56 protein-coding genes and 1 tRNA gene are annotated in these 56262 nt (G+C 65.1%); 30 read left to right on the top strand and 27 right to left on the bottom strand.

Annotated elements, in window-relative coordinates:
• Nucleotides 1-11: 11 nt before the first annotated feature.
• Nucleotides 12-554: a type 1 glutamine amidotransferase domain-containing protein gene (locus RIB52_RS05615; protein WP_350173770.1), complete on the bottom strand. Its 543-nt coding sequence runs from the start codon at nucleotides 552-554 to the stop codon at nucleotides 12-14.
• 180 nt (nucleotides 555-734) lie between these two features.
• Here RIB52_RS05615 and parC point away from each other — a divergent pair, with 180 nt between their 5' ends.
• Nucleotides 735-3041, top strand: coding sequence for a DNA topoisomerase IV subunit A (gene parC, locus RIB52_RS05610; protein WP_350173768.1), 2307 nt, complete (start codon nucleotides 735-737; stop codon nucleotides 3039-3041).
• Between the two features lie 183 nt (nucleotides 3042-3224).
• On the opposite strand, the gene RIB52_RS05605 is transcribed toward parC, so the two are convergent.
• From RIB52_RS05605 to RIB52_RS05580, 6 genes are all read right to left on the bottom strand, one after another.
• Nucleotides 3225-3800 carry a hypothetical protein gene (locus tag RIB52_RS05605; protein WP_350173766.1) on the bottom strand — a complete coding sequence of 192 codons (576 nt, stop codon included), beginning with the start codon at nucleotides 3798-3800 and terminating at the stop codon, nucleotides 3225-3227.
• Nucleotides 3801-4064: 264 nt separating this feature from the next.
• On the bottom strand, nucleotides 4065-5237 hold the full coding sequence (locus RIB52_RS05600) for a CCA tRNA nucleotidyltransferase (protein ID WP_350173764.1): 1173 nt from the start codon (nucleotides 5235-5237) through the stop codon (nucleotides 4065-4067).
• A gap of 100 nt (nucleotides 5238-5337) precedes the next feature.
• A complete protein-coding gene (locus RIB52_RS05595; RefSeq protein WP_350173893.1) occupies nucleotides 5338-5952 on the bottom strand; it encodes a CoA pyrophosphatase in 615 nt (204 codons plus the stop codon).
• Nucleotides 5953-5960: 8 nt separating this feature from the next.
• The gene (locus tag RIB52_RS05590) at nucleotides 5961-6509 is read right to left on the bottom strand and encodes a DUF1285 domain-containing protein (protein WP_350173762.1); all 549 of its coding nucleotides are present in this window, start codon (nucleotides 6507-6509) and stop codon (nucleotides 5961-5963) included.
• A gap of 103 nt (nucleotides 6510-6612) precedes the next feature.
• Nucleotides 6613-7164 (bottom strand): GNAT family N-acetyltransferase, encoded by a 552-nt coding sequence (locus RIB52_RS05585; RefSeq protein ID WP_350173760.1) that lies wholly within the window; start codon nucleotides 7162-7164, stop codon nucleotides 6613-6615.
• A 31-nt stretch (nucleotides 7165-7195) separates the two neighbouring features.
• A complete protein-coding gene (locus tag RIB52_RS05580) occupies nucleotides 7196-8365 on the bottom strand; it encodes a PQQ-dependent sugar dehydrogenase (protein WP_350173758.1) in 1170 nt (389 codons plus the stop codon).
• Here RIB52_RS05580 and rnhB point away from each other — a divergent pair.
• The 5 genes from rnhB to RIB52_RS05555 all read left to right on the top strand — a co-directional run bounded on the left by rnhB (nucleotide 8364) and on the right by RIB52_RS05555 (nucleotide 13739).
• Nucleotides 8364-8999, top strand: a complete 636-nt coding sequence (gene rnhB, locus RIB52_RS05575; RefSeq protein ID WP_350173756.1) for a ribonuclease HII — start codon at nucleotides 8364-8366, stop codon at nucleotides 8997-8999. The genes RIB52_RS05580 and rnhB overlap by 2 nt on opposite strands.
• 85 nt (nucleotides 9000-9084) lie before the next feature.
• Nucleotides 9085-10008, top strand: a complete 924-nt coding sequence (locus RIB52_RS05570) for a calcium/sodium antiporter (RefSeq protein ID WP_350173754.1) — start codon at nucleotides 9085-9087, stop codon at nucleotides 10006-10008.
• 224 nt (nucleotides 10009-10232) lie between these two features.
• Nucleotides 10233-11372, top strand: a complete 1140-nt coding sequence (locus RIB52_RS05565; RefSeq protein WP_350173752.1) for a site-specific DNA-methyltransferase — start codon at nucleotides 10233-10235, stop codon at nucleotides 11370-11372.
• Complete coding sequence (gene folP, locus RIB52_RS05560) at nucleotides 11356-12501, top strand: dihydropteroate synthase (RefSeq protein ID WP_350173750.1); 1146 nt, start codon at nucleotides 11356-11358, stop codon at nucleotides 12499-12501. The genes RIB52_RS05565 and folP overlap by 17 nt, the downstream gene beginning before the upstream one ends.
• A gap of 89 nt (nucleotides 12502-12590) precedes the next feature.
• Nucleotides 12591-13739, top strand: coding sequence for an alkaline phosphatase D family protein (locus RIB52_RS05555; protein ID WP_350173748.1), 1149 nt, complete (start codon nucleotides 12591-12593; stop codon nucleotides 13737-13739).
• A 10-nt stretch (nucleotides 13740-13749) separates the two neighbouring features.
• Here the strand turns inward: RIB52_RS05555 and RIB52_RS05550 are convergent, their stop codons facing one another.
• A complete protein-coding gene (locus tag RIB52_RS05550) occupies nucleotides 13750-14514 on the bottom strand; it encodes an SDR family NAD(P)-dependent oxidoreductase (RefSeq protein WP_350173746.1) in 765 nt (254 codons plus the stop codon).
• A gap of 43 nt (nucleotides 14515-14557) precedes the next feature.
• Nucleotides 14558-15964, bottom strand: a complete 1407-nt coding sequence (locus tag RIB52_RS05545; protein ID WP_350173891.1) for a sigma-54-dependent transcriptional regulator — start codon at nucleotides 15962-15964, stop codon at nucleotides 14558-14560.
• 372 nt (nucleotides 15965-16336) lie between these two features.
• Between RIB52_RS05545 and RIB52_RS05540 the strand changes: the two genes are divergently transcribed.
• The 16 genes from RIB52_RS05540 (at nucleotide 16337) to RIB52_RS05465 (ending at nucleotide 30743) form a co-directional block, all read left to right on the top strand.
• Nucleotides 16337-16459, top strand: a complete 123-nt coding sequence (locus tag RIB52_RS05540; protein ID WP_350173744.1) for a hypothetical protein — start codon at nucleotides 16337-16339, stop codon at nucleotides 16457-16459.
• A gap of 38 nt (nucleotides 16460-16497) precedes the next feature.
• Nucleotides 16498-17610 carry an NAD(P) transhydrogenase subunit alpha gene (locus tag RIB52_RS05535; protein ID WP_350173742.1) on the top strand — a complete coding sequence of 371 codons (1113 nt, stop codon included), beginning with the start codon at nucleotides 16498-16500 and terminating at the stop codon, nucleotides 17608-17610.
• Between the two features lie 59 nt (nucleotides 17611-17669).
• A complete protein-coding gene (locus RIB52_RS05530) occupies nucleotides 17670-17990 on the top strand; it encodes a hypothetical protein (protein ID WP_350173740.1) in 321 nt (106 codons plus the stop codon).
• Nucleotides 17990-18271, top strand: coding sequence for an NAD(P) transhydrogenase subunit alpha part 2 (locus RIB52_RS05525; protein WP_350173738.1), 282 nt, complete (start codon nucleotides 17990-17992; stop codon nucleotides 18269-18271). The genes RIB52_RS05530 and RIB52_RS05525 overlap by 1 nt, the downstream gene beginning before the upstream one ends.
• Nucleotides 18272-18273: 2 nt before the next feature.
• Nucleotides 18274-19785 carry an NAD(P)(+) transhydrogenase (Re/Si-specific) subunit beta gene (locus tag RIB52_RS05520; RefSeq protein WP_350173736.1) on the top strand — a complete coding sequence of 504 codons (1512 nt, stop codon included), beginning with the start codon at nucleotides 18274-18276 and terminating at the stop codon, nucleotides 19783-19785.
• A gap of 1 nt (nucleotide 19786) precedes the next feature.
• Complete coding sequence (locus RIB52_RS05515; RefSeq protein ID WP_350173734.1) at nucleotides 19787-20179, top strand: hypothetical protein; 393 nt, start codon at nucleotides 19787-19789, stop codon at nucleotides 20177-20179.
• 54 nt (nucleotides 20180-20233) lie between these two features.
• Nucleotides 20234-21727 carry a hypothetical protein gene (locus RIB52_RS05510; protein WP_350173732.1) on the top strand — a complete coding sequence of 498 codons (1494 nt, stop codon included), beginning with the start codon at nucleotides 20234-20236 and terminating at the stop codon, nucleotides 21725-21727.
• A gap of 58 nt (nucleotides 21728-21785) precedes the next feature.
• Nucleotides 21786-22997: a parallel beta-helix domain-containing protein gene (locus tag RIB52_RS05505; protein ID WP_350173730.1), complete on the top strand. Its 1212-nt coding sequence runs from the start codon at nucleotides 21786-21788 to the stop codon at nucleotides 22995-22997.
• Nucleotides 22994-24046 (top strand): SO2930 family diheme c-type cytochrome, encoded by a 1053-nt coding sequence (locus RIB52_RS05500; RefSeq protein ID WP_350173728.1) that lies wholly within the window; start codon nucleotides 22994-22996, stop codon nucleotides 24044-24046. Before RIB52_RS05505 ends, RIB52_RS05500 begins: the two co-directional genes overlap by 4 nt.
• Nucleotides 24043-25035 (top strand): alpha/beta fold hydrolase, encoded by a 993-nt coding sequence (locus RIB52_RS05495; protein ID WP_350173726.1) that lies wholly within the window; start codon nucleotides 24043-24045, stop codon nucleotides 25033-25035. Before RIB52_RS05500 ends, RIB52_RS05495 begins: the two co-directional genes overlap by 4 nt.
• 77 nt (nucleotides 25036-25112) lie before the next feature.
• Entirely contained in the window at nucleotides 25113-25823 is a 711-nt protein-coding gene (locus tag RIB52_RS05490) for an aspartate/glutamate racemase family protein (RefSeq protein ID WP_350173724.1), read from the top strand.
• 296 nt (nucleotides 25824-26119) lie between these two features.
• Complete coding sequence (locus RIB52_RS05485) at nucleotides 26120-27298, top strand: deoxyguanosinetriphosphate triphosphohydrolase (RefSeq protein ID WP_350173889.1); 1179 nt, start codon at nucleotides 26120-26122, stop codon at nucleotides 27296-27298.
• A 12-nt stretch (nucleotides 27299-27310) separates the two neighbouring features.
• Nucleotides 27311-28045: an NAD(P)H-binding protein gene (locus RIB52_RS05480; RefSeq protein ID WP_350173722.1), complete on the top strand. Its 735-nt coding sequence runs from the start codon at nucleotides 27311-27313 to the stop codon at nucleotides 28043-28045.
• 13 nt (nucleotides 28046-28058) lie between these two features.
• The gene (locus tag RIB52_RS05475) at nucleotides 28059-28508 is read left to right on the top strand and encodes an ABA4-like family protein (RefSeq protein ID WP_350173720.1); all 450 of its coding nucleotides are present in this window, start codon (nucleotides 28059-28061) and stop codon (nucleotides 28506-28508) included.
• A gap of 76 nt (nucleotides 28509-28584) precedes the next feature.
• Nucleotides 28585-30147, top strand: a complete 1563-nt coding sequence (locus RIB52_RS05470; RefSeq protein ID WP_350173718.1) for a long-chain-fatty-acid--CoA ligase — start codon at nucleotides 28585-28587, stop codon at nucleotides 30145-30147.
• Complete coding sequence (locus RIB52_RS05465; RefSeq protein ID WP_350173887.1) at nucleotides 30144-30743, top strand: DUF938 domain-containing protein; 600 nt, start codon at nucleotides 30144-30146, stop codon at nucleotides 30741-30743. Before RIB52_RS05470 ends, RIB52_RS05465 begins: the two co-directional genes overlap by 4 nt.
• Before the next feature lie 6 nt (nucleotides 30744-30749).
• Here RIB52_RS05465 and RIB52_RS05460 read toward each other — a convergent pair whose 3' ends face one another.
• The 3 genes from RIB52_RS05460 to RIB52_RS05450 all read right to left on the bottom strand — a co-directional run bounded on the left by RIB52_RS05460 (nucleotide 30750) and on the right by RIB52_RS05450 (nucleotide 32106).
• Nucleotides 30750-30881, bottom strand: a complete 132-nt coding sequence (locus RIB52_RS05460) for an Entericidin EcnA/B family protein (RefSeq protein ID WP_350173716.1) — start codon at nucleotides 30879-30881, stop codon at nucleotides 30750-30752.
• Between the two features lie 119 nt (nucleotides 30882-31000).
• On the bottom strand, nucleotides 31001-31129 hold the full coding sequence (locus tag RIB52_RS05455) for a hypothetical protein (RefSeq protein ID WP_350173714.1): 129 nt from the start codon (nucleotides 31127-31129) through the stop codon (nucleotides 31001-31003).
• Nucleotides 31130-31173: 44 nt separating this feature from the next.
• Nucleotides 31174-32106 (bottom strand): DMT family transporter, encoded by a 933-nt coding sequence (locus RIB52_RS05450; protein WP_350173712.1) that lies wholly within the window; start codon nucleotides 32104-32106, stop codon nucleotides 31174-31176.
• Between the two features lie 83 nt (nucleotides 32107-32189).
• Here RIB52_RS05450 and RIB52_RS05445 point away from each other — a divergent pair, with 83 nt between their 5' ends.
• Nucleotides 32190-32438, top strand: a complete 249-nt coding sequence (locus RIB52_RS05445; RefSeq protein ID WP_350173710.1) for a hypothetical protein — start codon at nucleotides 32190-32192, stop codon at nucleotides 32436-32438.
• 107 nt (nucleotides 32439-32545) lie between these two features.
• Here RIB52_RS05445 and RIB52_RS05440 read toward each other — a convergent pair whose 3' ends face one another.
• Nucleotides 32546-34084, bottom strand: a complete 1539-nt coding sequence (locus RIB52_RS05440) for a TadA family conjugal transfer-associated ATPase (RefSeq protein ID WP_350173708.1) — start codon at nucleotides 34082-34084, stop codon at nucleotides 32546-32548.
• A gap of 295 nt (nucleotides 34085-34379) precedes the next feature.
• Between RIB52_RS05440 and RIB52_RS05435 the strand changes: the two genes are divergently transcribed.
• Nucleotides 34380-35066, top strand: coding sequence for a class I SAM-dependent methyltransferase (locus RIB52_RS05435; protein WP_350173706.1), 687 nt, complete (start codon nucleotides 34380-34382; stop codon nucleotides 35064-35066).
• The gene (locus tag RIB52_RS05430) at nucleotides 35053-35916 is read left to right on the top strand and encodes a hypothetical protein (RefSeq protein WP_350173704.1); all 864 of its coding nucleotides are present in this window, start codon (nucleotides 35053-35055) and stop codon (nucleotides 35914-35916) included. Before RIB52_RS05435 ends, RIB52_RS05430 begins: the two co-directional genes overlap by 14 nt.
• Here RIB52_RS05430 and RIB52_RS05425 read toward each other — a convergent pair.
• Nucleotides 35871-37796 (bottom strand): hypothetical protein, encoded by a 1926-nt coding sequence (locus RIB52_RS05425; protein ID WP_350173702.1) that lies wholly within the window; start codon nucleotides 37794-37796, stop codon nucleotides 35871-35873. The genes RIB52_RS05430 and RIB52_RS05425 overlap by 46 nt on opposite strands.
• Nucleotides 37797-37887: 91 nt before the next feature.
• Here RIB52_RS05425 and RIB52_RS05420 point away from each other — a divergent pair, with 91 nt between their 5' ends.
• The 3 genes from RIB52_RS05420 to glmS all read left to right on the top strand — a co-directional run bounded on the left by RIB52_RS05420 (nucleotide 37888) and on the right by glmS (nucleotide 41843).
• On the top strand, nucleotides 37888-38934 hold the full coding sequence (locus RIB52_RS05420) for a glycosyltransferase family 2 protein (RefSeq protein WP_350173700.1): 1047 nt from the start codon (nucleotides 37888-37890) through the stop codon (nucleotides 38932-38934).
• Between the two features lie 61 nt (nucleotides 38935-38995).
• Nucleotides 38996-39880, top strand: a complete 885-nt coding sequence (locus RIB52_RS05415) for a DMT family transporter (protein ID WP_350173698.1) — start codon at nucleotides 38996-38998, stop codon at nucleotides 39878-39880.
• Nucleotides 39881-39995: 115 nt separating this feature from the next.
• Nucleotides 39996-41843, top strand: a complete 1848-nt coding sequence (gene glmS / locus RIB52_RS05410; RefSeq protein ID WP_350173696.1) for a glutamine--fructose-6-phosphate transaminase (isomerizing) — start codon at nucleotides 39996-39998, stop codon at nucleotides 41841-41843.
• Nucleotides 41844-41887: 44 nt separating this feature from the next.
• On the opposite strand, the gene RIB52_RS05405 is transcribed toward glmS, so the two are convergent.
• The 5 genes from RIB52_RS05405 to RIB52_RS05385 form a co-directional block, all read right to left on the bottom strand.
• On the bottom strand, nucleotides 41888-42739 hold the full coding sequence (locus RIB52_RS05405; protein ID WP_350173694.1) for a hypothetical protein: 852 nt from the start codon (nucleotides 42737-42739) through the stop codon (nucleotides 41888-41890).
• 14 nt (nucleotides 42740-42753) lie between these two features.
• Nucleotides 42754-44202 (bottom strand): aromatic amino acid ammonia-lyase, encoded by a 1449-nt coding sequence (locus RIB52_RS05400; protein ID WP_350173692.1) that lies wholly within the window; start codon nucleotides 44200-44202, stop codon nucleotides 42754-42756.
• Complete coding sequence (locus RIB52_RS05395) at nucleotides 44199-45635, bottom strand: chemotaxis protein CheW (protein ID WP_350173690.1); 1437 nt, start codon at nucleotides 45633-45635, stop codon at nucleotides 44199-44201. Before RIB52_RS05395 ends, RIB52_RS05400 begins: the two co-directional genes overlap by 4 nt.
• 64 nt (nucleotides 45636-45699) lie before the next feature.
• Nucleotides 45700-46068 (bottom strand): PAS domain-containing protein, encoded by a 369-nt coding sequence (locus RIB52_RS05390; RefSeq protein WP_350173688.1) that lies wholly within the window; start codon nucleotides 46066-46068, stop codon nucleotides 45700-45702.
• Between the two features lie 218 nt (nucleotides 46069-46286).
• Nucleotides 46287-46586, bottom strand: a complete 300-nt coding sequence (locus tag RIB52_RS05385) for a hypothetical protein (RefSeq protein ID WP_350173686.1) — start codon at nucleotides 46584-46586, stop codon at nucleotides 46287-46289.
• Nucleotides 46587-46811: 225 nt separating this feature from the next.
• On the opposite strand from RIB52_RS05385, the gene RIB52_RS05380 reads away from it, so the two are divergent.
• Nucleotides 46812-49166: a putative bifunctional diguanylate cyclase/phosphodiesterase gene (locus RIB52_RS05380; protein ID WP_350173684.1), complete on the top strand. Its 2355-nt coding sequence runs from the start codon at nucleotides 46812-46814 to the stop codon at nucleotides 49164-49166.
• Nucleotides 49167-49180: 14 nt separating this feature from the next.
• Here RIB52_RS05380 and purQ read toward each other — a convergent pair whose 3' ends face one another.
• The gene (gene purQ / locus RIB52_RS05375) at nucleotides 49181-49870 is read right to left on the bottom strand and encodes a phosphoribosylformylglycinamidine synthase subunit PurQ (protein ID WP_350173682.1); all 690 of its coding nucleotides are present in this window, start codon (nucleotides 49868-49870) and stop codon (nucleotides 49181-49183) included.
• Complete coding sequence (purS, locus tag RIB52_RS05370; RefSeq protein ID WP_350173680.1) at nucleotides 49870-50115, bottom strand: phosphoribosylformylglycinamidine synthase subunit PurS; 246 nt, start codon at nucleotides 50113-50115, stop codon at nucleotides 49870-49872. Before purS ends, purQ begins: the two co-directional genes overlap by 1 nt.
• A 272-nt stretch (nucleotides 50116-50387) precedes the next feature.
• Between purS and RIB52_RS05365 the strand changes: the two genes are divergently transcribed.
• Nucleotides 50388-52595, top strand: coding sequence for a TonB-dependent receptor (locus tag RIB52_RS05365; RefSeq protein ID WP_350173678.1), 2208 nt, complete (start codon nucleotides 50388-50390; stop codon nucleotides 52593-52595).
• Between the two features lie 530 nt (nucleotides 52596-53125).
• On the opposite strand, the gene purC is transcribed toward RIB52_RS05365, so the two are convergent.
• The 6 genes from purC to infA form a co-directional block, all read right to left on the bottom strand.
• Nucleotides 53126-53923: a phosphoribosylaminoimidazolesuccinocarboxamide synthase gene (purC, locus tag RIB52_RS05360; RefSeq protein ID WP_350173676.1), complete on the bottom strand. Its 798-nt coding sequence runs from the start codon at nucleotides 53921-53923 to the stop codon at nucleotides 53126-53128.
• 34 nt (nucleotides 53924-53957) lie between these two features.
• Nucleotides 53958-54033, bottom strand: a tRNA-Phe gene (locus tag RIB52_RS05355).
• Between the two features lie 119 nt (nucleotides 54034-54152).
• Entirely contained in the window at nucleotides 54153-54341 is a 189-nt protein-coding gene (locus tag RIB52_RS05350) for a DNA gyrase inhibitor YacG (protein ID WP_350173674.1), read from the bottom strand.
• Nucleotides 54338-55309, bottom strand: coding sequence for an Rne/Rng family ribonuclease (locus tag RIB52_RS05345; protein WP_350173672.1), 972 nt, complete (start codon nucleotides 55307-55309; stop codon nucleotides 54338-54340). The genes RIB52_RS05350 and RIB52_RS05345 overlap by 4 nt, the downstream gene beginning before the upstream one ends.
• Complete coding sequence (locus RIB52_RS05340) at nucleotides 55302-55874, bottom strand: Maf family protein (protein ID WP_350173670.1); 573 nt, start codon at nucleotides 55872-55874, stop codon at nucleotides 55302-55304. The genes RIB52_RS05345 and RIB52_RS05340 overlap by 8 nt, the downstream gene beginning before the upstream one ends.
• Nucleotides 55875-55892: 18 nt before the next feature.
• Nucleotides 55893-56138: a translation initiation factor IF-1 gene (infA, locus tag RIB52_RS05335; protein WP_007163491.1), complete on the bottom strand. Its 246-nt coding sequence runs from the start codon at nucleotides 56136-56138 to the stop codon at nucleotides 55893-55895.
• Nucleotides 56139-56262 lie beyond the last annotated feature (124 nt).

Genomic DNA, 56262 nt, shown 5'->3' with positions numbered 1-56262 from the left:
TTCCCGTTGGATCAGGCGTTTTCGCCGACGCGTTCCATTGCGAGCGCTTGCTTGAGAGCGTCGGTGAAGGCCGCGATGTCGCCGGGATTGCGGCTGGTGATGATGTGGCCGTCCACCGCGACTTCGCGGTCGACCACATTCGCACCCGCATTGGCGAGGTCGGTGCGAACCGAGGGCCAGCTCGTGATGGTCCTGCCCTCGACGAGACCCGCTTCGATCAGCAGCCAGGGCGCGTGGCAGATTGCCGCAACCGGCTTTCCGGCGGCGTCGAATTCGCGGACCAGTTCGATTGCGCGCGGCTGGAGCCGTAGCAGGTCGGGGTTGATCTGGCCGCCGGGCAGAATCAGCGCATCGAAATCGCCGCTCGAAACCTCGTCCAGCGTGATGTCGACATCGACGCTTTCGCCCCAGTGGTCCTTGTCCCAGCCTTTGATCGAGCCGTCCTCGGGGCTGGCGATGGTTACTTCGGCGCCCGCGTCCTGCATAATCGCGCGCGGTTCGGTCAATTCGGATTGCTCAAAGCCGTCGGTGGCGATGACAAGAATGCGTTTCATAGTGATGCTCCTTTCAAGGGTTTGACTTCTCAACGGAAAGGTGCGGGGTCGCGTTCCGTCCGGCTCGCTCGCTCGTGGGTCTCGCCCGGCAGGTCGTGGGCGGCGGGCCGCGCGGCCGCGTAGCGAGACTGTGGAAACGCCTCTCCCCCGAGCGCGCGCGCCTTGCTAGGGGCTTTAGCCATGACAGATACGACCACTCCCGGCACGCCCGCCCCGCCGGAAGACCCCTTCGACCAGATTGTCGACGCGCCCTTCGATTCTGCGCTCGAGGAGCGCTATTTGGTCTATGCTCTCTCGACCATTACCGCCCGCTCGCTGCCGGACCTGCGCGACGGGCTTAAACCGGTCCATCGCCGCCTGCTCTGGGCGATGCGGCAGCTCGGCCTGAGGCCCGACAGCGCGTTCAAGAAATCGGCCCGCGTCGTCGGCGATGTGGTGGGTAAATATCACCCGCATGGCGATGTGGCCGCCTATGATGCGATGGTCCGCCTCGCCCAGCCGTTTTCCTTGCGTTACCCCCTGGTCGAGGGGCAGGGCAATTTCGGCAATATCGACGGCGATAACGCGGCCGCCTACCGCTACACCGAAGTCCGGCTGACGAAGACCGCGATGGAGCTGATGGCGGGCCTCGACGAAGGCACCGTCACTTTCATCCCGACCTATAACGGCGAAGAGCAGGAACCGGAGCTGATGCCCGGCCTGTTCCCCAACCTGCTCGCCAACGGGGCGAGCGGGATCGCGGTCGGCATGGCGACCAACATCCCCAGTCACAATGTCGCGGAGATCATCGACGCCACGCTCGAACTGATCGACAACCCCAATGTCGATCATGGACGGCTGATGGAGCTGTTTGCGGGCCCGGATTTCCCGACCGGAGGCCAGGTCGTCGACAGTCCCGAAACCCTTTCCGAAGCCTACGCGACCGGGCGCGGCTCTTTCCGGGTCCGGGGCGTGTTCCGCGCACCCGAAGCCGCGAACGCGGCTGATCGCGAGGCGGGTATCGAGCGGCTGGGCGGCGGGCAATGGCAGCTCGTCATTACCGAAATTCCCTTCCAGTTCGCAAAGGGCAAGCTGATCGAGCAGATCGCGGCGACCATCGCGGACAAGAAGTTGCCCATCCTCGAAGATGTGCGCGACGAAAGCGACGAGGACATCCGTATCGTGCTCGTTCCGCGCAGCCGGAATGTCGATCCCGACCTGCTCAAGGAAAGCCTTTTCAAGCTGACCGATCTCGAAACGCGTTTCGGGCTCAACCTCAACGTGCTCGACGCCAATCGTACGCCGATGGTCATGGGGCTGAAGGAATTGCTGGCGAACTGGGTCGCAGCCCAGATCGAGATCCTCCAGCGCCGCACGCGCCACCGGCTGGAGCAGATCGAAAAGCGCCTCGAACTGGTCGAGGGCTACATCATCGCTTTCCTCAACCTTGACCGGGTGATTGCAATCATCCGCACCGAGGACGAGCCCAAGCCGGTGATGATGGCCGAATTCGGCCTCACCGAACGCCAGGCCGAGGCGATCCTCAACATGCGCCTGCGCTCGCTTCGCAAGCTCGAGGAAATGCAGCTCAGGCAGGAAAAGGATGACCTGCTGGCCGAGCAGGACGAACTCACCAAGCTGCTCGAAAGCCCGGGGCGACAGCGTACGCGGCTCAAGAAAGAACTAAAATCGCTGCGGAAGCACTATGCCGAGGACACGGCCCTGGGTGCGCGCCGCACGCGGATCGAGGAAGCCGCGCCCGCAGTCGAATTCAGCTTGGACGCAATGATCGAGAAGGAGCCGATTACGGTCGTCCTGTCGCAGAAGGGCTGGATCCGCGCGGCCAAGGGCCATGTGCCTTTGGACCAGGAATTCAAGTACAAGGAAGGCGACGCTCTCGCTTTCATCGCGCATGCGCACACCACCGACAAGCTGTTGATCGCAGGGTCCGACGGGCGCTTTTACACGCTCGGCTGCGACAGGCTGCCCGGCGCGCGCGGTTTCGGCGAACCCGTGCGAACGATGATCGACCTCGAAGCGGAAAGCTTGATCGCCAAGATGCTCGTCCATCAAGCAGGCGGACGATTGCTGCTTGCGGCTTCGAGCGGGAAGGGTTTCCTTTCGAAAAGCGACGACCTTCTCGCCGAAACGCGCAAGGGGCGGCAAGTCGTGAACCTCAAAGGCGGCGCAAGGCTGCAGGTGGTCCGGCAGGTCGGCGAAGGGCACGATCACGTCGCGGCCGTGGGCGACAATCGCAAGCTCATCGTCTTCAACATCGAGGAAATGCCAGAAATGACGCGCGGGCAGGGCGTGCAATTGCAGCGCTACCGGGACGGCGGATTGGCCGATGCGACGACATTCCGGCTGGAAGACGGCCTGAGCTGGACCATGGGCGGTTCACAGGGCCGCACGCGCACCGAAAACGATATCTGGCAATGGAAGGTCGCGCGCGGCGCGGCAGGCCGCATGCCGCCGCAGGGATTCCCGAAGGACAACAGGTTCGATTGATGCGCCGTGCATAAGGGCAGCGTTATCCTGAGCCCCCCCCGGGAGCCAGCGGGGCGGGGCGGCCGCGCGGGCTTGCGGTCGCCGGTCAGCCGGGCCCCGCTTTGCGAACCTGCAAATCGAAAGGGCCGGCAGGATTTCTCCTGCCGGCCCTTTCTTTCAACCAGAAACCGCGAGACGTAAGGCTCAGCCGCCGTGGGCGGCCGCCATGATGTCGGAATAGTTGGCGCGGGCCATGATCGTGCCGTCGTCATCGACCCACATCAGGGTGCGCGGCAGGCTGATCAGTTCCTCGTCCTCTACCTTGACCACGATGATCTCGCCTTCCTGTTCGATCGTCTCGACCATTCCGAGCGGCTGTTCATCGGCCGTCACGATCGGCGCGCCGACCACGAGCATTTCTTCGAGCTTGGCCATCGCTTCGGCTTCGGCCTTGGCGAGTTCGGCCTTGCGCGCTTCTTCGGCGGCCTTCGCCTGCGCGACCTGCTGCTCCATCATGCCGTCGATCTGCGCCTTGGTCGCCTCGACGCGAAAGCCCATGTCGCCCGCATCGTTGATCGCGCGTTCGGCGATTGCGCCACGCGGTAGCGGCGCCTTGTAGGTGCCGGTATCGACCGTGACGGTTCCTTCGTCGGTCACGGTGACCGTGCCGATGGGATTGCCGTCATTGCCGTAGATCGTGTCGCCCACGTCCTGCGCGGAAGCCGCGATCGGGGTCGCCGCCAGGGCGGTGGCCAGGAAAGCCAGCTTGGCAAGTTTCATGCGTGATTACTCCGTTCTTCAGTTCAACCAGATGCCGCCGCGCTGGGCGGACGACGCGGGCCGGGCGCGTGGACACCAAGCGGGCGATTTCGGAGCGGCGAAGCCCCGAGAGCGAGCCAGGTGCGGATGGATACGCGCGGGTTTGGAATGTGCAAAACCCGCAAACGGTTCCTAGGAAAAATCGGCTGCCGTGACAACCTGAGCGACCCGAGCCTGCTTTTCCCATCTGCGGCATGAAGCCGCGCTGAACGCATTTTCAATCGCTTAGTCGATTTCTTCGGCAAGGATCTGGCGCACCCTCGCAGCATCCGGAAAATGTTCCGCAATCCAGCGTCGTTCCACCGCCTGAAGAATTTTTGCAACTTGCGGCCCTGCTGCAACACCCTGCGCGACCACTTCGCCCCCTTTCAGGTCGAAGACGGGTGGCTCCCAGCCATCGAGCGGGCGCGCATCCTCTCCGCTGAGCAGCAGCCGGTCGACGGCGCTCCCGACCCCGAGGCGATAGGCGAGGGCGTGGATGTCGGTGACATCGTCGCTCGTGCGATCGGCGGCTATGGCCAAGCGCGTGCGCTGGGCTTTCGACAGGCGCAGGCGGGCCGCGACGGTCTCGGCCACTTCACGTGAGGGCGGTAGCAGCGCTGCGAGGCGGCGCAGCGGCTCGGCTGCGACGGCCTGTTCGCGCTCGGCCGCGACAAGCCGGGCAAGCGCGGCGACTTGAATGTCGCAGGTTTCGGGGAGGATTATGCCGAGCACGCCGCGCCCATGCATCCGCGCCACCGTCTCGTGCGGGTCGGGCAGCGCCAGCAGGCAAAGCAGCTCGCTCGCTACGCGTTCACGGCTAAGCCCCTTGAGCATCGCCGCCATTTGCACGCAGGCTTCCTCGGCCGCCTCGTCCAGCTCCGCACCGAAACGCGCCTGGAAGCGGTAATAGCGCAGGATTCTAAGGTGGTCCTCGGCGATGCGCTGCCGTGGATCGCCGATAAAACGCACGCGCCGTGCGTCGAGGTCGTCCAGTCCGCCAAAGAAGTCGAAAATCCGAAGCGTGAGCGGGTGGGCATACAGCGCGTTGATCGTGAAATCGCGCCGCGCGGCGTCCTCCTGCCAGTCGCTGGCATAGCGTATCGTTGCGCGGCGGCCATCCGTCGCCACGTCACGGCGCAAGGTTGTCACCTCAACCGGTCCGTCGTCGAGTATGGCGGTGACGGTGCCGTGCTCGATCCCTGTGGGCACGGTCCTGATCCCGGCCTCGGCGCACTGGTCGATCACCGCTTCGGGGCGCAGCACAGTCGCGCAATCGACATCGTGCACCGGGATTTCGAGCAGTCCGTCGCGCACCGCTCCGCCGACCCAGCGGATATTTTCCGGACCTAATGCGCGGGTAAGCGCCGCGAGGCCCGCCCGCTTCGTCCAGTCGGCATGTTCGAGCGAATGGTTCACCGAAATATCGTTTCCGCGCCGGGCCCCTCACGGCCCTCTTTTTCAGCTGATGGAGTGGGGTTACCCGAAGAGGTACACGTCCCACAAGCACGCGCGCGCATCATGCGCGCCGCGCGCCCGGCAGCACGTCCTCCAGCGCGATTCGCCGTGCGAGATTGGCGATGATCGCGGCGGTCACCCCCCAGATGCGAAAGCCGGAATAGTCCATTTCGAGGTAACGTCGCGTGGCCCCGCGCCAGAAGACCTCGTTGGCGCTCCATGCCTGCTCGTCGAGCAGCAGGTCGAGCGGCGCTTCGAACCAGGCCTCGACTTCGCTGGGATGAGGCACGAGCGGGAGATCGGGCGGAATCACCGCCAGGACCGGCGTGACGATGAAGCCCGTCCCGGTCTGGTAGCGGTCGGTTTCGCCCACCACGCGCACCCTTTTGCGCGGCATGGACAGCTCCTCCTCGGCTTCGCGCAGGGCTGCGGTGATCGCGTCCTCGCCGGGGTCGAGCTTGCCGCCCGGGAAGGCGACCTGCCCGGGATGGTCGCGCATGGAGCGCGGGCGCTGGGTCAGGACCACGCCCGGCTCCGGCCGGTCGGTCACCGCGATCAGCACTGCGGCGGGAGTCGGCTCGCCCGTGGCGAAACGGGCATCGGAAAGTAGGTCGTCTATTTCCCTCTCGTGCCCCCGAGCAAGACTATGCGATAGCCGGTCGAACAGGTCATCCATGCCGCGCGTCAGGGCACCAGCGAGAAGATCGCGCCCTGGCTCGAGACGATCCATTCATCGCCATTGGTCGAAAGCGCGATTTCGGCGAGTTGGGCATAGGTCGAGCGATTGAGGCGTGCCTCGCAGCCGCGTCGCACGGTCAGGTACAGCGCAGGCGTATCAGGGTCGCCCGCCGCGCGCAGGGGGTTTTCCGGCCCGGCGACGACCAGTTCGTCCGTGTTGAGTCGGAAGGCGATCTCGCCTTCTTTCAAAGCGCAGTCGACTGCGATGAAGGCGGCGTCGTCGACCTCGATCGCGAGTTTCTCGAACGGCGTCATCAGCCAGTGCTGGCCGCTCTCGTCGCGGGTGAGCAGGCCCGAAAAGGCCCGCACCATGGCCGGGCGCGTGATCGGGGTTCCCTCGTGAAACCAGGTCCCGTCGGCGCCGATGCGCATATCGCTTTCGCCGAGCTTTTCGGGAGCCCAGTTCTCGACCGGGGGGATCTTGCGGGCGGCAACCTGCTCGGCGATCTGCGCGAGAGTCATCTCGGCAAGATAGGGGGGTGGATCGTATGGCATGATCGTCCAATGCGTTGCCAGATCGGCGCGTTCCCGTGAAGGGGAGACGTGCCGTTTGCGGCGCGCCCGTATCGGCAGGCGCAATAATCGCGCTGCGAGCGGTTCACGATCCGTTTTGCCGACCCGGCTCCGGCCACGGCCCGAGCATGCCTTCGGTCGGCATGGTGGCCAGCGCCGCCCCGCGCGCAAGCAGGCGATCCTGTTCAAAGGGTCCGGGGCAACGCCAGCCCTTCGTATGCGCATTGGAAAAGCCCCACCGCCCGTAATAGTCGGCATCGCCGATGAGAACCTGCGGAAAGCTTGCCCCCGTCTGCGCCGCGAGCCGTGCGTCGGCATCAAGCATTGCTGCCATCAGCCCCTTGCCGAATCCTTCGCCCTGTCTTTCCGGCAAGACCGCGACCGGCCCCACCATCACCAGCGGGACCGGGCTGCCATCCGGCGTGACCAGGGCGACGGGCCAGCACTGGATCGTCGCGACCAGCATCTCCTCCTGGTCGAGCGCGGCGAAACTGAGCGCGTCGAGTGCCCTCATCCCCGCCCTTATGCGATAAGCCGTGCGGGCATGGCGATCCTCGCCGAAAGCGCGGTCGAGCAAGTCCTCGACCATAGCGGGAGGGACCGCGGTCAGCGGTATCAGGGTTGCGCTGTCTGTCATGCCTGCGGGGCCGTCGCCGGGGCGGGGCCGATCAGCGCGGGGTGAGCTTCAGGAGGCGGCCCTCGTCGCCGTCCTCGGCAATCCAGACCGTGCCGTCCGGGCCTTCCTCGATCGAGCGCAACCGGCTGCTCATGTCATAGCGGGCGATCTCGCGCGCTTCCTCGCCCTCGATCGCAACCACGATCAGAGCCTTGGTCTTGAGCCCGGTGATGAGCGCATCGCCCCGCCAGCTTTCGAACATGTCGCCCGAATGAATGATCATGTCGCCCGGCGCGATCACCGGGGTCCAGTGGACCTTCGGCTTTTCGAAACCGTCGCGCGGTTCGTGGTCGGGGATCGGCGTTCCGTTGTAATTGTCGCCATAGGAACGTTCAGGCCAGCCATAGTTGCGCGATTCGAGCACGAGGTTGAGCTCGTCCCCTCCGGCCGGCCCATGCTCGATCTCCCATAGACGCCCCTCGGCGTCGAAATCCATGCCGAGAATGTTGCGATGGCCGAATGACCAGATCGCATCGGGCGTGCCGGACTCGTCCGCGAAGGGGTTGCCGGCGGCGGGCGTGCCGTCGAGATTCAGCCGGACGATCGTCCCCAGCGTATTGGAAAGGTCCTGCGCCGGTGTCTGCTTCTGCCGGTCGCCGCTCGCGACGAACAGGTGTTCGCCATCCGGGGAGACCTGGATGCGGTGCGAATAATGCCCGCGTCCGGTCACCTTTGGTGCCTGCCGCCAGATCACCTCGAAGCCTTCGACCGCGCAGTCGTTCGTCGCGCTGCAATCGAGCGTGCCGCGCCCGAGCGCGGCGCCGCGCGTATTCCCTTCCCCGGCCTCGGCGAAGGTGAGATAGATCGTCCGCCCGGTGATATTCATGTCGGCCTCGCCCGGCAGGAAGGCGATATCGCCAAGGCCCCCTTGCCCACCGTAATCCACCTCGGGAACGCCCGAGACGGTGCCGATTTCCCCGGTCGATGTGTCCATGATCTTGAGAGTGCCGCCCTGCTGGGTGACGAACAGGACGCCCGTGCCCGGCGCGAATTCGATCGCCCAGGGTTCATCGAAGATCGCCATCACCTCGCTCGAATAGGGGCGCTCCGCGCTTTCGCTGCCGGACGGGGCGGCGCTATCCCCGGAATCCGCTCTTGCGCAGCTTGCGAGAGCGAGCGCGGGGAGAGACAAGGCGATCAGGACTGGGTTCAGCTTTTTCATGGATACGATAACTCCCGAGAACGGCATGAGTGCCGCAAGGCCCGCCTCCCCAATGGTCATCGGCGTCGACGAAGCCGGGCGGGGGCCGCTGGCCGGGCCGGTGGTCGCGGCCGCTGTTGTGCTGTGCGAGCCGATACCCACAGGGCTCGACGATTCCAAGAAACTTGTGCCGGCCCGCCGGGCCGAACTCGATCTCGTGATCCGCGAGAAATGCCGCTGGGCCGTCGCCGTGGTGGAACCGGAAGAAATCGACCGGATCAACATCTTCATGGCGACGATGGAGGCGATGACGCGCTGTGTTGCCGATTTGTGCGCGGCGCTTGGTTCGCCGCCGCGCGAAGTGCTGGTCGACGGGAACATGACGCCCCATGGGCGCTGCGAAGGCTGGCGCTGGCCGGCGCGCGCCCTCGTCGGGGGCGACGCGATCGAACCATGCATCAGTGCCGCCTCGATCGTTGCGAAGGAATGGCGCGACCGGTTGATGATCGAGGCAGCTCGGGTCCACCCGGCCTACGGCTGGGAGCGCAACAAGGGCTACGCAACGGCCGAGCATCGCGAGGCGTTGCGCCTTAACGGGCCGAGCCCGCTCCACCGCCGATCGTTCGCGCCCGTTGCTCAGGCCGCACTTCTTTAGAGGCCCCGTGCAGGCGACGCTCCTGCAAGGCGCCGCGCAGCGCGGCCTTCTCTCGCCGCGCCCTTTCGGCTAGGCGCCCTCGATCATGATCGAGGCAATCCTCTATTCGCTGGCCGGGCTGGTCGGACTGGCCGTCGGCGGCGAACTGCTGGTGCGCGGGGCTGTGGGAATAGCGCGCAAGCTGGGCGTTTCGACCCTCTTCACGGGGCTTGTCATCGTTGGATTCGCGACGTCGATGCCCGAAATGGTAGCAAGCGTGCAGGCGGCGCTGTCCAGCTCGCCCGATATCGCCTGGGGCAATATCGTCGGCTCGAACCTTTCCAATACGCTGCTGATCCTGGGCGTTTCGGCTCTGGTCGCGCCGATTGTCCTCGTCGGGACCGGAAGGCGTGACGCGGTCACGGCGCTTGGGCTGACCGTGCTGCTGTGGGTGCTGGCGTTGTCGGGGCTGGGAGCGCGCTGGATCGGTTTCGCCTTCCTCGCCGGGATCGTCGCCTACATCGTGTGGCGCTATCGCCATCCGGGCAGCTCCCCGCCCGAAAGCGAGCCAGGTGCGGCGCCGGTGCGCGCCTGGCTCGCCGTCGCGCTGTTCCTAGGCGGACTGGGCGTGCTGGTCGCGGGGGGCAATGCACTGGTCTACGGCGCGATCGAGCTTGCGACGATCCTGAAAGTGCCCGAGACCGTGATCGGCCTGACCGTGGTCGCGGTCGGCACGTCCCTGCCCGAACTCGCCGCTTCGATCGCCGCCGCGCTGCGCGGCAATTCGGGCCTGGCGCTGGGCAATGTCGTGGGATCGAATATCTACAATATCCTGCTGATCGGCGGGGCGACCATGAGCATCGCTCCCTTCCCGCTGCCTGTCGATCTTGCCGGGGTGCAGATGGCGTTGCTGACCGCGAGCGCGTTGGTCCTGCTGGCCCTGCTGTGGAGGGCGAAGCGGATTGGACGGGGGACGGGAGCGCTGCTGGTCGCCGCCTTTGCCGGCAACGTGGTGCTGGTTTTTTCCTAGCCTGGCATATCGAGCGACAAGGCGAGTCCTCGGCGCAACACCACCCCATCTGGAGTCCTCGGCGTGCCTGCGGACTCCATATCTTGATATGGCCTCGTTTCGTTCTGCGACGATCACCTTTCCTTAACCACGATCCCTCAGGATTTACCGGGTTGACGAGGACTCCGCTTGGACTCATGCCTGTGGATAACTTTGAGATCGGCAAGGCGCAGGGGAGACGAAACGTGGGCGTGTTGGAGAAGGCTGAACTGCGTGCCGCGGCGGAAGACAACACCGCCGGAGCAGCGCGCGCGGACCTGCCTCTCGGCACGATCCTTGCCGGGGATTGCATCGAGGCGATGCGCACGCTGCCGGACAATTCGATCGATTGCGTGTTCGCCGATCCGCCCTACAATCTGCAACTCGGCGGAGAGCTCAACCGGCCTGACGGCAGCCAGGTCGATGCCGTCACCGACGAATGGGATCGCTTCGATTCCTTCCGGGCCTATGACGATTTCACGCGGAACTGGCTTACCGAAGCGCGGCGGGTGCTCAAGCCCGACGGTTCGCTCTGGGTGATCGGCAGCTATCATAACATCTACCGGGTCGGCGCGATCCTGCAGGACACCGGCTTCTGGATCCTCAACGATATCGTTTGGCGCAAGACCAATCCGATGCCCAATTTCAAGGGCACGCGCTTCACCAATGCGCACGAAACGCTGATTTGGGCGAGCATGGGCGAAAAGGCGCGTTATCATTTCAATTACCGCGCGATGAAGACGCTGAACGACGAATTGCAAATGCGCAGCGACTGGGTGATACCAATCTGTGCCGGAGGGGAGCGGCTCAAGGAAAACGGGAGGAAAGCCCACCCGACGCAGAAGCCCGAGGCGCTGCTCTACCGCGTGCTGCTGGCGACGACCGAGCGGGGCGACGTGGTGCTCGATCCCTTCTTCGGCACCGGCACGACCGGGGCGGTGGCGAAGCGGCTTGGCCGAAACTGGATCGGCTGCGAGCGTGAAGGTTTCTACCGCGAGGTCGCGCTGAAGCGCATCGGGAAGGAATTGCCGCTCGACGAGAGCGCGCTGACCACGATGCAGTCGAAGAAATCCGCGCCCCGGGTCGCGTTCGGGACGCTGGTCGAGAACGGACTGATCGCGCCCGGCACGAAGGTGTTCGACAAGAAGCGCCGCTGGTTCGCGGTCGTCCGGGCGGACGGCTCGCTCGATTGCGCGGGGAAGGTCGGCTCGATCCACGGTCTCGGCAAGGACCTGCAGGGCGCGCCGTCCTGCAATGGCTGGAGCTTCTGGCATTACGAGAAGGGCGGCGAGATCGTTCCGGTAGATGCCGCGCGCCAGCTCTACCTGCTTGCGAGCGAAGACTGAGGTGAGTTCGGTCTATCTCCACCCTGTCGCGCTTTCCCCCGGGCCCCAGGCGGAGGCGGGCGAGCAAGGCCCGGGCGCGATCAGGCTGGGTGGTTCGATGGCCTATGCGAGCCGCTTCGCACTGGTCCTGCGCGAAAACGACGTGGTTCGCGATCGGCGGGTCTTCGGTGTGGCGGATGCCGAGCGTGTCTTCGACAGACTCGGCCCCCTCGAGGAAGCCGAGGCGCGGCGCCAATGGGCGAATCTCGCCCGCGTCCATCCGCCGATCCGGGCGGACGAGAGGGTCATCAGGCTCGACCAGCCGCAGGTCATGGGCGTGCTCAACGTCACACCCGACAGTTTCAGCGATGGCGGGGCCTATCACGACGATATCGACGCTGGCCGCACCCACGCCGCGGAGATGCTCGAGGCGGGCGCTGCGATCATCGATATCGGCGGGGAAAGCACGCGCCCGGGGGCGGAAGCGACCTTCGAGACCGAGGAGATCGAGCGGGTGGTCCCGGCGGTCCGGTATTGCGCGGCGATGGGCGCGGCGATCAGTGTGGATTCGCGCCGCGCCGGCGTCATCGAACAGGCACTGGCGGCGGGCGCCAGTATCGCCAACGACGTTTCGGCGCTGCGCTACGACCCGCGCACCAGTGAAGTCGTCGCGGCCTATGGCTGCCCGGTCGTGCTCATGCATGCGCCGGGCACGGGCGACGACTTGCACAAGGGCGGCGGGTATGACGATGTGGTGAGCGAGGTGTTCGATTTCCTCCGTCTCGCCCGCGACAAGGCGATCGCCGGCGGCATCGCCGAAGAGAATATCCTGCTCGACCCGGGCATCGGCTTCGGAAAGTCTCTCGGCGACAATCTGGCCCTGCTCAATGCCCTTCCGCTGTTCCACGCGCTCGGCTCGCCGCTGCTCGTCGGAGTGAGCCGCAAGCGCATGATCGGGGCGTTGTCGAACGAGGAAGGACCGCAGGACCGTCTTGCCGGCTCGATCGCGCTGGCGGTGAAGGCGATGGAGGCGGGGGTGCACATCCTGCGCGTCCACGACGTCGCCGAGACCGTGCAGGCGCGCAATGTGTGGCGTGGGCTGAGGGATGCGGCGCTGACCGATTTCAGCGGTTTGCCGGCACTCGCCTGAAGGGTTGCCCGTTGTCGCAATCGCGTCATGGAGACGCGGCACAGGACAGTCTGTCGATTCAATCCCGTAGATTTCCAGGACTCACGCTCATGCGCTTTCCCCTGCTTCTCGCCGTGGCTTCGGCCGCCGCTCTCGCCCCGCTTTCAGCCCATCCCGAAGTCGACCTTTCCGCCGAGGACATGCTGGCGCCCTATTACGCCAAGCTCGAGCGCCAGATCGACCTGCCCGTCGCGCCGCCCGGAGCGGCGCTTGCCGAGGACACGGTGCTGACCCGGATCGGGGTCGGCAGTTGCAATCACCAGAATCGTTCGCAGCACATGTGGGCGCAGATCGCGGCGGCCGACCCGCAGCTTTTCCTCTTCATCGGCGACAACAATTACGGCGACAACGGCTGGGCGGGCGACGCCGCGCTCGGCTCCCTGCGCGCGGCCTATGCCAAACAGGCCGAAACCCCCGAACTCGCCACCTTTCGCAAGGCCGTGCCGATGATGGCGGTGTGGGACGACCATGATTACGGCTTCAACGATGCGGGCGCGAGCTTCAGCCCCCGGCGATGGTCCGAGACGATTTTCGAAACCTTCTGGGGCTCCGGCGAGGAGGTCCGCTCACGCCCGGGCGTCTATTCGTCGCGCCTGGTCGGCGAGGAGGGGCGGCGCGTCCAGGTCATCCTGCTCGACACGCGTTTCTTCCGTTCCGATCTCGAGGAAATGCCCTATCAGCGCCCGCGCCCGCCGCTCGGCCCTTATGTCCCGAGCAGCGACCCCGACAAGACAATGCTGGGCGAGGCGCAGTGGAGGTGGCTCGAAGCGGAGCTGGCAAAGCCCGCCGATTTCCGGATCGTGGCAAGCTCGATCCAGATCCTGACCGATGCGCACGATTATGAAAGCTGGGAAAACCTGCCGCTCGAACGCGCCAAGCTCTACCGCCTGCTCGCCGCGCGCGAGGAAAGCGGGCTGGTGCTGCTTTCGGGCGACCGGCACGCGGGCGGCATCTACACCGACACGCCTGATGAGGCCGGTGGCGAGCAATTGTGGGAGCTGACCAGTTCCTCGCTCAATCTCGCGTTCAACGACACCGCGAGCAACACCGCGCGCGAACCCGATCCGAAGCGGCTCACCGACTTCATCTCGGAGGAGAATTTCGGGCTGATCGACATCGACTGGGAGGCGCGAACCTTCACCGTCGCCTTGCGCGGCAACCAGGGCGAGGAGCGCGCCAGCCGGACCGTGAAGTGGTGACCGGCCTGCGCTAGAGGGTGTAGCCGCCGTCCGACACCATGACGTGTCCCGTGACGTTGGCGGCGGCATCGCTCAGCAGGAAGAGGATCGTCTCGGCCATTTCGGCGGCGGTCGCGAAACGGCCCGAAGGCGTGGTCTTCGCCATCGCTGACAGCGTCGCCTCGCGGCCATGTGCCTCGACCGAGCGCTGGAAGTCCTGCGAGGATTCCCAGATCGCGGTGTCGACACCGCCCGGTGCGATGGCGTTGACGCGGATGCCCTGCGCCGCGCCCTCGACCGCGGCGATGCGCGCCATGTGCGCGGCCGCCGCCTTAGAGACGCCATAGGGGCCGATCCCCGGCACGGGCTTGAGCGCGGTGGTCGAGGAGACGACCACCGCGCTCCCGCCTGTTTCGCGCATCGCGCGCATCGCGGTCGAGAGCGTAAGGAAGGCCCCGTCGAGATTGACGTCCATCACCCGCCGCCAGGCCGCTAGGTCGAGCTCCGTCAAGGCCCCGCCTGCGCCGATCCCGGCATTGACGATGGCATGGTCGAGGCCGGCGAGGTCGGGCTCGAGCTTCGCCCAGAGTTCCGGGTCCGCGACGCTGCCGATGACGGGCACGACCTCGCAATCGCCGAGCGAGAGCTGGTCGAGACCATCGGGCTTGATGTCGTTGAGGAACAGCCTCGACGCACCGCGCGCGGCGAGAGTTTCGGCGCAGGCCGCGCCAATTCCGGAGCCGGCGCCGGTCACGAGCGCGCTGCACCCATCGAAATCGCGTCGTGTGTCGATCATGCAGGGGGGCTAGTGCGGGCCTCCCGCGCGATCAAGCGGTGTTTCAGGCCGCGTTGTCGATCCCGAGGTCGGACAGCTTGCGATAGAGCGTCGAGCGCCCGATCCCAAGCCTGCGGGCGACTTCGGTCATGCGCCCGCGATAATGACCGATGGCAAGCCGGATGACGTCGGCCTCGATCTCCTCGAGCGGGCGCAGGTTGCCGTCTTCGGTATAGAGCATCACGCCCGCGCCCTCTTGGAAGGCGGGGGCTGCAGCCTCGCCGCGCTCGCCGAGGAGTTCGGCGAGCTGGGGAAAGCTCTCCGCCGTCAGGGTCTGGCCCTCGCAATAGACCGCCGCGCGGAACAGCACCGATTGCAGCTGGCGCACATTGCCCGGCCAGTCATAGGCCGCGAGCAGCGACAATGCACTGTCAGAAATCGAAAGATGGTTGAGGCCCGGCTGTTCGCCGATCCGAGCGAGGAAATGGCGGGTGAGTGCGGGAATGTCGCTTGTTCGCTCGCGCAGCGGCGGCAGGACGATCCGCGTCGCCGACAGACGCCTGGCGAGTTCGCTGTCGAAGGCACCCTTTCCGGCCCCGTCGCCGACGATCGCGGCGAGCGGGATATTGCTGGCGACGAACAGGCGCATGTCGATGCGATAGCCGTAACTCGCGCCGACCGGGCGCACGATGCCGCTCTCGAGCGCTTCGGCAAGACGTTTCTGCACGCTCGGCGAGAGGCGGTCGACTTCGTCGAGGACAAGCGTACCCCCGTCGCAATGCTGGAGCGCGCCGATCTGGCGATCGAATGCACCGGGAAAGGCGCCTGGCTCGTGTCCGAAAAGGACCGATTCGAGTGATCCGGGGGGGATGCTCGCGACATTCACGATTCGCAGCGGCTCTTTCGCGCGCGGGCTGGCCTGATGCATCGCGCGCATCAGCATTTCCTTGCCCGTCCCGCTTTCGCCCTCGATCAGGGCATGGCCGTGCCCGCGCGCGGCCTTGGCGGCCTGGGCGAGGGCGGTGCGGAAACCGGGCGCTGTTCCGATCATAGCGTCGAAATCGAGATCGGCGCCCATTTTCTCGGTCAGAGGGGCGAGTTCGTCGCGCTGGCTTTCGCGCGCCGTGACGGCGCGCAGGGCTTCGATCAGCCGGTCGGGCGAGATGGGCTTGACGAGATAATCGCTCGCGCCCGCGCGCATCGCCTCGACCGCGAGAACGGGCGAAGCGCTGGTTGTCAGCATCAGGATCGGCAAGGCCGGGCGGCGCTGCTTGAGCTCGGCGATGAGTGCGCAGGCATCGTCGCCCGGGACCCACTGGTCGAGCAGGATGGCGGATAGCTGCATACCTTGGCGCGTGCCGAGCATGGCGACCGCGGTTTCGGCATCGGGCGCTACGATGGTGCGCCAGCCGCCGCGTGCAGCGATCGCGCAGATCAGGCGGCTCTGCGCCGGTTCGTCGTCGATGAGCATTACGATGCGCGGCGCGGCGTCTTCCTCGCCCGCGCAATCGCCCGCACCCTCCGCGCTTTCGGCCCCGGCAGCAAGCTGCCGATTCACATCCGGGATCGCTTTATCCGACATCGGCGTATGCCCATGCTCCCTCGATGCCCCGGTAGAACCGTCCCGGGGTGAAACGCCGGTCCGGTTTACGCTTTGCGGGTAAAGACGGGATTAAGCCTGTTGGATTGGGCCACGAAGGGCGCGTCCGGCTAGAAAGGCGCGATTCGCTGGCTCGACGGTCTTGAGCGCAGCGGGCGGGTCGGATAACGCGCTGCCTATCATTTTTCCGGGCAACCTTTTGCTCAAAAGATCGTTAGGCACTTCCAAGGGGAATATCGCAAGATGGCAACGCACGACATGGACAAGGCACGCTCGACCTACGAGTCGTTCATGACCGCGCTCAAATGGGCCGTTCCGGTCATTGGTCTCATAACCCTTTTCGTCGTCTCGCTCATCGCCGGATAATCGCGCGCAACAACTGGCCGAAAACCTGGGGGGCCTTAGTGAAGATCGCAGTCCTGAAAGAACGCGCCGACGGGGAAACCCGCGTCGCGGCAACGCCGGAGACGGTGAAGAAGTTCATCGGCCTCGGCAATGAGGTCGCGCTTGAGGAAGGGGCTGGGGCAACCGCGTCGATCACCGACGAGGCCTTTGCGGAAGCGGGGGCGATACTCGGCGATGCGGCTGCGACCGTCAAGGACGCGGACATCGTGCTCGGTGTGCAGGCCCCCGAGGCGGCGCTGCTTGCCGGCGCGAAACCGGGCGCGTGGGTGGCCGCGCTGTTCGACCCTTTCCAGCAGGGCGAGCGGGTCGAAGTCTATGCCAAGGCCGGGCTCGAGGCGCTTTCGATGGAGTTCATGCCGCGCATCACCCGTGCGCAGTCGATGGACGTTCTTTCCAGCCAGTCGAACCTCGCCGGGTACAAGGCAGTGCTTGCTGCGGCAGACGAATATGGCCGCGCGTTCCCGATGATGATGACCGCGGCGGGCACGGTGCAGGCCGCTCGTTGCTTCGTGATGGGTGTGGGCGTCGCGGGCCTGCAGGCGATCGCCACGGCCAAGCGCCTCGGCGCTCAGGTTTCGGCGACCGATGTTCGCCCCGAAACCGCCGAACAGATCACCTCGCTCGGTGCCAAGGCGGTCTTTGCCGAGGGGCTCGAGGCGGCGGGCGAAGGCGGCTATGCGGCCGAGCTTACCGATGAACAGAAGGCCAAGCAGGCCGAACTCGTCAGCGAACATATCGCCAAGCAGGATCTCGTCATCACCACCGCTCTGATCCCGGGGCGCAAGGCGCCCGTGCTGGTCACCGACGCACAGATCGCGACGATGAAGCCCGGCAGCGTGATCTTCGATCTCGCAGTCGCGCAGGGCGGCAATGTCGAAGGCTCGAAGCCGGACGAGGTCGTTGTTAAGCACGGCGTGAAGGTCATGGGCTTTTCGAACACCCCCGCGCACCTTGCGGCCGATGCCTCGGCCCTGTTCGCGCGCAACCATTTCAATTTCCTCTCCGCCTTCTGGGACAAGGAAGCGGGCAAGCCGCAGCTCGACGAGGAAATCGGCGATGCGATCCGGCTGACAAAGGGCGGCGAAGTGGTGAACGCGAGGCTGAAGGGGTGAATCTACCCCTCGCCGCCGCTGCTCTATCGTACGCTGTGCTTCCGGCCCTCGCGGGCGCCGTGGAAGGTGCACCACCGCATCCGGTCGAGGGCGACTGGACGGTCGATCTGAGGCTGTCGTTGGATGACGCGCCCTACAGCCAGCCGATGGAAATCCGGCTTTCGTCCGATCGCAAAATCCGCGGAAGCTTCTACGGCTCGCAGATCGAAGCCGGACGGCTCGGCGAAGCGCAGGGTCGCTCCTGTATCGCTTTCAGGACCCGCGACGCTTCCGGGGCCTATCATCACGCCGCCTGTCTCGTCGACGACACGCTCGTCGGTCAGAGCTGGAGCGAAGGTCGCGATTTCGTCAACCCGTGGACCGCAGAACGGAAAGAATAATGGACTTCATTTCAATCCTCTCGATCTTCGTGCTGGCGTGTTTCGTCGGCTATTACGTGGTGTGGTCGGTCACCCCGGCGCTGCATACGCCGCTCATGGCGGTGACGAACGCGATTTCCTCGGTGATCGTGGTCGGCGCGCTGATCGCTTCCGCCGAAGCGGGTAGCGATGTTGCCAAGTATCTGGGCCTTGCCGGCGTGGTGCTTGCGAGCATCAACATCTTCGGCGGTTTTGCGGTGACCGAGCGCATGCTCGCCATGTACAAGAAGAAGGAGAAGTGAGGATGGGCCGTTTCGTCACTTCCCTCGGCCCGGTGCTCGGCCTTGCCGGGCTGGCCTCCCTTGCCGCCAGCCCCGCTCATGCCGCGACCGCGGCCGAAGGCGTATCTGCATGGGTCCCGCTCGCCTACTTGATTGCGGGTGTTTTCTTCATCCTCGCCCTGCGCGGGTTGTCGCATCCCTCCACCAGCCGGGCGGGCAACCGCAACGGAATGATCGGCATGGTGATCGCGGTGGCGACCACGCTGGTCACCCACGACATTGCCAATATCGTCGAGATCGCGATTGCCATCGCCATCGGCGGGGTGGTCGGATTCGTCATTGCGCGGCGCATCGCGATGACGGCGATGCCCGAATTGGTCGCGGGCTTTCACTCGTTGGTCGGGATGGCCGCCGTGCTCGTGGGCTTTGCCGCTTGGCTCAACCCGGGCGCGTTCGGCATTCTCGACGATACAGGACAGATCCTGCTCGTCAGCCGGATCGAGCTTGGCCTCGGCATTGCGATCGGGGCGATCACCTTTTCCGGTTCGGTCATTGCCTTTCTCAAGCTTTCGGGGCGGATGAGCGGTTCGCCGATCCTCCTGCCCGCCCGGCACATCATCAATCTCGGGACGCTCGCTGCGATCCTGGTGCTGATCGGGCTCTATGCCGTCTCCCCGCAGGGCGCGGCCGGTGAAGGCTGGATGATCCTTGCGATCGCGGTGCTCGCTTTCGTCATCGGCTTCCTGCTGATCATTCCGATCGGCGGGGCCGACATGCCGGTCGTCGTCTCGATGCTGAACTCCTATTCCGGCTGGGCCGCGGCCGCGATGGGCTTCACCCTCGGCAACACCGCTATGATCATCACCGGCGCGCTGGTCGGCTCTTCCGGTGCGATCCTCTCCTACATCATGTGCCGGGCCATGAACCGCAGTTTCATCTCGGTCATCGCCGGCGGCTTTGGAGCGGACGATGCGGGCGGCGCGGGCGGCGAGGCGCGCGAGGTACGGCCCTACAAGCAGGGCAGCGCGGACGACGCCGCCTTCATGCTCGAACAGGCGGAAAAGGTCATCATCATTCCCGGCTACGGCATGGCGGTGGCGCAGGCGCAGCACGCGCTGCGCGAGATGGCCGAACTGCTCGAGGAAAAGGGTGTCGAGGTCAAATACGCGATCCACCCCGTCGCGGGGCGCATGCCCGGCCACATGAACGTGCTGCTGGCCGAAGCGAGCGTCGATTATGACAAGGTGTTCGAGCTGGAGGACATCAACTCCGAATTCGCCAATTGCGACGTCGCCTTCATCATCGGCGCGAACGACGTGGTGAACCCGGCGGCGAAGACCGACAAGTCCTCGCCGATCTTCGGCATGCCCGTGTTCGATGTCGACAAGGCGCGGCAGGTCTTCTTCATCAAGCGGTCGATGGGCGGGGTCGGCTATGCCGGGGTCGACAACGACGTGTTCTACATGAACCAGACCACTATGCTGCTCAGCGACGCGAAGAAGATGGTCGAGGAAATCGTCAAGGCGCTCGACTAGCATGGCGGGCGAAGGCGGCAAGGGCGTGCGTCCCATGCGCCTCCTCGCGATCCTCGTCGCCATCGTCGTCATCGCGGCGGGCGCATGGCTTGTCCTGCGCGAGGACGGCGTGCTCGAACAGGTGACCGCTGCCCGGGTCGAGGACGCTCTGGTTGCGAACGGCATGCCCGCGCCCATGGCCGAATGCATGGGCGAGCGGCTCGTCGACCGGCTCACGATCGGGCAGTTGCGCAGGCTGGAACGCCTTTCGCCCGAAGAAGGCGAAAGGGCGGTGCCGCGTTCCGTGCGCGAGGCGCTGGACCGGCTCGGACGGGTCGACGATCCCGAGGCTGTCGAAGCGCTCGCGACCACGGCGGCGGGCTGCGGGGTGCAATTGCTGCGCGAGCGATTCTGACACCTTGCCTTGTCCTGGGCCCTTGCGCACAGTGGCGCAAAGGAAGGGACCAGAATGATCAGACTTTCGCTCGCCGCCGCCTTGCTCGCTTGCACCATTCCAGGCGCAACCCATGCCCAGACCGCCGATGCCTCAGGCGAGCGTGTCGGGACCGAATACATGGTCTTCGAGGCGGAGACCAACGAGCCTGCGAAGTCGCATTTCCTGCGTGGTCTCGCCCTGCTGCACAATTTTGAATATCGCCGCGCGGCGAAAGCCTTCCGCGAGGCGCAGGCGGCCGATCCCGAGTACGTCATGGCCTATTGGGGCGAGGCGATGACGCACAACCACCCGCTATGGGAGGAACAGGACCGCGACGCCGCGCGCGCCATTCTCGCCCGGCTCGCTCCGACGCGCGAAGCGCGCGCCGTCAAAGCGCGCAACGCGCTTGAGTCGGCGTGGCTCGACGCTCTGGAAACGCTTTATTCCGATCAAGGCACCAAGGAAGAGCGCGACCTCGCCTATCTTGCGAAGATGCGCGCCATGCTGGCCGATTATCCCGACGACATCGACGTGCGCGCCTTCACCGGGCTTGCCGTGCTCGGCTCTTCCCACGGAGGGCGGCAGGTTCCGATCTACATGGCGGCGGCGGGAATCCTCGAACCCGGTTTCATGACGCATGAGCGGCATCCGGGCATTCTCCACTACCTCATCCATTCCTATGACGACCCGGTCCACGCCCCGCTCGGCGAACGCATGGCAGAAAGGTATGCGACGGTCGCGCCGGATGCGGGCCATGCCCAGCACATGGTGAGCCACATCTTCCACGCCCTTGCCGACTGGGAGGCATCGGAAGCGGCGAACATCAAGGCCGATGCCGTGGTCGATCGCCAGCGCATCGCTGCGGGGCGCGCGCCCTCCGATTGCGGACACTACAATGAATGGCTTGTCTATGCCCTCCTCCAGCAGGGCAAGGATGCGAGCGACCGTGTGGCGGCCTGCCGCGCGGTGGCCGAGAGCGGCGAGCCTGCCTATGGCCCCGTCCGCAGTTACAGCGTGATGGCCGCATGGCAGGCGGTCGATACCGGCAAATGGCCCGAACCGATTGACGAGGAGGCGCGTGCTTTCCTGCTCCCGCGCCTGACACTCACCCATGTCGAGGCGCTGCGTCGCCGGGAGGATCCCGATGCCGTCGCAGCCGCGCTTGCCGAAATGCGGCGCGATGCCGCGGCGGTTCCCGACCTCCTCGCACGCATGGCGCCCGATGATCGCAGCACGATGCCGTGGGTCGAACGCGCGATCGCGCAGGTCGAGGCGGTTCGCCTGCTCGCTGAGGGCGATGCGCAAGGCGGCCTTGCCGCGCTGCGCGCTGCGGCCGAGGCCGAATCCGCTCTGCCAACCGTGTTCGGTCCGCCCGCCATGCCCAAGCCGAGCTGGGAACTGCTCGGCGAGGAATTGCTGGCGCTCGGGCGAAGGGACGAGGCGGCGGAAGCGTTCCGCAATTCGCTTCGCTTCGCTCCGGGTCGGCGGCTCTCGATGCAGGGTCTCAAGGCGGCTACGGGCACCTGAAGCCTTGTCAGCGCTCCCTTTTATGGGCCAGATAAGCGGTAACGGAGGGAGAGAAACAATGAGAAGATTGGCCCTTGGCGCGCTGTTGCTGTTGTCGACCGCGCCGCTCGCCGCCGAAACGCACACCATCGCGCCCGGAAAGGGTGCGCAAGAGCGCCTGCAGGAGGCGCTCATCCTTGCCCGGCCGGGCGACGAGATCGTGCTCGAGGCGGGGCGCTACACGCTCACCGACGGGCTCAGCCTCGATGTCGATGGCGTGACGGTGCGCGGGGCGGGTCCGGCGCTCAGCGTGCTCGATTTCACCACCCAGCAAGGCGCGGGCGAGGGGCTTCTCGTGACTTCCGACGAGGTTACCCTGCGTGATTTCGCGCTCGAAAATCCCAAGGGCGACGGGATCAAGTCGAAAGGCGCGGACAATATCGTCTATCACCGCATCCGCGTGACCTGGACCGGAGGGCCGAAGCCGGAGAACGGCGCCTACGGCATCTACCCTGTCGAAAGCACCGGCGTGCTCGTCAGCCATTCCGAAGTCTCGGGCGCGTCGGACGCAGGGATCTATGTCGGCCAGTCTAAGAAGATCACCGTGCGCAATTCCATCGCGACCGACAATGTCGCCGGGATCGAGATCGAGAACAGCCGCGATGCGATCGTCACCGACAATTACGTGAGCCGCAATACCGGCGGCATCCTCGTCTTCGACCTGCCCGGCCTGCCGGTCATGGGCGGAGGCAACGTGCTGGTGAAGAACAACCTCGTCTCAGGCAACAACACGCCCAATTTCGCGCCTCCGGGCAATATCGTGGGCGGCGTGCCGCGCGGCACGGGTATCATGGTGATGGCGAACGAGAAGGTCTGGGTCGAGGACAACGTGGTGATGGACAATCCCACCGCGCCCTTCATGGTGATCGCCTATACGCAAGGGTTCGACGATGCCCGCTACAATCCCTATCCGCGCGAGGTGGTGATCGCGGACAATACGGTCGATGCGGGCGCGACCGATCCCGATCTTCCGGGCGGCGAGATGCTGCTCGCCGCGTTCGGCGGCACTCTTCCGCCACTGGTCAGCGATGGATTGTCCGATCCGGGCAGCCCGGACATTGCCGCGCTTGCCACCCATCCCGACATTCGCGGCTGGTCGCTCAATCTGTCGCGGCAGGGCCAGCCGCTTGCCGAGGCGCAGCCGGGCCCGCTCGACGTGCCGGCCTATACATCGCCCTGGGACATGGGCGAGATCGGCGCGCCTGCGGATCTGGAGGCGCGGCTGCAGTGAAGCACTCGTTCTGGCTTCTTGCCGCCGGCGCCGCCGCGCTGGCCTGCGGCCTGACGCTTTCCCCCCGCCTCGATGCCCTGCCGCCGCCCTTTATCAACGATGCGGCGATCCGGGGCGAGGTGCAGGCGGACGGGGAGGTGCGCGCCATGCCGCGCACCCTTGCCGAATACGGTTTCTTCCTCGACCGGGCCGCGCGCCTTCCTGACGAGCGCCTGATTGCCTATGAACTCAACACCCCGTTATGGTCCGACGGGGCGGACAAGCTGCGTTATGTCTACGTGCCCGAAGGCGAAGCGATACGACCGGATGCGGACGGGCTGCTGCAATTCCCGGTCGGCACGGCGATCATCAAGACATTCGCTTTCGGCGAGGGCGCGGATCAACGCTATATCGAAACGCGCCTGCTGCTCCACCGCGCCGATGGCTGGCTGGCTTTGCCCTATCGCTGGAACGAGGAACAGACCGAAGCAAGGTTGGCTGTGGCTGGCGCAAGGATTCCGATCACGACACCCGCCGGTGAAACGATCAGTTACCGGATCCCGAACAAGAACCAGTGCAAGACTTGCCATTCGAAGGGCGGCGCGGTGATCCCCATCGGACCGAAGGCGCGCAACCTATCGGCCGGGTGGCTCGCCGAAATGGAGCGGGCCGGCATGCTCACGGCCATGCCCGAAGGCCACGACACCCTGCCCCGGTGGAACGCGTCGACGCGCGGCGATGTCGCGGCTCTTGCCCGGGCCTATCTCGATGTGAATTGCGCCCATTGCCATCAGCCGGGCGGGGCCGCTTCGAACTCCGGACTGGACTTGCGCTGGGAGCAGGAGGATCCCCACGCTCTGGGCATAGGCAAGCCTCCGGTTGCTGCAGGTCGCGGCGCCGGCGGACTGCGCTTCGGTATCGCCCCCGGCGATCCCGATGCCTCCATCCTCGCCTACCGGATGCAATCCGCCGAGCCCGGGGTCGCCATGCCCGAACTGGGCAAGCAGACGGTCGACCATGACGGCGTCGATGTCGTGCGCCGCTGGATTTCGGAGATGCCGCTGCAATGAAATGGGCCATTCGCATCGCGCTCGCCCTGGTCGCGGTACTCGTCATCCTGTTCCTGGTCTTTCGCACGCCCGATACCGATGCGCAGGCGATGCGCGCGAAATATGGCGGCGAGCCATCGCAATTCATCGAGATCGGCGGAGATACAGTGGTCCACCTGCGTGACACCGGGCCGCGCGATGCCTTGCCGATCGTGCTGCTGCACGGCTCGAATTCCGACCTCCACACATGGGACGAATGGGCCGCCGGGCTGGAGGACGAATACCGCGTGATCCGTTTCGACCAGGTCGGCCACGGCCTGACCGGCCCCGATCCGGACGGCGATTACAGCCGCGCCAATTACACCGAGGATGTGCGTGAAGTGGCCGATGCACTCGGGCTCGACCGCTTCGTCGTCGGTGGCAATTCGATGGGCGGCAAGCACGCCCTCGCTTTTGCCGCGACTTACCCTGAGCGGGTGGACGGCCTCGTCCTCGTCGATGCAAGCGGCGGGCCGATGCTACGCGACGAGATCGAGGCGGAAGAGGAGCAGGAGGATGGCGGCAATATCGGGTTCGCCATTGCGCAGATGCCCGGCATCAACCGGATCGTCACCCAGATCACCCCGCGCTCGCTGATCGAAAGCAGCCTTGAGCAAAGCGTGTCGGTCGAATCGGTGGTGAGCGACGAGGTGATCGACCGGTATTGGGAATTGCTGCGCTATCCGGGCAACAGGCAGGCGACGCTGGAACGCTTTTCGGGTGAATATGACCCTCTGACCGAGGCCGAGATCGCCGGGATCAATGCGCCCGCATTGATTATATGGGGCAAGGAAGATCGGCTTATCCCGCTTGCCGCCGGGCGCTGGCTCGATCGGGTCATGCCTTCGACGACCCTCGTCGCCTATGATGGGGTCGGCCACCTGCCGCAAAAGGAAGCACCCCGGCGCAGCCTTGCCGCACTGCGTGAATGGCTCGAAGCGCGCGAATTCGTGCCCACGACCGGGAATTAGCCTCGCCTCAACGCATGCTATGGACTGTTTCGGCGCTTCCTCGCTAGAGATCGGCCTGAGGCAGACGGGATCATGGCATGGCTTTGCGCAAACTTGGATTGATCGGCGGGATGAGCTGGGTGTCGACCGGCATCTACTATGATCGCATCAACCGGATCGTCCAGAAACGCGCGGCCCCCATGGCGAGCGCGCCGCTGCTGATCGAAAGCCTCGATTTCGCGCAGCTTTTCGCCCTGCGTGAGGAGAAGGACTGGCAGCGCGCGAGCGAGGTCTTGAGTGAGAGCGCTAAGCGGCTGGAAGAGGCCGGGGCCGAGGCACTCATCATCTGCGCCAATTCGATGCACAAGGTCTATGACGATGTCGCAGGCTCGGTCGGGATCCCGATCCTCCATATCGCTGAATATGTCGGTCGCACGCTCAAGCGGTCGGGCCATGAAAGCGCCGCCCTGATCGGCACGCGCAACGTAATGACCGAAAGTTTCTATCGCAAACGGCTCGTCGCGCACGGGATCGATCTGCTGCCGCCTGACATGAAGAATGTCGAGACGCTCGACAGGATCATCTATGACGAACTGATGGTCGGCAAGGTGAGCCGGGATGCACAGCGCCAGATGAAAACTATCATCACCGCGAAATCGCAGGAAGGCGCCGATGCGATCGTGCTGGCCTGCACCGAGCTCAATCTCGTGGTCGATATCGACGCCAATGTTCTGCCCGTCTTTGACTCGACGCGCATCCACTGCGAGGCGGCCGCGGACTGGGTGCTTGACCAGGAACTCGTCGACTAAAACTCGATTGGCCGCTCTCCAGGCACGGTTGGCCGCATTAGGACAATGCGGCTGATGCCAGGGCCAAACCCCACACCTACTTCCCCCGCAGTTCTTGTCATTCAAATGTAACGACAAGTTCCGGGTCTTCGGGTCGCACCGTTGGCCCAGGGCCTGATGGCCCTTGGGGCCGCTCTCCATCCCCCCAATGCACCCGGGGAGTGGCCCCTTTCCTCCCTTATCCCTCTCACTCGGTCCGAGTTGCCGTTCTGTTCCGGTTGAGCCATTCCGCCCGCTGACCTAAGCGCATGGCCGTGATGAGACGCGCGCCCTATGCAGCCGATCCGTATGCGCATGGCGGGCGCGAATGGACCGGGCGTGCGGGTGACGAAGTACCGCGCGACGAGCAGCGCGGTCCGCGGACCGATTTCCAGCGCGACCGCGACCGGATCATCCATTCGATGAGTTTCCGAAGGCTCAAGTCGAAAACGCAGGTTTTCATCGCGCCCGAAGGCGATCACTACCGAACGCGCCTCACGCACAGCCTCGAGGTCGCTCAGATCGGGCGTGTTATCGCTCGCGCGCTCGGCCTCGACGAGGATCTGACCGAGGCGTTGTGCCTTGCCCACGATCTCGGCCATCCCCCCTTCGGCCATGCCGGCGAAGCGGCGCTGTCCGCTGCCATGCTGCGTCACGGAGGCTTCTGCCACAACGCGCAGGCGCTTCGCACCGTGATGCGGCTCGAAAGTCCTTATCCCGGGCATGAGGGGCTGAACCTGACCTGGGACCTGCTCGAAGGGCTCGCCAAGCATAACGGCCCCGTCACTGCACCGAATTGGGCGCTGGCGGAACTCGACGAGGCCTATCCGCTCGATCTGGGCACATGGCCTTCGCTCGAAGCGCAGGTCGCGGCTGTATCGGACGACATTGCCTATGACAATCACGACATCGACGACGGCCTGCGTGCGGGCTTTCTCGATCTCGAAGACTTGATGCAGCTCGATTCGCTTGCCGACCAATGGCGCAGCGTTGAAAAGCGGTTTCCCGATGCCCCGCGCGAGAGGCTGCTGCGCGAATTGGTGCGTGACCAGATCGGCCTTATGGTCAACGACGTCATCGAGCACACGCGCGCGCATGTGAAGGATATCGCCTCGGTCGCCGAAGTGCGCGCTGCGGGGCGGCAACTCGCCGGATTCTCGCCAGCAATGGCGGCGAGCGAACGCCATCTCAAGCGCTTCATGTACGACAAGCTCTATTACCATCCCGACCAGATTGCCGCTGCCGAGCGCGCACGCGATGTGGTCGCCCGGCTGGTCGCGGCCTATTCGCAGGATTCGAAGCTCATGCCCGCCGAATGGCGGGCGCGCCTGCCCGAGCGCGAACCGCATCGCAGCCGCGTGATCACCGATTTCATCGCCGGGATGAGCGACCGCTTCGCAATCCGCGCCTGCGCGGAGATTTACGGGGAGCGCCCCCTTGGGCTATCCAATGTCTGAACGAGCGCGCCCTTGAGCCGTCCCTTGCGGTCCGAAGCCGACGCCCCGGCGCGCCGTTCCGGCCCCGTGCGGCTCGCGCTGGTCGGGGCGACCGGGCTGATCGGCAGCCGCCTGATCGCGATCTCGAGCGCGGGCGAGGGCTGTCGCATCGTCGGCATTGCCCGGCGCGAGGTTCCGCTGCCAAAGGGCGCGAGGGTCGAAGTCTTCGTCGCAGAACCTGGCAAATGGGGAGAGATCTTCGACGCGGTTCGGCCGCGCGCGCTGATTTGCGCCCTTGGAACGACGTGGAAGAAAGCCGGCCGTGACGAGGCCGCCTTTCGCGCGGTCGATCAGGACCTGATCGTGTCAACCGCGGCAGCAGCGCACGCCGCGGGTATTCCCAACATGGTCCTGATCAGCGCCGCAGGGGCCGACCGCGATGCGAAGAGCCTCTATCTGCGCGTGAAGGGCGAGACCGAAGCCCTGGTCTCGAAAACGGGTTTCCGGCGCCTCGACATCCTGCGCCCCGGCCTGCTCAAGGGCGAACGACAGGGCGACTGGCGGCTTGCCGAACGCCTCGCCCTGATGGCGAGCCCGGTGGTCGAACCCCTGCTGCCGGAAAAATGGGCCGGCTTCCGATCGATCGAGGCCGATATCGTCGCAGAGGCCGCGTTGTTCCTCGCACAGCGGCGCGCCCAGGGGCGTTTCACCCACGACAATGAGGCGATGAAGCGCGCGGCGCGCGAGTGGCGCGCGAAAATGGACTGAAAGGGGACGGAGAATGGATTGGCCCACCCTATTCAATGCGGTGAATCTGATCGCGCTGATCGCATGGGCTGCGCTCATCCTGTTGCCGCGCTGGCCGGCTGTCCTTTCGGGCGTCCTCTATCTCGGCGTGGGCCTGCTCTGCCTGATCTATGCCGTCGCGATGATCGGCGTGGTGAGCGGGGCGATCCCCAATCCCGAAGGGGGCGGAGCCGATTTCACCACGATCGAGGGCGTGCAGGCGATCTTCGCGACGCAAGCGGGCGTCACTATCGGCTGGACGCATTACCTTGCCTTCGACCTTTTCGTGGGCCTGTGGGTTGCGCGCGATGCCGACGCCAAGGCCGTCTCGCGGCTGGTGCAGGCGCCCATCCTGCTTGCGACCTTTATCGCCGGTCCTCTGGGCCTGCTTGTCTGGCTGATTGTGCGCGAGCCCGCCGCGCGAAAGACCGGCCGTTTCAGCTAGTCATCTAGGCGGTGGACCTCGCCCGTCCGTCATGCTTAATCATCGGCCTGTGACCAAGCTGGGAGAGAGCACGGCCATGGCGCGACAAGCCCATCACGACTTTTTTACCTTTGACGAGATCCTCGCCTTCTGGGCGAAGGAACGCCCCGGTCTTTCCGCTTTCGAACAGGAAGGCCGGGTGACGACATTTGCCGAGGCGGACGACCTGACGAAGCGTCTCGTCACGCTCTTTCGCGAACGGGGCGTGGGCAAGGGCGATCGGATCGCCTGGCTCGGCAAGAACGCGGACATGTATTTCCTGCTCTATCTCGCCGCTGCCAGGGTGGGCGCCGTGATGGTGCCGATCGGCTGGCGGCTCGCTGCGCCGGAAATCGCCTACATTCTCAAGGACACGACCGCCAAGCTGCTGTTCGCGGGTGCCGAATTCGTCGACACGGCGAGCAAGGTGGCGGGCGACGTGCCGATGAAACCGCAGGTGATCGAGGCCGAGGCGGCCCGCCGCGAGGCGGCGGCGCTGCCGCCCGCCACCTACGAAGCGCCGGGTGCGGACGAGCCGGTGCTGCAACTCTACACCTCGGGCACGACCGGCAATCCCAAGGGCGCGGTGCTGTCCAATCGCAACCTGCTTGGCCTGCGCAATCCGGGCAACGATGCGGGGCTCGAATGGAATTTCTACGAAAAGGGCGATTGCATGCTGATCGCCATGCCGTGTGCGCATATCGGCGGCACGGGCCTCATGAACATCGCCATCGCCAATGGCGTGCGCAGCCTGGTGCAGGCGGAATTCACGCCCGTCGGCGTGCTCGAGGCGATCGAGAACGGCGCGACCCACATGTTCATCGTGCCGGCCGCGCTGCAGATGGTGGTGCAGCACCCGCGCGCGGCCGAGACCGATTTTTCGAACCTTCGCTATCTCATGTACGGCGCTGCGCCCATGCCGCTCGAACTGCTCAAGGAAGCGGTGCGGACCATGCCGGGGACGAAGTTCCTGCAGGCTTACGGCATGACCGAGACCGCGGGCACGATTTCGATCCTGCCTCCCGAGGATCACAGCCTTGAAGGCAACCAGCGCATGCGCTCTGCGGGCAAGGCCGTGCCGGGGGTGGAGATCGAGGTGAGGGGGCCGGAAAATACCGAGCTTCCCCGAGGCGAGATCGGCGAGGTGTGCATCAAGTCGCCCTCCAACACTGCGGGCTACTGGAAACTCCCCGAAGCGACCGAGAAGACCATCGACGCCGACGAATGGCTGCACACCGGCGATGCGGGCATCATGGACGAGGACGGCTATGTCTATATCCAGGACCGTATCAAGGACATGATCATCTCCGGCGGCGAGAACGTCTATCCGGCCGAAGTCGAGAACGCGATTTTCGGCCACCCTGCAATCGCCGAGGTCGCGGTGATCGGCGTGCCGAGTGAAAAGTGGGGCGAAGAGGTCAAGGCCTGCGTCGTGCCCAAGCCCGGGTGCGAGGTCGAGGAGGGCGAAGTCATCGCCTATGTCCGCGAACGGATCGCCGCGTTCAAGGCGCCCAAAAGCGTCGACATCATCCCCGAAATGCCGCGCAATCCCTCCGGCAAGATCCTGCGCCGCCAGTTGCGCGCGCCCTATTGGGAAGGGCGGGAAAGGCAGGTTTCCTGAGCGTGAAACAGCACGCTCCCGCCACACAGCGCAACCGCGAACCGATCGCGAAGGTGCTTGCTGCTGAATTACCGGGCAGCGGGCGCGTGCTTGAAATCGCCGCAGGGACGGGCGAACACGCGATGTTCTTCGCAGCGCGTTTCCAGGCACTCGAATGGCTGCCGAGCGATCCGTCGCCCGAGGCGCTCGCCTCGATCGAGGCTTGGCGGGAAGACTATGAGGGAGACAATCTGGCCGAACCTGTGCTGCTGGACGCGGCGCGGCGAGACTGGCCGGTGGATCGTGCCGACGCGATCCTGTGCATCAACATGGTGCATATTAGCCCATGGAAAGCGAGCACGGGTCTGTTCGACGGTGCGGCGCGGCTGCTCGAGAAGGGCGCGCCGCTGATCCTGTACGGCCCTTTCTTCGAGCCGGACGTCGAGCCCGCCCCGTCCAATCTCGATTTCGACCGATCGTTAAAGGCGCGCGATCCGCGCTGGGGTATACGCGACCTTGCCGAGATCGATCGGCTCGCCGAACGCAGCGGGTTCACCCGCACCGCGCGGTGCGAAATGCCCGCCAATAACCTGACGCTGGTCTATCGCCGCAAGTGATGCGTGTCAGTCGATCGCGCGCTTGCCCGCGCGGCCGACCGATTTAACGTCTTCGCCGAGCCCTTCGACGGTGTTGCACGCGGCGGTCGTGGTGAGAAGCGCGCCGAGCAGGGCGACGCCGAGAAGCTTCAGTTTCATGCGATTGGACCTCTTCGATGCAAGGGAGTGCGCCTATCGAAATTGGCACTACGGGCGTGAAAGGCAACAAAAAAGGACCCGCCTGACCGGGCGGGTCCCTAGTGCCGTAGGCGGCACCATCAGATTTCCTCTTCGACCTCGTTAGAAGCGGATTCGAGGTCTTCGCCTGCACCTTCGACAGTGTTGCAGGCGGCGGCGGTGAGGGTCAGCGTGCTCGCGGCGATGGCGATGAAAGTCCTGCGGATCATGGGTTTGGCTCCTTTTCGTTGCACACCCAACCAAGAAGCGCGACCTAACCGCGTTCCGAAACTGCGACGGGTTGGGCGCGAGAGCGGGCGAGTTGCCGTTCGCGCCAGGCGATGAGCGCGCCCGCCCCGATGATGAGCGGGGCCCCGATCCACAAGCTCGCGGGCGCGGCTCGGCCGAACACCTGCCACCCGTACAAAGTCGCCCAGAGCAGCGAGGTGTAATCCATCAGCAGGATCACAGCCGCCGAACCGAACCGCAATGACGTGGTAAGCAATATCTGTGCGAGCGCCCCGCACAGCGCCATGGCGAGGATGATCCCCCAGGTTTCCAGATCGTGGACGCCCGAAACGAAGGGGAGGGAAAGCGCCATCAGCGGAGCGGTGATGGCGGAAAACCAGAACACGATGCTCCACGGGGTCTCGGTCGTGTTGAGGTCCTGCACCTGGAAACTGATCAGCGCGACGAGGAACGCCGCGATGAGGCCCACGGCGGCTCCAAGCGGATTGATCGCGCTGCCCTCGGCAAGCCCGAAACCTGGGGAGGTGATGACGAGCACGCCCGCAAATCCGAGTGCCACCGCGCTCCAGCGGTAACGCCCGACTTTTTCGCCAAACAGCACGACCGATATCACCACCGCGAAAAAGGGCGCGGTAAAACTGATCGCGGTCGCTTCGGGCAGGGGCAGCAGCATGACCGCGCCATAGACGAACATCATGCCGGTGATACCGTAGGCTGCGCGCCTTGCGTGTGCCCCGATCCGTTTCGTGCGGATGGTCGAAAGTCGGCCCCAGGCGGCGAGCAGCCCCGCGACTGCTAGAACGGTGAGCGCCTGCCGCCAGAAAATCAGTTCGAGCAGGTGCGCTCCGCGTTCGCCGGCGAGCTTGACCAGCATTCCCATGGTCGCGAGTACGACTGCGGTCGCAAGGCGGATGGCGAGCGCGAGCAGCGGGCGGGGGCGGGCGATCGAGCCATCCATCCTTGCGCGACTTAGGCTCCCAATGGGATTGCGCAAGCGCCGAGCGCGCCTAAATGCGCTGGAGACCGCCCGGAGCGCCCGCCATGATCGACCTTTTCCATCGCCTTCTTCTCGCGAGTGACGCCATGTTGATGGCGATGGCGGGTCTTGTCTTCTGGTTGGTCGCCGGTTTTGCGGCGCTGATGGAAAAGCGAAGGGTGAGGAAACGTCCTCTCGACCGGCTCGAAGCCGTCGGCTGGGTGCCTTGGACGCCAATCTTCGTCGGTTGCGCGATCATCGGCGGCGGCATGCTCTCTATGAGCGCACCGGTCGTGCTTGGCGAGATAATGTAGGTGCGACTACTGGCAGAAGATCCCGGCGGTGCAAGCGCCGCAAGCGCGGCGGCGCGCCGACCGGTTAGGCCCCAGATACCGGACCTTACGGTCCGGTATCACCTGCCTTAAAGGCAGGCCTCAAGATACGCTTGGTCGAACCCGAATTGCCGTGCCTTTTCCAGCGTGTAGGGGCGCAGGCCCGACGAACGGAATTCGCCCATGATCTTGCCGTCCTCGCTCTCGTCGAGATATTCGAACTTGAACAATTCCTGCGTCACGATCACGTCGCCTTCCATCCCGATCACCTCGGTGATGTTGGTGGTGCGGCGCGAGCCGTCGCGAAGTCGCTTGACCTGCACGATCAGGTCGACGGATTCGGCGATCTGGCGCGAAATGGCCTCCTTGGGGATCTTGATGTCGCCCATCAGGATCATGTTTTCCATACGGCCGAGGCATTCGCGCGGGGAGTTGGCGTGGAGCGTACACATCGACCCGTCGTGACCCGTGTTCATCGCCGCGAGCAGGTCGAAACATTCCGCGCCGCGAATTTCGCCGAGGATGATGCGGTCCGGGCGCATGCGCAGGGCGTTCTTGACGAGGTCGCCGATCGTGATCGCGCCCTGGCCTTCGAGGTTCGGCGGTCGGGTTTCGAGCGGCAGCCAGTGCGGCTGCTGCAGGCGAAGTTCCGCCGCGTCCTCGATCGTCAGTACGCGTTCGCCCGGGTCGATCATCTTGGACAGGGCGTTGAGCATGGTCGTCTTACCCGAACCCGTACCGCCCGAGATGACGATGTTCATCCGGCACGCGCCCGCGATCTTGAGCGCGGTGCACATCTTCTCGCTCATCGAGCCGAATTCCTTGAGCATGTCGAGGGTGATCGGCTTTTCCGAGAACTTACGAATCGAGATCGCGGTGCCGCGCAGGGACAGCGGCGGGACGATCACGTTGACACGTGAGCCGTCCTTGAGGCGGGCGTCGGCGAGCGGCGTGGTCTGGTCGACGCGGCGGCCGACCTGGTTCACGATGCGCTGCGCGATCTGGAACAGGTGCTGTTCGTCGCGGAAACGGATCGGGGCGAGCACAAGCTTGCCCTTCTTTTCGATGTAGGTCTGGTCCGGCCCGTTGACCATGATGTCGGACACGTCCGGGTCGTTGAGCAGCTCCTCGAGCGGGCCGAACCCCAAAAGCTCGTCGATCAGCACCTTTTCCAGCGCGAACTGTTCGCGCCGGTTCAGCGTGACCTTGAGCTCGGCCAGCACTTCCATGATGATCGGGCGGAATTCCTCGGAGAGCTCCTCCTTGGACAGCGTTGCCGCCGCTTCGGGATCGACCCGTTCGAGCAGGCGCGGAAGCACCTGTTCCTTGATCTTGTGGACACTCGCTTCGAAACCGCCGACTTCGCTGTCGGAATTGTGGACCGCGCTCATGCGCTCCGCGAGGCGTTCCATCGCATCCGAGGTCGCGCCGCCTCTCGACGGTTTGGCCTGCGCGGGCTTGGGCGCTTCGGGTGCGGCGGGCTTTTCTTCGCCGGGAAGCGGGGGGAACTGTTCGCCGCCCTGCGTTTCGCCGGAACGCGCGCCCCCTTTCATCGGCCGGGCCACCCCGAAGGCGGGACGCCCGCCGGGCTTCATGTTCCCGCCGCCCTTCTTGCCGAATGCGCTCATCTCGAAGCCCCCGAGGCCTTATTATCGTCGTGTCCGCGCACTGCCCGCCGGATGGCGAACGGTGCCTCTCGAAACACGGTCAATAATTGGGAAACCTTATCTTTTTCCTAAAGCGGGCCTGCTCGCAGCCTCGGTGTGAGCGCCTATGCACGGCGCGGTACGGCGGCGGCGGCAGGCAGGCGGGGCGACGAGTAGGTTTTGGTAAATCCTTTCTTGATAGACCGCCTTCCGATGGATCGCCCGCGCGCGAAAGGAGCTGCCGGGCGGAAACAACCGCAAGCAGGGGACGAACCAAGTGCAAGTCATAAAGCGCACCTATGTTGATGCCATGCAGGGCCTCGGGACGCTACCCCCGCTCGCGGGACTCGCCCGGCGGGGCCGTGATGACGATCCGTATGGGTGGCGGCATTGGGTCGCTTCGCTCTTCGCGATCTACGAGACCGACCGCATGATTGCGCTCGATCTGCCATGGTGGAATGTCGCTGCGACTCGCGCGGTGGCAGAATTCCTGGGCGCCCGTCCGCGCGCGCGTGTGTTCGAATACGGCTCGGGGGCGAGTACGGTGTGGCTCGCGCGGCGCGCGCAGGAGATATTCACCGTGGAACACCACGAGAAGTGGATGCGTCGGTTCGAGCGCCAGACCCGAGGCCATGCGAATGTGACCCTGCTTCACCGCGCCATTGCCAACGGGCCCGGACGCGCGGAACCTGCCCGGCCCGCCGATCCTTATGTCGGCGCGATCGACGAGGTCGGCGGCGAGTTCGATCTGATCGTTGTTGACGGGCGTGAGCGCGCCGCCTGCCTTGCGCGCGCGGTCCCGCACCTCGCGAGAGGCGGGATCGTGCTGTTCGACGATTCGGGCCGCGCGCGTTATCGCTCCGCGATCGAGGGCTGCGGGCTCGTCGAGACGCATCATTACGGCCGATCCTATTGCGTGCCTTATCCCGATCATACCAGCCTGCTCGCCCATGGACCTTGCTAGGCTCCTGCCCGACCGCGATTCGAGGCTGGTGCGCTGGGGTGGCAATGTCCTGCTCGTTCTTGCGCTGGCCTATTGCGGGTTCGCTATCGCCCGGCTCGGCATGGACGAGGTGTTGGCGAACCTGCCGCCTGCCGCGTGGGGTATCGCGCTGGGCACGGGCGCGGCCTATGGCCTCGCGCTTGCCTTGCTTGCTCTCGGCTGGGGTGCGATGGCGCACGGACGCGGCAACGCGCATCTTGGCGTTGCCGAGGGGCTGGCGGTGTATGCGCCGGGCGTGATCGCCAAATATATTCCAGGATCGGTCTTCCAATACGGATCGCGCCAGTTGCTCGGGTCCCGCTTCGGCCTGTCGCAGGGCGCGATGGTCCGCGCCAGCCTGGTCGAAGCCGGGCTGCATGTTCCCGCCGCGCTTATTTGCGCAGCGGTGCTGCTCGCTGGTGCGGGGGCCGCAGGTCTCGCCGCGTTCATCGTCCTTGGCGCGGCGCTGGCCGTGCTTGGGCCGGGTTCGCTGGCGCGGGCAGCGGGGTGTCAGTTGGCCTTCTTCGCCCTGTTCGCGCTTTTCGTCGCCCTGCTGGCAGGGATCGCCCTGGGGATGGGCGATCCGCTACGCCTGGCCGGGATTTTCATGCTCGCCTGGGTCGCGGGTTTTCTCGTCCCCGTGGCCCCAGGGGGGCTGGGGGTGCGGGAATCGGTCCTGCTTGCGCTGTCCGCGCAGGTAGAACCATCGGGCGCTGCGATCGCGGCCTTCGCGCTGCTTACCCGCTTTGCTACTTCGCTCGGCGATGCGGGCTTCGGGATTGCCGGTTACGGCCTCCTTTTCACCCGTTCGAAAAGGCAGGCGTCGTCGTAACATTCGCGGCGCGTCCATTCAGGATCGGATGATAGTCGCTCTACAACGGCATCATAACCCGAAGGCTCGAGAATGCGCGATGCGTAGACCCAATCCATCGCCGGAGGGATAGCGACATCCTGTCCGGCGAAGAACATTCGGGAGAGTTCTATAGACGGTCCGGCGCGAGTGAAGTCTGTGGCGCGCTCGCTATTGGGCACAGTGCGTCCCGCAAAGATCGCGCTCCAATTATCCCCGCCGCCGTCCCGTGCGAGCGCTGGGGGCTCGGGATATTGCCAGACGCGGTCACCGGGCAGGCTTGCCGCTCTCAATTCGGCCATGATTTCACGGTCGACTGCCGGGACGCGAGTAAAGTGGCCCGGGGTGAAATTGTTGAGCCAGGCGGTACGCAAGTAAATGTTCGGAGCCGCGACGAGTAACAGCAGGACGATGACCAAGCTAAGTTCGATGCGGGCTTTGCCACCCGATCGCCATGCCTTGGGAATTGCCCAAGCGCCGAGGATCGTGGCCGCGATGCTGATCGATATGGCCGATCTAATCAGCAACTCGATCGCTATGCGCGGCGGGGCGAAGATCTGACTTGCGGCGATCACCGCGACGCTCGCAATCAGCAAGCATATCGCAAAGGTCTTCGCGAACCGCTCGCTGGTATCGAGCGGTTCCCAGCGGCGCGCGGCAAAGATTGCGACAACCGACGGTGCACCGCAAAAGCCGAATACCGTCAGTATGCCGGTTCCGGCTCGCAGGTACCATGGATTGGGATCGGCAGGATTTGAAAACAGGGGGCTGTCGAGAGCCGAGTCCGGGTTCGCAATCTGCACGACGCCGATGATGACTGCGAGTGCTGCGACAAGCAGGACCATGATCGTCAATTCGGCGATGGCCTTCTCGCGCCGCCGCGCGATTTCTGTCAGCCCATATGCGATGAGGAGCACCAAGGCGAACAGTGTGGACACGGTAATGACCGAAGCAAGCGCCACGAGCGCGGCAGTCCTCGTGATAGTCCCGGCGCCGGCTTCCCGGTCGGCTGCCAGCAAAGCCCATGACAACAAGATGGTGACGGCAAGGGTGTGCTGGGGAATGAACTGTGGAAGCGAGAGAAAGACCGGGCCGCTCGGCTCGTAGGGGGAATTGAGCAGCTCCTGCATAGTCTGGCCCGTCAGCAGGTCGACGAAAGTCTCGAGGGGAGCGAAAACGACGATCGCCAACAACAGCAGGGCGAATGCCCATTTTCTCCGCACCACCATGCGGATGATACCGTAGAAGGTTCCCACGAACAGCGCGCTGATGATTGTGTTGGCAGTGGCGAGAGCCGACCAAGCCTCGCCTCCGATCGCGGTTCCCGCTCCGGGCAGGACGTAAGGCAGCCAATAGTAATAAAGCGGCATCGCGTCGCCGAAGATGTCGCGCGCGGGCACTCCGAAATTGGCAAGGGCGTGAACGTGGCCAATGTGCTTGAACCAGTCCGCATTATACCACTTGTTAACGAGCAGATCGCCCTCTGGTGTTGATACGACTGCAAGCGCCAGCGAGATCAGGCCGAAGGAGCAGAATACCACTCCAGCAAGCAGGCTTTCCAATTCAAGGGCCCTCTCCCCGGCGCTGCGAACGGACGCCGTTTCAAGCCTTCTCGATCGAGCCCATGCGAGGCCCGCCATCACCAGCGAGACTAAGGCGATAGCCGAGGCAGGGAGCTGGCCACCGGAGATGGCGTGCCACAGCGCCCCGAGCAATGCCGTCCCGAGACTTGCAAGCGTGAGCGAGACCGTCATCGCGGCGAAGGCAGAGCCGGGGGGGAGCTCTTGCCGGCGTATGACGATCCAGCCGGGCAGCATCCCCAAGGCTGCGAACGCCAGCGTCGCGAGCACCGAGAGGATCACGGGCGCAATCCGTTACCAAACAGCATTAAGGTTATCTTTCCTTTCCTGACGTAGCTCCCCCGGGAAGCTCATTTCGGGGGGACCGCGCGCGATGTCGTTTGCAGGCAGGATTGATCGAGTAGCTGCTGGCAGTCTGGATTGCAGCTTCGTAATCCCGTTTTTCAACGAGCGCGAGAGCCTCGAAATCCTTTACCGGGAAATCGTTGAAGAATGCGACCGTCTTGACCGGAGCATCGAATTCATCTTCGTCGACGACGGCAGCACCGACGGCGGCGAGCAAGTCATCGCTCGCCTCGCCGCCACCGACGAACGCATTTCCCTGGTGCGCTTCCGCCGCAATTTCGGCAAGTCTGCCGCGCTCTCGGCCGGGTTCCGCGAGGCGCTGGGCGATGTCGTGTTCACCATGGACGCGGACCTGCAGGATAATCCCTGCGAAATCGGCAATTTCCTGCGCGCGCTGGAGGACGGCCATGACTGCGTCACCGGCTGGAAACAGGTGCGCAACGACCCGCTCGACAAGACGCTGCCCTCGAAACTTTTCAATGGCGCAGTGAACAAGGCCTTCGGGCTTGAGATCAACGACCATAATTGCGGCTTCAAGGCCTATCGCCGCGAGGTGCTGGGCGAGCTCGAAATGTATGGCGAACTGCACCGTTTCGTGCCGGCCCTGCTCCATGCGCGCGGCTACCGGATCGGACAGATTGCGGTCGAGCACCGCGCGCGGCGTTTCGGCAAGTCGAAATTCGGGACCAAGCGGCTGGTGAAGGGCGGGCTCGATTTGGTGACCGTGTGGCTGACAACGCGGTATGCCGCGCGCCCGCTGCACCTTTTCGGCGGGGGCGGGCTGCTTTTGTCGGGGCTCGGTCTCGCGATCCTTGCCTATCTCAGCGTCCTGTGGGTGCTCGGCATGGGTCCGATCGGCGACCGCCCGCTGCTTATGCTGGGCATGCTGCTGGTCCTTTTCGGCGGGCAGATGATCTCGGTCGGGCTTGTCGCCGAGGTGATCTTGCGCCGCACGATCGTCGAGCGTGACAAATATTCCATTGCCGAGCGTTCGGGCGCGATCGAGCGGCGCGAGCTCGCCCGTGCGGCCGAGCGCCGGATTGCCGAAGAGCGCGCACGCCAGCTCGCCGAATAGGGCGGCGCGGCCGTGGGAAACAGGCTTTCCACGCGCAGCCCGCTGGCATAACGAACCGCGGGTGACGGATAACGGGAAAACGGGTCTGGCCTATGCGGTAAGCGGTTTCGCGCTGCTTTCGGTGGGCGATGCGGTGGTCAAGTCGATGGCCCCTGACTGGCCCGCCTTCGCGGTCGCGGCGCTGCGCTTCTCGCTCGGGGCGGTGGGGCTTGCCGCACTGCTGCTGCGCGCGGAGGGTGCGAGCGCCTTTCGCCCGACCCATCCCTGGCTGCAACTTGCGCGCGGGGGCTGCCTTGCATTCGCATCGGTCGCGTTCTTCTCTGCGATCTACATCATGCCGTTGGCCGAGGCGATGGCGATCGCTTTCCTTGCGCCTGTGCTCACCCAGGTGCTTTCGGGACCGTTGCTGGGGGAGCGGGTGCGCCCATCGGTCTATCTCGTCTCGCTTATCGCTCTCGCCGGCGTGGCGGTCATCCTGCGCCCCAACCTTGCCGAGCTCGGGCTGGCCGCGTTGTTGCCGCTGGTTTCGGCCACCTTTTTCGCGCTGCTCATGATCACGAACCGGGCGAGCGCAGGCCAGGGCAGCGCCCTGTCGATGCAGGTTTTCGTCGCCGGGATCTGCGCGCCGATCCTGATCGTGCTGGCGGCGTCGGCGAAGCTGTCGGGCCTGCCCGCGCTCGCTTTCGGCTGGCCGGAATGGCATGTCGTGCTGCGCTGCGCGATCGTCGCGGTCACGGCGAGCTGCGCGCACTGGCTGGTCTATGTCGGCACCGCGAAGGCGGGGGCTTCGACCATCGCGCCGGCAATCTACGTCCAGATGCTGGTCGCGGTGGCGATGGGCTGGTGGTGGTTCGACAACGTGCCCGACCTCTACACGCTGGCAGGCGCCGCGCTCATCGTTGCGGCCGGGCTTTATCTGTGGCGGTCGGGCGCGAGGCGGGGATAGGTCCCGATCAACGCGGCCCGCACTTGCCGCCGCCACTTGAAACGCTAGAGCGGCGAGGAGGTATTCAACAGCGGCGCGCCGATCCGCTCGCCGCTCGATCGAGGGAACAGAGGCAATGTGCGGCATAATGGGTATCGTCAGCGGCGAACCGGTCGCCGAGCGGCTGCTCGACGGCCTTAGGCGGATGGAATATCGCGGCTATGACAGCGCCGGGATTTGCACGCTGCACGATGGCGCGCTGGTGCGCCGCCGGGCCGAGGGGAAGCTCGCCAATCTCGCCAGCGTGCTCGCACAGGACCCCGCGCCGGGTAATGCCGGGATCGCGCATACGCGCTGGGCGACGCACGGCGCGCCGACTGCCACCAATGCCCACCCGCATGCGACCGGCGAGGTGGCGATCGTCCACAACGGCATTATCGAGAATTACAAGGAATTGCGCAGCCAGCTGGCGGCCCAGGGCCGGACTTTCGAAAGCGAAACCGACAGCGAAGTGATCGCGCACCTGATATCGAGCCGGATCGAGGCGGGGGCGGACCCGATCGATGCGGTGAAGGAAGTCCTTCCGTGCCTGCGGGGTGCCTTTGCGCTCGCCATCGCCTTTCGCAGCCATCCCGACCTGCTGGTGGGCGCGCGGCTCGGCTCGCCGCTGGTGGTCGGATATGGACCGCAAGGCGCCGAGGGAGCGGGGGAGGCAGAGATGTATCTCGGCTCCGACGCGCTCGCGCTCGCTCCGCTGACCCAGCGCATCTCCTATCTCGAGGAAGGCGACTGGGTCGTTGTCGGACGCAGCGGGGCGCAGGTTTTCGATTCCGAAAACAATCCGGTGGAGCGCGAAATCCGCGCCTCGGGCGCCTCGGCCGCAGCGGTCGAAAAGGGCAATTACCGCCATTTCATGCAAAAGGAGATCTTCGAACAGCCGACCGTAGTGGCGCAGACCCTCGGCTCCTACCTGCGGCGCGAGGACAACGCCGTGGCGCTGCCGCAATTCGATTTCGACCTGTCAGGCGTGAAACGTCTCACGATCGTTGCCTGCGGCACGTCCTTTTATGCCGGCATGGTCGCGAAGTATTGGTTCGAACGTTTCGCCCGCCTGCCGGTCGACATAGATGTGGCAAGCGAATTCCGTTACCGCGATCCGGTGCTTGAAGAGGGCGGGTTGGCCCTGTTCATCTCCCAGAGCGGCGAGACCGCCGACACGCTTGCCGCGCTGCGCCATTGCCGCGAGCAGGGCCAGACGATCGGGGTCGTCGTGAATGTGCCGACCAGCACGATGGCGCGCGAGGCCGACCTGCTGCTGCCGACCCATGCGGGGCCCGAAATCGGCGTTGCCTCGACCAAGGCCTTCACCTGCCAGCTCGCCGTGCTCGCCGCGCTCGCTGCGCACATGGCGGTGAAAAGGGGCGGATTCACCAACGAGGAGGAGCGCGAAGTGGTTGGCCATCTGCTGGAAGCACCCGCCGCATTGAATGCCGCGCTCGATCATGACGAGGATATCGCCGCGATGGCACCGCTGATCGCCCCGGCGCGTGACGTGCTCTATCTCGGGCGCGGACAGGATTACCCGCTGGCGCTCGAAGGGGCTTTGAAACTCAAGGAAATCAGTTACATACATGCTGAGGGCTATGCCTCGGGCGAGATGAAGCACGGGCCAATCGCGTTGATCGACGACGATGTGCCGGTTGTGGTGATCGCCCCGTCGGGCCCGCTGTTCGAAAAGACCGTCTCGAACATGGAGGAGGTCCGCGCGCGCGGCGGGCAGGTGGTGCTGATTTCCGATGCGACAGGCCTCGCCGAAGCGGGCGAGGGCTGCCTCGCGACGATCGAGATGCCGATGGTCCACCCGCTGATCGCGCCGCTTGTCTATGCGATCCCCGTCCAGTTGCTCGCCTATCACGTCGCCGTCGTGAAGGGCACCGATGTCGACCAACCGCGCAATCTCGCCAAGTCGGTGACGGTGGAATGAGGCCCCAACTAGGGCGTGACTGAAGCAAAACCTGCCGGCGGCTTTCAATTCACCAGAGCGGCAAGCGCAGGCTCGACAATGACCGCGCCGAAAAGGTCCTCGGCGAAGTCGCGCTGCCCCGCCGAAAGCGCCGCTCCGCCGGTATGGAGCCGGATGCGGGAAAGCGCCGGGCGCGTCGCTGCGGCGAGCCGGTCGGCGGCCTCGGCTAAGGGTTCGATCATGGCCGGGCCGAGGACGAGATCGTCGATCTCCAGGGCGAAGAGCTCGGCAAGCGTGTCCACCTCGTCCGGCCGGGGCGCACCGCGCCAGTAAATCGTCTGGCGGTTGTACAGGCCAAGCAGCAGGTCGGTCACGAAACCGGCATCGTCATACGCCCCGCGACGGGTCAGCCGCGCGCCGCCGACGGGTGTGGAAAGGTCCTTCGAAAGACGGGCGATGGCGCGCACCAGCTCTTCGCCCGTGAAATGCGCCAATTCGGGAGAGAGCAGGGCGAGCTGTGCCTGGGGTGCTTCATGCAGCGCGGCGAGGCTGGCTGGCAGACGCCCCGCGTGGTGCGCGACCCTGCCCGCATCGTCGGCAAACGCTGCCCCTGCGCGCCCGGCGATCGGCCGCTTGCGCAGCTCGTCACTCAGGGCGGCAAGATTTTCCGGCGCGAGCGGCAGGTAGGTGAAGCCGCCGATACAGCAGGCCACGAAATCGATCGCGGCGGTAAAGGGGCCCGACCCGGCACACAGGACATCGCCCGGCAAAAGACCCTGTTCGCGCAGTCCGATCCGCCGTGCATGGGCCGACGTCCAGATATTGGCGGCCGACAGGATCGTCTCGCCTTCCGGCCCCGCCGTCTGGATGACGGGCGTGCCGCTCCCTTTCAAAAGGTCCTTGAACAGCGCCCTCACGGCCCCGCGTCTCCTTACGACCCGGGCGCGCGGAAATCGCCCCACGCGGCAAGTGTGAGACGCTCGGGCACGGGCCGCCGAAGGCGTAGCAGCGCGCCGCGCTCAGCGATGAAGGACACACCGCGCGCCAGCTCGCGCGCGATTTCGACCCGCTCGCCGAGGTTGAGCAGAGCGGCCATGCTGCCGGGCACGATGTCCTGGTTGTACCCCTCCGCGGGCGAAGTCAGGCTACGTGCGGGAACGCCGCCCGCACGCAGCGATTGCTCGAGCGCGTTGACGAGCTGGTGGATACCCTTGACGTGATCGCCCGCCTTGCATTCGAGATTGCGCGGCAGCCCCTCGCTCTCGTGCGGGTCGACGAGGAGGAAAGTCTGCCGGTTGAGCATTTCGGCGCATTTGCACGCAACGTCGAGCAGCTGGTCGGCCGCGGTCGCGAGCCCGGCGGTGTAGAACAGCCCGCCATGCGCGATTGCGACACTTCCACCCTCGGCATCGATGATCGGATTGTCCGAGACCGAAAGAGCTTCGGCCGCGATCCGCTCGGCGGCGAAATCGAGCTGGGCGATTGCATTGCCGAGAACCTGGGGCGCGCAGCGGATTGAATAGCGCGGCTGGGGTGCGCCGGCATCGCTGCGTCCGGTCGCATCCGCGCCGCTGCGCCCGAGAAAGCGCCGCCGCGCGCGCGCGATCATCGCGCCCGCCTCGCGGTTGCGGTCATGGGCGGGATTGATGGCGAGTGTGCCTCCGGTGCAGAATTCATCGTCGAGGCCGAGCGCGATGCTCGCCAGCGCCGTCGCCCGGCAGGCCTGGGATAGGAGGGCCTGGACATCGCCGAACAGTTCGACCGCGAGCGCGCTCATCATCGAATTGGTGTTGACAAGGCCGAGCACGTCACGCGGGCCGCGCGCGCCGTTTTCCTCGATCACCGGAGCGATCGCATGGGCCATCGGCACTAGATCGCCGCTCGCCCCCAGGCTGCCATAGCGCGGCACGGCTGGCAGGGCGTCGCCGTTCGAGAGTTCGATGAGGCCGCGTATCGTGTCGGGATGGATCGCGGAATAGCCCTTCAACGATTTCCTGGCCTGGATCCGCAGCGCGCGCCGCACCACCCGATCGGGCAGGTTTTCTCCCACGCCGACATGCAGGTAGCGCAGCAATTCGGCCTGCTGGCGCCGCCAGTCCGCAGGGTCCCGCGGGTCTTCGATATCGGCCCCGTAATAGGTATGGATGCCGTAAATGCGCTTTTCGGGATGGTCGGCGAGATATTGCATCAGCTGCTCGAAGGAGCGCTCCGCGCGGTCGAGCTCGCTCCTGCTCGGCTCGAATTGGACCGATGCGTCGCCCAGTGCGGCGAGTTCGCCGATCGTTCGCCGCGCGGCCGGGAAGGCCGGATCGAACGGCGCCGGGTCAGGCAGAGCATGGAACGCGTCGGAAGGGGCGGGGACGGTCGCGGCGATGGTCACGATGCAAGCATTTCCTCGATGTCGAGGACCATCACGAGGTCCCCGGAATTGTTGAGCACGCCGGCGACCTTCTGGTCGCCGGCATCGAATGGGAGCGGGCGCACCCGCCCGCGCGTGATGCCGTGGATCGCGCTTGCGCGCAGGGCCAGGCGCCCGGCCTCGCCGAGATCGGCGAAGACAACCAGATTGCGTTCATAGTCCGCCGCCGCGCCGAACACTGCGCGCGACGTGTCGAGCACCGGGTAGTAATCGCCGCTGGAGGTCGCCAGCAGCTTGGCGGTCGAGCCGAGCCGAGCGGCATCGACGAGCTCGATGAAACTCACATATTGCGCGGGCACGGCAAGCGTCGAGCGATCGAGCCCGTTATGGACCGAAAAGCTCAGATACTCCGCATTGCCGTTGAGCATGAAATTGGATTCGACGACCAGCTTGCTGCCAACGCCCGGCTGGTGGGTCTGGCGCACTTGCAGCCCCGGGGCGAGCGCCTCGCGATCGAGTGTGAAACCGTCTTGGCCGAGGCCGTCATCCTCGATCACGAAGACCAGCCTGCGCTCGTCGCGCTCGAGCCGCCAGGTGAGCGTGAGATGGGCGTTCTTGCCCGCCGCCTCGCGTTCGTCGGGTGTGCGTTCGAGTGAATGCGCAAACAAGTGGTCAAGCCAGCCGCGCGCGAGAGCGAAGAAGAAGTCGGACACGTCCGGCGGGATGAGCTGCGCGCTGTCGACATTCCCGAGCTCGATGAGAGCGGTCACACCGGCCCGCTCGAGCCGCTCGACCAGCTCTACCTCGAGCGCGGCATGGAGGTCGCCGAGTTCGATCCCGACGCTGTTGTCGACACATTCGATCGAGGCGGCGAGCGCTTTGTCGAGCTTGTCGAGCACATCGCGCTCCTCGACCCTGTCGCTCACGAAATCGCAGGCGGAGTTGAATTCCTGCAGCACCTCGCCGATGGCTCGCCCGGTTGCGGCGGTCACGCTCATCAGCCGGCGCGCCATCTGCGGAATCCGCCCGACCGTGCCGAACGGGTCGGCCGCGAGCTTCAGGGTCCAGAACAATTCGGCGCGCGTCTGCAGCGCCTCGAGCTTTTCGGCGATCTTGGAGAGCATCGAGCCATGGGCCACGGTCATCGGGTCGGCCTGGCCCTTGAGGATTGTCTGGTATTGCATCTGGTCGTTGGCGCGCGACCATTCGTAACGCAGCGCGAGCCAGGTCAGCGGGATATGCTTTTCCGCTTCGCTCTCGTCGCCGTCGAAAGTGAGATCGTCCATCGCCGCACAGATGCTTTCGCAACGCGCGCGGTAGTCGCGTTCGACCTCGGTGAGGATTTCGGGCGTGACATCCGGCGTCAGCGCGACGACCCCCATTGTCGCCCTGACCTCGGCCGGGTCGAGCAGCGCATGGCGCAGGGCCTGAACCTTGGAAAACGTCTCGTCCATAGCGTTCGCCTCGGCGGCCGGCCGGGCCGCCCCTGCGCGCAGCCCGGCCCGTCGCCTGCCTGGATCACTTCTTCTTGACGAAAACCCAGTTCGACTTGCTTTCCTTGTCGCGCTTCATGTGGATCGCGACATTGGTCGGGCGCAGCTTGTAGGTGAAGGTGTAGTTGAATTCGGCATCGAGATCGTCCGCCTCGACGCCCGACTTGAAGCGGCCATAGAAAAGCTTGTTATTGGTGCAGGGCGCGATCTCGGTGAAGAAGTTGCGGCCCTCGGCAGCGGCCGGGGTCACGCCGGCAAGTTCGGCTTCGTAATGGTTGTAGAGTTCGATCTTGCCTTCGTCGTCGACCTTCACGATGCCGAAATCGGCAGCGTCTGCGCTTTCGCGCGAAAGGTTGGCGAGGCTGGAATCGATTTCGGCAGTAACGAAAGACATAGCGGTTCTCCTGGTATGCTTAAGTTGGAAGATGAAGCTGGTCTGGTTGGACACTCATTGGCACCCGCTCCCACATCGCGGCGATGCGGCGGCGGGCTGCTCGCAGCGGGCGAACGGAAAAGGCTTGCAAGAAGCTCCGACGAAGCCTGGACGCGATTGACGATCCGCCGAAAGGCGGCCGGGCTCGCCATGCCTGGTTAACGGTTGCGGGCTGGCCGTCAGGCAGCTTGAGCGAGCGTTTCTTTTTCGCGGTAAAGCTCGACGACCTGCGCTTCGAGATTGTCGATCGTCTCGTCCTTGCGGGCTAGCAGCCCATCGGGGCTGAGCAGCTCTTCCTTCTCGCGGTAGAGTTCGATGATCTGCGCTTCGAGATTGGTGATGGTCTCGTGCATCGCGGCGATATCGGACCCGTCATGCGCTACGGCCTGCTTTTCCTCGTACAGGGCGATGAGCTGCTGTTCGAGGCTTGCGAGCATTTCCCCGAGGTCTTCGGACGATCCTGACAGTTGCTGGGACATGGTCACTCTCCTTTCGTTGGACATTCCGGGAATGTCAGCTCGGATGATGGGCCGGGGCGGTTAAGATCGGTGCCGGGGAATGGCAGGGGAAATTACCGGCCTGCACCTGGGACAAAGCGAAGAGCGGAAGGCGCAAGAACCCCTGTAGGCCATTCGGATGCCCGGCGCGCCTGGAAGCCGCGCCGATTTACCGGCCTCTAACCTTTCCCGGGTAATCGAGAGGGCGTGAGCGAACAGCAGCCTTCCCCCGCGCAGCCGGCCATTCCCGGACTGACGGCCGCGGCCGTGCTCGGCCTGTCGGGCCAGGGCGGGACGGAATGGGCGCGGCTGCGAGGGCTGCAGTATTCCGCGCTCGCCGGCCTCACCTTTCTGCGCTCCTATTCCCATGCGCTATTCGCGGTTTTCGTCGCGGTTCTGTACCGCGATAGCGTGCCGTTCGCCTGGCTTGCAGTGTGGATGGCCGCGCTGGTCGCGGTGCACCTTCGCGGGGCAGCTTTCGACCGCACGCTCGGCGATGTCGCGCATCGCCGGATCACGACGAGAGAATTTTACCGCCAGGCCCAGACTCCCATCCTGTCCGGGCTGTTGTGGGCGGCTGCGGTGATCGGCTTCGGCCTTGCAGGCTCGTCCGGGGCGTTCGGGGCGATGCTTTACATCCTCGCGATCCTCGTCACGGCGGGCGTTTTCTTTAACACTGCCGCACCGCTCGGCGTGGTGGTGTTCGCCAGCATTGTCGGGGCGGGCACAGCGGCGGCGCTTGGGATTGCGGGCGAGTGGCTGACCATGATCGTATCGCTGGTTTTCACCGTCGTCTCGGTCGTCGGCGCGATCGAGACGGGGCGGCATTATCTCATCGCCCGTCTGTCCGAGGCCGCGATCGCGGAAAAGGAGGAAGTCGTATCGCTCCTGCTGCGCGAGTTCGAGGAAAACGAGGCGGACTGGCTGTGGGAAGTCGACACCCAGCGCAAGCTGCGTTCGGTCTCCCCGCGCTTCGCGTTCGCTCTGGGAACCTCGCAGGCCGCTGTCACCGGCAAACCGCTGCTCGAACTGGTAAGCGACGGTGCATGGGGCGATGGCCGGTTCCCCCGGAGCCTGCACGAGCTCGCCGACAAGTTGAAGAACCGCGAAAACTTCTCCAGCCTGCTGGTCGAGGTCACGATCCAGGGCGAGAAACGCTGGTGGGAACTGTCCGGCACGCCAATGCGCGACGAGCGGGGACGCTTCGCCGGTTTTCGCGGGGTCGGATCGGACGTGACTCAGCAACGCCAGTCCTCGGAAAAGATCGCCTATCTCGCGCGCTACGACACGCTTACCCAGCTGCCCAATCGCCTCCAACTGACCGAGGCGCTGGGCGATGCACTGCGTGATGCGGAGAAATGGCGCTCGCGCTGCGCATTGCTGATGGTCGATCTCGATCGCTTCAAGGCGGTCAACGATTCGCTCGGCCACTTGACGGGCGACAAGCTGCTGGCTCAGGTTTCCGCGCGCCTACAGGCCTTGATGAACGACGAGCTGATGTGCGGGCGGCTCGGCGGCGATGAATTCGCCATCGTGATCCGCGATGCTAGCGACCGCGAACTCATCGGGGCAGTCGCCCGCAGGGTGATCGAGACGCTGTCCGAGCCCTACCAGGTCGAACAGCACACGCTCTATGTCGGTGCCAGCGTCGGTTCGGCGATCGGCCCGCGCGACGGCAAGACGGTCGAGGAACTGATGCGCAATGCCGATCTCGCGCTCTATCAGGCGAAGGATATCGGTGGAGGCGAACATTGCACCTTCGAACCGGTCCTGCACGCGTCGGCCGAGGAACGCCGCCAGCTCGAAGTGAGCATGCGCAAGGCCCTCGGGCTCGACGAATTCGTGCTGCACTACCAGCCGGTGGTCGATGCGCGTAGCGAAAATGTGGTCAGCTTCGAGGCGCTGGTGCGCTGGAATTCGTGCGAGCATGGCTTCGTCAGCCCGGGCAAATTCATCCCGCTGGCCGAGGAAACGCGACTGATCGTGCCGATCGGCAAGTGGGTCCTGCGCCAAGCCTGCATGGAAGCGCGCGAATGGCCCGAAGACGTGAAGGTCAATGTCAACGTCTCTCCCGAGCAATTGCTCGAACCCGATTTCCACCAGGACGTGATCGATGCTCTCGCCGCGAGCGGGCTACGACCCGAAAGGCTCGAGGTCGAAGTGACCGAGAGCATCTTCCTGCGCGATGCGAGCGTGGCGCGCAACGCGCTCGAACAGGTGATGGCGCTGGGCTGTTCGGTCGCTCTCGACGATTTCGGGACCGGGTATTCCTCGCTCGGCTACCTGCGCAAACTGCGTTTCTCGACGATCAAGGTCGACCGCAGCTTCGTCCAGGGAGCGGCGCAGGGCAACAATGAAAGCCTTGCGATTATTAACGCCGTCGTGGCGATGGCCAAAAGCCTGGAAATGACCACCACCGCCGAAGGGGTCGAGAATTCGGACGAAGCGGCCCTGATCCGCAACTTGGGCTGCGACAAGATCCAGGGTTTCTACTTCGGCCGCCCGATGTCGAACGACGAAGCCCGCCGCCTGTTCAGGAACCTGCGTCGCCTCAGCGCCTGACGGACTCGTCTGAGTCACGCATCGGCCAGCGCGCCGATCAGACCCTCGAATAGCCGCCGCCCGTCGGCCCCGCCGAGCGCGGGATGGCTCGCCGGTTCGATTGCGCGTTCGGGATGCGGCATCATCCCCAGCACCCGCCCGTTCGCGCTCAGAATCCCGGCGATGTCCCGGCGCGACCCGTTGCAGGTTTCGCCGTAACGGAACGCCACGCGCCCCTCGCCTTCAAGCGTGTCGAGCGTTTCCTCGTCGGCGAAGTAATTGCCGTCATGATGCGCGACGGGAATGCGGATCGTTTCGCCCTTGTCATAGCCGCGGGTGAAGGGGCTGGACGCGTTTTCCACCGTCAGCGGCACGGTGCGGCAGATGAAAGTCTGGTTCGCATTGCGCATCAGCGCACCGGGCAGCAAGCCCGCTTCCGTCAGCACCTGGAACCCGTTGCACACGCCGAGCACCGGCACGCCGCGCTCAGCCGCCGCGATCACGGCGCGCAGGATCGGGCTTTTCGCGGCCATCGCGCCGGAACGCAGGTAATCGCCGTAGGAAAAGCCGCCCGGCAACGCGATCAGATCGAGCCGCCCTGGAAGCTCGGGATCACCGTGCCAGATGCGGATCGCTTTCTCGCCCGAAACCCTTTCCAGCGCGACGGCCATATCCCGGTCGCAATTCGAGCCGGGAAAGGTCACCACCCCTGCACGAAAGCCCATCAGCCTAGCTCCCCTTCGACCCTCTCTATGGCGTAATCCTCGATCACCATATTGGCCAGAAGCTGTTCGCACATCGCCGCGAGCGTCTCGTCATTCGTGCTGTCGGCAACTTCCATCTCGATCATCCGGCCCATGCGCACGTCCTCGATGCCTTCGAAACCAAGCCCATCCAGAGCGTGATGCACTGCACGGCCCTCAGGATCGAGCACGCCGGGCTTGAGACGGACAAGAATGCGGACTTTCATGACAAGGGGGTCCCGTGGCTGCGTATGGTCGCAGCGGCGTATAGCGGGGGATGGGGCGGAGGGGGAGGGGGGTGTCGCAAGTCTCCCCCGGTCGGCAAAAGGCCATCGAGCCGAGAAATGTAACCGATTTGCCACAGGCGACGCAGGAATGACGCGCGCCTGCCACTTTTACGTCATTTGTGCACTGCCGCATCTCGCCAGAATCGCGCAAATCTGCCAGCGGACAAAGTGTCACGCTGCTCTCCATGTGACAAAAAAGAGGAATCTTCACCATGTCACAGCCGATCCCGTTCGTGCGTGCCCTCTGGGCCTCGACCAGCCTTCTGTCCGCCGCCGCCGTGAGTCTCGCCGCCCCCGCGAGCGCGCAGGACAATGAGACCGTGCAGGCCTCCGACGGCGAATTGCCGATGATCATCGTCACCGCCAACCGGCGCGAGGAAAGCCTGCAGGACGTCGCCGTCTCGGCCGACATCCTCGATGAAAGCCGGATCGATCTGATTTTCTCGGGCGCCGCCGACACGACCGCGCTGGCGGGCGCTGCGCCCGGCCTGAATGTCGAAAGTTCGAACGGGCGAGTCGCCCCGCGCTTTTATATTCGCGGGCTCGGCAACACCGATTTCGATCTTGCCGCCTCGCAGCCGGTTTCGGTCATCCTCGACGAGATCGTGCTCGAGAATGTCACGCTCAAGAGCTTTCCGATCTTCGACGTCGAGCGTGTCGAGGTGCTGCGCGGGCCGCAGGGCACGCTATTCGGGCGCAATACGCCGGCGGGAATCGTCAAGATCGAGAGCGTGAAGCCCGGCTTCGAAACCGACGTGCAAGCGGGTCTCAGCTTCGGCTCGCTCGACACGGTCTCGCTGACCGGCGCCGTCGGCGGGGCGATTGTCGAGGACACGCTGGCTTTCCGCGTTTCGACGCAGTTCCAGCGCCGCGGCGACTGGATCGACAATGGCTTTACCGGTGAGGAAAACGTCCTCGGCGGATTCACCGATTTCGCCGTTCGCGGCCAGCTTTTGTGGACCCCGGACGAGCGCAGCGAGATTCTCGCCCAGGTCAATTTCCGCGATCTCGACGGCTCTTCGACATTCTTCCGCGCAAACGTGCTGTCGCCCGGCAGCAACGAATTGAACCAGAATTATGACCGCGACACCGTGTTCTATGATGCGGGCGGCGGCAATCCGGCCGAATACCAGCAATTCGGGGCGGTGCTGAACGGCTCCTATGAATTCGATTTCGCAACATTGACCTCGATCACCAGCTACTGGACGAGCAAGGGCTTCAGCCGCGGCGACATCGATGGCGGCAATCCGGGTGGACCGGGCTTCATCCCGTTCGCCTCGGACACGCAGGATTCGATCGATCTCGAACAGCTCACCCACGAAGTGCGACTCGCCTCCAATGGCGACGGGCCGCTGTCCTGGCAGGTGGGCGCGTTCATCTTCGACAGCGATTTCGACGTCAGCACGGTCGGCTTCACCTTCCCGCCGCCCGTCACGGTCAACCACACCAACACCGCCTGGGCCGTGTTCGGACAGGCGAGCTACGAACTGACCGAGGCGCTGCGCGTCACAGCGGGTCTGCGCTACACGGACGATGAAAAGGATTTCTTCGTGCGTTCGGGCGCGCCGCTGCAGCCTGTGAGCGTGCAGGACGACAATATCGACTGGGACATCAGCGTCTTCGCGGACGTGACCGACACGACCAGCGTCTATGCCCGCGTCGCCAATGCCTTTCGCGCACCCACCATCCAGGGCCGCGACGTCGCTTTTTTCGCTGCGCCTTCGGTCGCCCAGTCGGAAAACATCACCAGCTATGAGGCGGGCTTCAAGTCCGAGCTCGCGGATCGCAAGGTGCGCTTGAACGGGGCCGTATTCTATTACACGGTCGAGGACCCGCAATTCACGGCGGTCGGCGGGGCGGGCAATCTCGTCCAGCTGATCAACGCGAATGAGGGCGAGGCATGGGGCTTCGAGCTCGACACCGTTGTCCAGCCCACGCCGAATCTCACCCTGACTCTCGGCGTCGCCTATAACGACACGCAGATCAACGATACCGATCTCGCGGTGGGCGTATGCGCGCAATGTACCGTGCTCGATCCGACAGTGAATCTCGGCGGGCAGAACCGCGCCCTGGTGGACGGCAATCCCTTCCCCAATGCTCCCGAATGGAGCGGCGATTTCACCGCGCGCTATGGCGTGCCGGTAGGCGACAGCGGCGAATTGTTTATCTTCACCGACTGGATCTATCTCGGCGAGACCAATTTCTTCCTCTACGAAAGCGCCGAGTTCAACGCCGACAGCCGGATCGAAGGCGGGCTTCGCATCGGGTACAGCGGCGGCAACGGCCAATGGGAAGTCGCCCTGTTCGCGCGCAACATCACCAATGAGGACAACATTCTCGGCGCGATCGACTTCAACAACCTCACCGCTTTCGTCAACGATCCGAGGGTGGTTGGCGTTTCCTTCGGAGTCGATTACTAAGACCTGACAAGGAGAGGGAGGCCGGGCTTCGAATCCGGACCCGTATTCAGAATGGGGCTGGCAAGAGGCGACTTGTCGGCCCCTTTTTTGTGCACGCCTCCACGAACAGGCCCCCCGCCGGCGAATGCACGGCCCTCGCTGCCTGTCCGGCGGGCAGCTGGCGGCAATAGGCGGCCGCCGACAGCACGGCCGCGGCAAATTCGTGCCGGGGCGCCTGCAATCATGACCAAAGGGCGGGCAGTCTGTAATCGACAGATGTGCCCGTTTGGTGGGCAGGTGTGAACCGCCAGCGCCTCGGGCTGCCATGGCAAAAGAAGTCTCGGAACCGCCTGCTTCTTTTTCAGCCAGCGACCGTTCCTGCCTTCAAACCGGGCATGGGGGAGTGTGCCTCTTTTCGGGGCAGGCACGAAAGGGCTGGGCTCCTTGGAAGAAAGGAGCCTTTGCATGGCGTGGCGACTGAACAGTCGCCCTTGCGACCGGCGGCGGAAGGCCGGGCAAGTGGCCCGGACTGCCTGCTGCTCCGGATCGTTCTATTTCTTGGGCGGTGTTCGCAGGCGCGAGCGATGCGAGGACAGGTCGAGCACTTCGCCCGGTCCGCTGTCTTCGCCTGCAAGCAGGCCGAGCCGGCGGGCGACTTCGCGATAGGCCTCTTCCTCGCCGCCGAGATCGCGGCGAAAGCGATCCTTGTCGAGTTTCTCGCCCGAGCCCATGTCCCACAGGCGGCAGCCATCGGGGCTGATTTCGTCGGCAAGGATCACGCGGCTGAAATCGCCGTCGTAAAGCCGTCCGAATTCGAGCTTGAAATCGACCAGGCGGACATCGATCGCGGAGAACATGCCGCACAAGAAATCGTTGATTCGGATCGCCATCGAGGAAATGTCGTGCATCTCCTCATTGCTTGCCCAGTTGAAACAGGCGATGTGTTCCTCGGCGATGAGCGGGTCGCCCAAGGCATCGTCCTTGTAGTAATATTCGATCAAGGTGTGCGGCAGCGGTTCGCCTTCCTCGATCCCGAGCCGCTTGGAAATCGAGCCGGCCGCGACATTGCGCACCACCACCTCGATCGGGATGATTTCGCACTGGCGGATCAGCTGCTCGCGCATGTTGAGCCGGCGGATGAAATGGGTCGGGATGCCGATATGGGCGAGGCGGGAGAAGACGTGTTCGCTGATCCGATTGTTGATCACGCCCTTGCCGTTGATCGTGCCCTTCTTCTCGGCGTTGAACGCGGTGGCATCGTCCTTGAAATACTGGATCAGCGTGCCCGGCTCGGGGCCCTCATAGAGGATCTTGGCCTTGCCTTCGTAGATCTTGGTGCGGCGGGACATGTCGGGTTCTTGCGGCCTCGCGTCAGTAAGGGAGTGGTGCCCAAGGGCGGAATCGAACCACCGACACTACGATTTTCAGTCGTATGCTCTACCAACTGAGCTACTTGGGCTTCCTACTCCGCGGCGACATGGAACCCATGCCGGCGAGCGAATGAGAGCGGGCCTATGGGACACGGCGGCGGGCTTGGCAAGAGGGAATTCTGCCCTTGCGCCCTGCGTCGTGCAGGCTTCAGTCCTGCTCGTCCCAGCTGCGCTGTGCCAGTTCCTCTTCGCTCGCCGGGCGGCCGGGCACGGCATAGCCATCGCCGAACCACCGGGCGAGGTCGCGGTCCTTGCAGCGCTGCGAGCAGAACGGGCTGAAATCCACGCTGCGGGGCTTGCGACAGATCGGGCAGGGTTTGTGCGATGCGCTGGTCATGGCGCGACAATCTGCGCACTCGGCGCTTCGAGCGCAAGGCCGGGATCGGTTTCCACGCGCACTTCGCGCCCAGTGCGGCGGGCGAGTTCGTCGAGCCATTCGGCCCCGAGCTTTGCCCTGAGCGCGGGGTGCACTGTCGCCAGCACCGTGCCCGCGCCATCGAGTATCTCCGCCCGACGCAGCGCCATGCGCGCGCACATTCCGACGCGGCTGGTCGCAAAGCGGTCGAGCAACGAGGGGCCTTCGAGCCGCGCGACCACCTGCACGAAGCCGAAGCCGTTCATCGCGGTGCGCTCATGCGGGAAATCGGCGAGCGCCGCGCCTAGCGCCTCGTCCACCGCACGGCGATCCGCCTTCGTCTCGATCGAGGGAAAGTCGATGCCGATATTGCCGCCGCAATCGAACAGGACCATCGCGCGGGCGATGGCGGGAACGGCGCCAAGCGCGAGATCGCGCGGGGTCCCTTCGCCGTCGACGTCGATCACGGTCATGGCCGGGGTGACCGAGCACAGGATCTCGCCGCCGGGAAAGGTGATCGACCCGCTGGAGGCGCCGGACCAGGCCTCTTCCCACAATCCGGACGGAAAGCGGCGCACCACGCGCGCGGATGCGTTCGGCCAGGGCGCTGCCTCATTTTTCGGCACGCCGTCCACGACCCGGCCCTGCGCGCGTTTCAGCCGTCCGCGCTCGGCGATCGCTGCCCGCGTAATGAGCACCGTCAGCGTTGCCCCCTCGGTCACGCCCCAGGGAAGCTGGTCGACGAGGATTTCGCGCCCCGCTTCGGTTCGCGCCGTGCCGCGCGCTTTGCCCGCCCGTTTGGCGACGAGCCGTGCCGGGACAATATCGCCCGCGCGCATCTCGCCCGGCCACAGCAGCTTCGCGGCAAGGGCCTCGCGGTCTTTGACGAGCAGCGCGCGTCGCTCGCCGATGCCGTCCTCGACCAGCCATCGAGGCCCGGAGTCAGGCAATCGGGAACCCCGCCGCCTTGAGCAGCGCCCGCGTCTCGTAGAGCGGCAGGCCCATTACGCTGGAATGGCTCCCGCGAATCCACTGGATAAGGCCTTCCGCCGCGCCCTGGATCGCATAGCCGCCCGCCTTGCCGCGCCATTCGCCGCCTGCGAGATAGGCCGCGATCTCCTCGCGCGAGAGCGGCTTGAAGCGCACGGTGTTCTCGCTCAGCCGTTCGCGCAGGGTTCCGTCGGGGGCGCGCAGGACGACGCTCGACAGGACGGTATGGCGGCGGCCCGACAGCAGCTTGAGGCAGCTTTGCGCCTCCTCGCGCGTCTCGGTCTTGGGCAGGATGCGGCGTCCTGCCGCGACCACGGTGTCACCCGCCAGCACGAATCCGGGAGCCTCTAAGGCAAGCGCTTTCTCGCGCCCCATGCGCAGCGCATAGTCGCGCGGAAGCTCGCCCCCCTGCGGCGTCTCGTCGATGTCGGCGGGGGTGACCGTGTCAGGCGCGAGGCCGAGCCGCGCGAGCAGGTCGCGCCGCCGGGGCGAGGCCGATGCCAATGTCAGGTGAGGCGCGCCCATCAGCCGGGCAGCGCAGGCTTACTGCGGGCCGGGACCGCCGCGGCCCGGCATGAAGCGATAGGTGATCCGCGCCTTGGTGAGATCATACGGAGTCAGTTCGCACAGGACCTCGTCTCCGACCAGCACGCGAATGCGGTTCTTGCGCATCTTGCCCGCCGTATGGCCGAGCACTTCATGGCCGTTTTCAAGCTCCACCCGGAACATCGCATTGGGCAGCAGCTCGACCACACGCCCGCGCATTTCGAGGAGTTCTTCTTTCGCCATGAAATTCCTTGCACCCGTGTTGCAACGCACAATGCGTTCGTCGATGTGAGCGCGGCATTTAGCGATGGACGGGACAAAAGGGAAGGGTCGTGCGTTAGGAGCGCGACCGTGCCGGGGCTGCGCG

This window comes from Erythrobacter sp., assembly GCF_040217515.1.
Taxonomy (GTDB): Bacteria; Pseudomonadota; Alphaproteobacteria; order Sphingomonadales; family Sphingomonadaceae; genus Erythrobacter.
This window is presented reverse-complemented; position numbering and strand designations above follow the sequence as displayed.

Coding starts and splice junctions, on each gene's coding strand:
- RIB52_RS05615 (WP_350173770.1), bottom strand. CDS start 554: ATGAAACGCATTCTTGTCATCGCCACCGACGGCTTTGAGCAATCCGAA.
- parC (WP_350173768.1), top strand. CDS start 735: ATGACAGATACGACCACTCCCGGCACGCCCGCCCCGCCGGAAGACCCC.
- RIB52_RS05605 (WP_350173766.1), bottom strand. CDS start 3,800: ATGAAACTTGCCAAGCTGGCTTTCCTGGCCACCGCCCTGGCGGCGACC.
- RIB52_RS05595 (WP_350173893.1), bottom strand. CDS start 5,952: ATGGATGACCTGTTCGACCGGCTATCGCATAGTCTTGCTCGGGGGCAC.
- RIB52_RS05590 (WP_350173762.1), bottom strand. CDS start 6,509: ATGCCATACGATCCACCCCCCTATCTTGCCGAGATGACTCTCGCGCAG.
- RIB52_RS05585 (WP_350173760.1), bottom strand. CDS start 7,164: ATGACAGACAGCGCAACCCTGATACCGCTGACCGCGGTCCCTCCCGCT.
- rnhB (WP_350173756.1), top strand. CDS start 8,364: ATGGATACGATAACTCCCGAGAACGGCATGAGTGCCGCAAGGCCCGCC.
- RIB52_RS05580 (WP_350173758.1), bottom strand. CDS start 8,365: ATGAAAAAGCTGAACCCAGTCCTGATCGCCTTGTCTCTCCCCGCGCTC.
- RIB52_RS05570 (WP_350173754.1), top strand. CDS start 9,085: ATGATCGAGGCAATCCTCTATTCGCTGGCCGGGCTGGTCGGACTGGCC.
- RIB52_RS05555 (WP_350173748.1), top strand. CDS start 12,591: ATGCGCTTTCCCCTGCTTCTCGCCGTGGCTTCGGCCGCCGCTCTCGCC.
- RIB52_RS05550 (WP_350173746.1), bottom strand. CDS start 14,514: ATGATCGACACACGACGCGATTTCGATGGGTGCAGCGCGCTCGTGACC.
- RIB52_RS05545 (WP_350173891.1), bottom strand. CDS start 15,964: ATGCTCATCGACGACGAACCGGCGCAGAGCCGCCTGATCTGCGCGATC.
- RIB52_RS05540 (WP_350173744.1), top strand. CDS start 16,337: ATGGCAACGCACGACATGGACAAGGCACGCTCGACCTACGAGTCGTTC.
- RIB52_RS05525 (WP_350173738.1), top strand. CDS start 17,990: ATGGACTTCATTTCAATCCTCTCGATCTTCGTGCTGGCGTGTTTCGTC.
- RIB52_RS05520 (WP_350173736.1), top strand. CDS start 18,274: ATGGGCCGTTTCGTCACTTCCCTCGGCCCGGTGCTCGGCCTTGCCGGG.
- RIB52_RS05515 (WP_350173734.1), top strand. CDS start 19,787: ATGGCGGGCGAAGGCGGCAAGGGCGTGCGTCCCATGCGCCTCCTCGCG.
- RIB52_RS05510 (WP_350173732.1), top strand. CDS start 20,234: ATGATCAGACTTTCGCTCGCCGCCGCCTTGCTCGCTTGCACCATTCCA.
- RIB52_RS05505 (WP_350173730.1), top strand. CDS start 21,786: ATGAGAAGATTGGCCCTTGGCGCGCTGTTGCTGTTGTCGACCGCGCCG.
- RIB52_RS05495 (WP_350173726.1), top strand. CDS start 24,043: ATGAAATGGGCCATTCGCATCGCGCTCGCCCTGGTCGCGGTACTCGTC.
- RIB52_RS05490 (WP_350173724.1), top strand. CDS start 25,113: ATGGCTTTGCGCAAACTTGGATTGATCGGCGGGATGAGCTGGGTGTCG.
- RIB52_RS05485 (WP_350173889.1), top strand. CDS start 26,120: ATGAGACGCGCGCCCTATGCAGCCGATCCGTATGCGCATGGCGGGCGC.
- RIB52_RS05475 (WP_350173720.1), top strand. CDS start 28,059: ATGGATTGGCCCACCCTATTCAATGCGGTGAATCTGATCGCGCTGATC.
- RIB52_RS05470 (WP_350173718.1), top strand. CDS start 28,585: ATGGCGCGACAAGCCCATCACGACTTTTTTACCTTTGACGAGATCCTC.
- RIB52_RS05460 (WP_350173716.1), bottom strand. CDS start 30,881: ATGAAACTGAAGCTTCTCGGCGTCGCCCTGCTCGGCGCGCTTCTCACC.
- RIB52_RS05455 (WP_350173714.1), bottom strand. CDS start 31,129: ATGATCCGCAGGACTTTCATCGCCATCGCCGCGAGCACGCTGACCCTC.
- RIB52_RS05450 (WP_350173712.1), bottom strand. CDS start 32,106: ATGGATGGCTCGATCGCCCGCCCCCGCCCGCTGCTCGCGCTCGCCATC.
- RIB52_RS05445 (WP_350173710.1), top strand. CDS start 32,190: ATGATCGACCTTTTCCATCGCCTTCTTCTCGCGAGTGACGCCATGTTG.
- RIB52_RS05440 (WP_350173708.1), bottom strand. CDS start 34,084: ATGAGCGCATTCGGCAAGAAGGGCGGCGGGAACATGAAGCCCGGCGGG.
- RIB52_RS05430 (WP_350173704.1), top strand. CDS start 35,053: ATGGACCTTGCTAGGCTCCTGCCCGACCGCGATTCGAGGCTGGTGCGC.
- RIB52_RS05420 (WP_350173700.1), top strand. CDS start 37,888: ATGTCGTTTGCAGGCAGGATTGATCGAGTAGCTGCTGGCAGTCTGGAT.
- glmS (WP_350173696.1), top strand. CDS start 39,996: ATGTGCGGCATAATGGGTATCGTCAGCGGCGAACCGGTCGCCGAGCGG.
- RIB52_RS05395 (WP_350173690.1), bottom strand. CDS start 45,635: ATGGACGAGACGTTTTCCAAGGTTCAGGCCCTGCGCCATGCGCTGCTC.
- RIB52_RS05390 (WP_350173688.1), bottom strand. CDS start 46,068: ATGTCTTTCGTTACTGCCGAAATCGATTCCAGCCTCGCCAACCTTTCG.
- RIB52_RS05385 (WP_350173686.1), bottom strand. CDS start 46,586: ATGTCCCAGCAACTGTCAGGATCGTCCGAAGACCTCGGGGAAATGCTC.
- purQ (WP_350173682.1), bottom strand. CDS start 49,870: ATGGGCTTTCGTGCAGGGGTGGTGACCTTTCCCGGCTCGAATTGCGAC.
- purS (WP_350173680.1), bottom strand. CDS start 50,115: ATGAAAGTCCGCATTCTTGTCCGTCTCAAGCCCGGCGTGCTCGATCCT.
- RIB52_RS05365 (WP_350173678.1), top strand. CDS start 50,388: ATGTCACAGCCGATCCCGTTCGTGCGTGCCCTCTGGGCCTCGACCAGC.
- purC (WP_350173676.1), bottom strand. CDS start 53,923: ATGTCCCGCCGCACCAAGATCTACGAAGGCAAGGCCAAGATCCTCTAT.
- RIB52_RS05350 (WP_350173674.1), bottom strand. CDS start 54,341: ATGACCAGCGCATCGCACAAACCCTGCCCGATCTGTCGCAAGCCCCGC.
- RIB52_RS05340 (WP_350173670.1), bottom strand. CDS start 55,874: ATGGGCGCGCCTCACCTGACATTGGCATCGGCCTCGCCCCGGCGGCGC.
- infA (WP_007163491.1), bottom strand. CDS start 56,138: ATGGCGAAAGAAGAACTCCTCGAAATGCGCGGGCGTGTGGTCGAGCTG.